Annotated in this window: 51 protein-coding genes and 1 other RNA gene (2 of these 52 running past the window's edge); 2 read left to right on the top strand and 50 right to left on the bottom strand. The window is 50.0% G+C overall.

All coding sequences use genetic code 11. The annotated features are described in order from the left end of the window. Together AC50Y5_RS03310 and AC50Y5_RS03305 are read right to left on the bottom strand one after the other, a co-directional pair. A protein-coding gene (locus tag AC50Y5_RS03310; protein WP_056029269.1) for a DUF1540 domain-containing protein crosses the window boundary here: on the bottom strand, positions 1-139 show its 5' portion. The gene continues 71 nt to the left of window position 1, outside the view; only the first 139 of its 210 coding nucleotides appear in the window; the start codon lies at positions 137-139; its stop codon lies beyond the left edge, outside the window. Positions 140-193: 54 nt separating this feature from the next. Continuing rightward, positions 194-694: a YpuI family protein gene (locus tag AC50Y5_RS03305; protein ID WP_056029271.1), complete on the bottom strand. Its 501-nt coding sequence runs from the start codon at positions 692-694 to the stop codon at positions 194-196. Between the two features lie 207 nt (positions 695-901). Here AC50Y5_RS03305 and AC50Y5_RS03300 point away from each other — a divergent pair, with 207 nt between their 5' ends. After that, the gene (locus tag AC50Y5_RS03300) at positions 902-2,773 is read left to right on the top strand and encodes a S8 family peptidase (RefSeq protein ID WP_056029273.1); all 1,872 of its coding nucleotides are present in this window, start codon (positions 902-904) and stop codon (positions 2,771-2,773) included. Positions 2,774-2,944: 171 nt separating this feature from the next. Here AC50Y5_RS03300 and AC50Y5_RS03295 read toward each other — a convergent pair whose 3' ends face one another. From AC50Y5_RS03295 to AC50Y5_RS03100, 40 genes are all read right to left on the bottom strand, one after another. Then, complete coding sequence (locus AC50Y5_RS03295; RefSeq protein WP_056029275.1) at positions 2,945-3,370, bottom strand: DUF488 family protein, N3 subclade; 426 nt, start codon at positions 3,368-3,370, stop codon at positions 2,945-2,947. Positions 3,371-3,485: 115 nt separating this feature from the next. Further along, positions 3,486-3,892, bottom strand: an RNA gene (rnpB, locus tag AC50Y5_RS03290) — RNase P RNA component class A. A gap of 122 nt (positions 3,893-4,014) precedes the next feature. Beyond that, on the bottom strand, positions 4,015-5,136 hold the full coding sequence (locus AC50Y5_RS03285; protein ID WP_494858407.1) for a Nif3-like dinuclear metal center hexameric protein: 1,122 nt from the start codon (positions 5,134-5,136) through the stop codon (positions 4,015-4,017). Beyond that, on the bottom strand, positions 5,103-5,891 hold the full coding sequence (locus AC50Y5_RS03280) for a tRNA (adenine(22)-N(1))-methyltransferase (protein WP_056029281.1): 789 nt from the start codon (positions 5,889-5,891) through the stop codon (positions 5,103-5,105). Before AC50Y5_RS03280 ends, AC50Y5_RS03285 begins: the two co-directional genes overlap by 34 nt. After that, the gene (locus AC50Y5_RS03275; RefSeq protein WP_056029284.1) at positions 5,891-6,736 is read right to left on the bottom strand and encodes a hypothetical protein; all 846 of its coding nucleotides are present in this window, start codon (positions 6,734-6,736) and stop codon (positions 5,891-5,893) included. The genes AC50Y5_RS03280 and AC50Y5_RS03275 overlap by 1 nt, the downstream gene beginning before the upstream one ends. A gap of 150 nt (positions 6,737-6,886) precedes the next feature. Then, positions 6,887-8,023: an RNA polymerase sigma factor RpoD gene (rpoD, locus tag AC50Y5_RS03270; RefSeq protein WP_046229898.1), complete on the bottom strand. Its 1,137-nt coding sequence runs from the start codon at positions 8,021-8,023 to the stop codon at positions 6,887-6,889. 34 nt (positions 8,024-8,057) lie between these two features. Next, positions 8,058-9,893: a DNA primase gene (dnaG, locus tag AC50Y5_RS03265; RefSeq protein WP_056029286.1), complete on the bottom strand. Its 1,836-nt coding sequence runs from the start codon at positions 9,891-9,893 to the stop codon at positions 8,058-8,060. Positions 9,894-9,935: 42 nt separating this feature from the next. Next, entirely contained in the window at positions 9,936-10,400 is a 465-nt protein-coding gene (locus AC50Y5_RS03260) for a YaiI/YqxD family protein (RefSeq protein ID WP_442952510.1), read from the bottom strand. 42 nt (positions 10,401-10,442) lie between these two features. Beyond that, a complete protein-coding gene (locus AC50Y5_RS03255; RefSeq protein WP_056029292.1) occupies positions 10,443-11,258 on the bottom strand; it encodes a pyruvate, water dikinase regulatory protein in 816 nt (271 codons plus the stop codon). Between the two features lie 84 nt (positions 11,259-11,342). After that, complete coding sequence (glyS, locus tag AC50Y5_RS03250) at positions 11,343-13,427, bottom strand: glycine--tRNA ligase subunit beta (protein WP_056029295.1); 2,085 nt, start codon at positions 13,425-13,427, stop codon at positions 11,343-11,345. Beyond that, positions 13,427-14,308, bottom strand: a complete 882-nt coding sequence (gene glyQ, locus AC50Y5_RS03245; RefSeq protein ID WP_046229903.1) for a glycine--tRNA ligase subunit alpha — start codon at positions 14,306-14,308, stop codon at positions 13,427-13,429. Before glyQ ends, glyS begins: the two co-directional genes overlap by 1 nt. Positions 14,309-14,698: 390 nt before the next feature. Continuing rightward, positions 14,699-15,727 carry a pectinesterase family protein gene (locus AC50Y5_RS03240; RefSeq protein ID WP_494858402.1) on the bottom strand — a complete coding sequence of 343 codons (1,029 nt, stop codon included), beginning with the start codon at positions 15,725-15,727 and terminating at the stop codon, positions 14,699-14,701. Positions 15,728-15,856: 129 nt separating this feature from the next. Continuing rightward, positions 15,857-16,831, bottom strand: a complete 975-nt coding sequence (locus tag AC50Y5_RS03235) for a LacI family DNA-binding transcriptional regulator (RefSeq protein ID WP_494858400.1) — start codon at positions 16,829-16,831, stop codon at positions 15,857-15,859. Positions 16,832-16,905: 74 nt separating this feature from the next. Continuing rightward, entirely contained in the window at positions 16,906-18,534 is a 1,629-nt protein-coding gene (locus AC50Y5_RS03230; RefSeq protein WP_494858398.1) for an extracellular solute-binding protein, read from the bottom strand. A gap of 43 nt (positions 18,535-18,577) precedes the next feature. After that, complete coding sequence (locus tag AC50Y5_RS03225; protein ID WP_056029300.1) at positions 18,578-19,459, bottom strand: carbohydrate ABC transporter permease; 882 nt, start codon at positions 19,457-19,459, stop codon at positions 18,578-18,580. A gap of 40 nt (positions 19,460-19,499) precedes the next feature. After that, positions 19,500-20,357 carry an ABC transporter permease gene (locus tag AC50Y5_RS03220; RefSeq protein WP_442952511.1) on the bottom strand — a complete coding sequence of 286 codons (858 nt, stop codon included), beginning with the start codon at positions 20,355-20,357 and terminating at the stop codon, positions 19,500-19,502. Positions 20,358-20,685: 328 nt separating this feature from the next. Then, positions 20,686-21,846, bottom strand: coding sequence for a pectate lyase family protein (locus AC50Y5_RS03215; RefSeq protein ID WP_494858389.1), 1,161 nt, complete (start codon positions 21,844-21,846; stop codon positions 20,686-20,688). A gap of 305 nt (positions 21,847-22,151) precedes the next feature. Beyond that, positions 22,152-23,690, bottom strand: a complete 1,539-nt coding sequence (locus tag AC50Y5_RS03210; RefSeq protein WP_494858387.1) for an MDR family MFS transporter — start codon at positions 23,688-23,690, stop codon at positions 22,152-22,154. 160 nt (positions 23,691-23,850) lie between these two features. Then, a complete protein-coding gene (gene recO / locus AC50Y5_RS03205; protein ID WP_056029308.1) occupies positions 23,851-24,597 on the bottom strand; it encodes a DNA repair protein RecO in 747 nt (248 codons plus the stop codon). 56 nt (positions 24,598-24,653) lie between these two features. Continuing rightward, positions 24,654-24,812, bottom strand: a complete 159-nt coding sequence (locus AC50Y5_RS03200) for a YqzL family protein (RefSeq protein WP_081418577.1) — start codon at positions 24,810-24,812, stop codon at positions 24,654-24,656. A gap of 106 nt (positions 24,813-24,918) precedes the next feature. After that, entirely contained in the window at positions 24,919-25,842 is a 924-nt protein-coding gene (gene era / locus AC50Y5_RS03195; RefSeq protein WP_056029311.1) for a GTPase Era, read from the bottom strand. Then, positions 25,842-26,288 carry a cytidine deaminase gene (gene cdd, locus AC50Y5_RS03190; protein WP_056029315.1) on the bottom strand — a complete coding sequence of 149 codons (447 nt, stop codon included), beginning with the start codon at positions 26,286-26,288 and terminating at the stop codon, positions 25,842-25,844. Before cdd ends, era begins: the two co-directional genes overlap by 1 nt. A 21-nt stretch (positions 26,289-26,309) precedes the next feature. After that, positions 26,310-26,681 (bottom strand): diacylglycerol kinase family protein, encoded by a 372-nt coding sequence (locus AC50Y5_RS03185; protein WP_099519712.1) that lies wholly within the window; start codon positions 26,679-26,681, stop codon positions 26,310-26,312. Then, positions 26,681-27,178 (bottom strand): rRNA maturation RNase YbeY, encoded by a 498-nt coding sequence (ybeY, locus tag AC50Y5_RS03180; RefSeq protein WP_494858384.1) that lies wholly within the window; start codon positions 27,176-27,178, stop codon positions 26,681-26,683. Before ybeY ends, AC50Y5_RS03185 begins: the two co-directional genes overlap by 1 nt. Further along, positions 27,175-29,439 carry an HD family phosphohydrolase gene (locus tag AC50Y5_RS03175; RefSeq protein WP_494858382.1) on the bottom strand — a complete coding sequence of 755 codons (2,265 nt, stop codon included), beginning with the start codon at positions 29,437-29,439 and terminating at the stop codon, positions 27,175-27,177. The genes ybeY and AC50Y5_RS03175 overlap by 4 nt, the downstream gene beginning before the upstream one ends. 17 nt (positions 29,440-29,456) lie before the next feature. Then, positions 29,457-30,428 carry a PhoH family protein gene (locus AC50Y5_RS03170; protein WP_056029326.1) on the bottom strand — a complete coding sequence of 324 codons (972 nt, stop codon included), beginning with the start codon at positions 30,426-30,428 and terminating at the stop codon, positions 29,457-29,459. A 6-nt stretch (positions 30,429-30,434) separates the two neighbouring features. Beyond that, on the bottom strand, positions 30,435-31,628 hold the full coding sequence (yqfD, locus tag AC50Y5_RS03165) for a sporulation protein YqfD (RefSeq protein ID WP_056029330.1): 1,194 nt from the start codon (positions 31,626-31,628) through the stop codon (positions 30,435-30,437). Positions 31,629-31,640: 12 nt separating this feature from the next. Next, positions 31,641-31,919, bottom strand: coding sequence for a sporulation protein YqfC (gene yqfC / locus AC50Y5_RS03160; protein WP_046229917.1), 279 nt, complete (start codon positions 31,917-31,919; stop codon positions 31,641-31,643). A gap of 173 nt (positions 31,920-32,092) precedes the next feature. Then, on the bottom strand, positions 32,093-32,635 hold the full coding sequence (locus AC50Y5_RS03155) for a YqfB family membrane protein (protein WP_494858379.1): 543 nt from the start codon (positions 32,633-32,635) through the stop codon (positions 32,093-32,095). Positions 32,636-32,690: 55 nt separating this feature from the next. Then, positions 32,691-33,683, bottom strand: coding sequence for a flotillin-like protein FloA (floA, locus tag AC50Y5_RS03150; RefSeq protein ID WP_056029336.1), 993 nt, complete (start codon positions 33,681-33,683; stop codon positions 32,691-32,693). A 43-nt stretch (positions 33,684-33,726) separates the two neighbouring features. Then, positions 33,727-35,121: an NfeD family protein gene (locus AC50Y5_RS03145; RefSeq protein WP_235533028.1), complete on the bottom strand. Its 1,395-nt coding sequence runs from the start codon at positions 35,119-35,121 to the stop codon at positions 33,727-33,729. Between the two features lie 214 nt (positions 35,122-35,335). Continuing rightward, positions 35,336-35,779, bottom strand: coding sequence for a GatB/YqeY domain-containing protein (locus AC50Y5_RS03140; RefSeq protein WP_046229920.1), 444 nt, complete (start codon positions 35,777-35,779; stop codon positions 35,336-35,338). Positions 35,780-35,794: 15 nt separating this feature from the next. Next, positions 35,795-35,968, bottom strand: coding sequence for a 30S ribosomal protein S21 (gene rpsU, locus AC50Y5_RS03135; RefSeq protein WP_046230300.1), 174 nt, complete (start codon positions 35,966-35,968; stop codon positions 35,795-35,797). A 100-nt stretch (positions 35,969-36,068) separates the two neighbouring features. Beyond that, on the bottom strand, positions 36,069-38,003 hold the full coding sequence (locus AC50Y5_RS03130; RefSeq protein WP_155972742.1) for an FAD-dependent oxidoreductase: 1,935 nt from the start codon (positions 38,001-38,003) through the stop codon (positions 36,069-36,071). Between the two features lie 152 nt (positions 38,004-38,155). Next, positions 38,156-39,085 carry a polysaccharide deacetylase family protein gene (locus AC50Y5_RS03125; RefSeq protein ID WP_056029342.1) on the bottom strand — a complete coding sequence of 310 codons (930 nt, stop codon included), beginning with the start codon at positions 39,083-39,085 and terminating at the stop codon, positions 38,156-38,158. Between the two features lie 42 nt (positions 39,086-39,127). Next, the gene (locus AC50Y5_RS03120; RefSeq protein WP_056029344.1) at positions 39,128-39,472 is read right to left on the bottom strand and encodes a histidine triad nucleotide-binding protein; all 345 of its coding nucleotides are present in this window, start codon (positions 39,470-39,472) and stop codon (positions 39,128-39,130) included. Between the two features lie 129 nt (positions 39,473-39,601). Further along, positions 39,602-40,219, bottom strand: a complete 618-nt coding sequence (locus tag AC50Y5_RS03115; RefSeq protein ID WP_056029346.1) for a hypothetical protein — start codon at positions 40,217-40,219, stop codon at positions 39,602-39,604. Positions 40,220-40,300: 81 nt separating this feature from the next. After that, positions 40,301-44,302 carry a helicase-exonuclease AddAB subunit AddA gene (addA, locus tag AC50Y5_RS03110; protein ID WP_494858374.1) on the bottom strand — a complete coding sequence of 1,334 codons (4,002 nt, stop codon included), beginning with the start codon at positions 44,300-44,302 and terminating at the stop codon, positions 40,301-40,303. Beyond that, entirely contained in the window at positions 44,277-47,852 is a 3,576-nt protein-coding gene (addB, locus tag AC50Y5_RS03105; RefSeq protein ID WP_494858372.1) for a helicase-exonuclease AddAB subunit AddB, read from the bottom strand. The genes addA and addB overlap by 26 nt, the downstream gene beginning before the upstream one ends. Before the next feature lie 155 nt (positions 47,853-48,007). Beyond that, positions 48,008-49,420, bottom strand: coding sequence for a class I SAM-dependent rRNA methyltransferase (locus tag AC50Y5_RS03100; RefSeq protein ID WP_494858370.1), 1,413 nt, complete (start codon positions 49,418-49,420; stop codon positions 48,008-48,010). A gap of 70 nt (positions 49,421-49,490) precedes the next feature. Here AC50Y5_RS03100 and AC50Y5_RS03095 point away from each other — a divergent pair, with 70 nt between their 5' ends. After that, positions 49,491-50,465 carry a Na/Pi cotransporter family protein gene (locus AC50Y5_RS03095; protein WP_494858368.1) on the top strand — a complete coding sequence of 325 codons (975 nt, stop codon included), beginning with the start codon at positions 49,491-49,493 and terminating at the stop codon, positions 50,463-50,465. Between the two features lie 23 nt (positions 50,466-50,488). Here the strand turns inward: AC50Y5_RS03095 and AC50Y5_RS03090 are convergent, their stop codons facing one another. The 8 genes from AC50Y5_RS03090 to dnaK all read right to left on the bottom strand — a co-directional run. Continuing rightward, entirely contained in the window at positions 50,489-50,920 is a 432-nt protein-coding gene (locus AC50Y5_RS03090) for an NUDIX hydrolase (RefSeq protein ID WP_056029360.1), read from the bottom strand. 110 nt (positions 50,921-51,030) lie between these two features. Next, positions 51,031-52,461, bottom strand: coding sequence for a tRNA (N(6)-L-threonylcarbamoyladenosine(37)-C(2))-methylthiotransferase MtaB (mtaB, locus tag AC50Y5_RS03085; protein ID WP_494858366.1), 1,431 nt, complete (start codon positions 52,459-52,461; stop codon positions 51,031-51,033). 4 nt (positions 52,462-52,465) lie between these two features. Further along, complete coding sequence (locus tag AC50Y5_RS03080) at positions 52,466-53,245, bottom strand: RsmE family RNA methyltransferase (RefSeq protein ID WP_056032745.1); 780 nt, start codon at positions 53,243-53,245, stop codon at positions 52,466-52,468. Between the two features lie 267 nt (positions 53,246-53,512). Continuing rightward, positions 53,513-54,187 carry a site-2 protease family protein gene (locus AC50Y5_RS03075; protein WP_327204892.1) on the bottom strand — a complete coding sequence of 225 codons (675 nt, stop codon included), beginning with the start codon at positions 54,185-54,187 and terminating at the stop codon, positions 53,513-53,515. Continuing rightward, on the bottom strand, positions 54,184-55,182 hold the full coding sequence (gene prmA, locus AC50Y5_RS03070) for a 50S ribosomal protein L11 methyltransferase (RefSeq protein WP_056029368.1): 999 nt from the start codon (positions 55,180-55,182) through the stop codon (positions 54,184-54,186). Before prmA ends, AC50Y5_RS03075 begins: the two co-directional genes overlap by 4 nt. Positions 55,183-55,395: 213 nt before the next feature. After that, positions 55,396-55,590, bottom strand: coding sequence for a hypothetical protein (locus AC50Y5_RS03065; RefSeq protein WP_056029371.1), 195 nt, complete (start codon positions 55,588-55,590; stop codon positions 55,396-55,398). A 133-nt stretch (positions 55,591-55,723) separates the two neighbouring features. Continuing rightward, entirely contained in the window at positions 55,724-56,851 is a 1,128-nt protein-coding gene (dnaJ, locus tag AC50Y5_RS03060; RefSeq protein ID WP_056029374.1) for a molecular chaperone DnaJ, read from the bottom strand. Positions 56,852-57,209: 358 nt separating this feature from the next. Next, positions 57,210-57,671, bottom strand: partial view of a molecular chaperone DnaK gene (dnaK, locus tag AC50Y5_RS03055; RefSeq protein ID WP_046229932.1) — the 3' portion only. It continues 1,365 nt past the right edge of the window; 462 of the gene's 1,827 nt are visible here — the last part of the coding sequence; the start codon falls outside the window, past its right edge; the stop codon is at positions 57,210-57,212.

Raw genomic sequence — 57,671 nt, 5'->3', positions numbered from 1 at the left:
GCTCTTCAGCGGCAAATTCAGATCCAAAATCGGCACTTGCATGCTGGTCAATATCAATCGCAATGGAATCGGCGCCACAGTTATTTCCTTCTGACCAAAACGTGCAATTCGATACGCTGCATGATACGCCCTTTGGCATAAAAAAATCACCTCCGCTATCAAGTTTCCCTGAACGGAGGTGATTCATTCTGCCTTATTTTTGCCCCTGCATCCGGCGCTGGGTCATGTAGTCTGTTTCATAATAAGCAAGCTCATCGCGCAGCTCTTCGTAAATTTTGGATAAAGACAAAACAATGTCGCGTGCTTCCCGAACAGGCTTGAACAAGAAGCGAATGGCGTCTTGACCTGTGTAAGCATAGCGGCCATCTTCGGAATAACATTCATTTTTAGGATAGAAGAAGGCATTCACACATTGATGGTACACTTCGTACAAGGCACGTTCTGCAAAATCGTTATCAAAATTGGGGCGTCTGAGCAATACTCCCAGCTTTTCAACCGAGACCTCAGAAAACACCAACAAATGTCTCAAATCGGATAGCAGGCCTTTGTAAAAATTTTGCGCCTCGTCACTGCTTTGCTCCGCTTTCAGCTGTACGAGCGAATAGTGATTCAAAAATGGCTCCAATTGATTCACGGCTTCTTTAAGTTTAATACGGGTTGTCTCACTAAGTGGTTTGACATTAGTCGCTGGCATAGGTAGTTCCCCTTTCTTCAATCCAAACAAGCTTAAACGTTGCATGATCATAAAACTCTAGGCATCAACATAGTACCACAAATTACTTGCAGATGGTACTGGAGAAACGCCGATTGTGCCGCATATTTTCTGGATTTAAAAGCGAACCTATACATCAAACAGGCTCATGCTGTTATTCCAGCTGTCATTTAATGGAGGTTCGCGCAAATGAAAAAGAAATGGATTGGCGTCTTTACCGTGCTTGTAGCGGCCACGCTGCTAATTCCAACTGCACCTTTGTTTCTACCCCAAGGCAAGAAACCCGCTGCACCGGTCAAGAGCTTGTCTGTCGATCAGGAAAAGCAGCATAAGCTGCGCACGCTCAATCGCGATATGGAGGCCACTTCTTTTCTGTGCGTCTCCGAATGCACCAAAGAATTTTATAAGCTGATGGACACGAGCCAAGCTGGCAAAGCCGGAAAAACCGTGTCAGCCAAGCCCGTTATCAGCATGATGGACATGCATAAGCATATGTCCTACATCCGCTTGATGAACGGAGAGCGCAGCGTGCAGCGCGGGGCCATTCCATCAGATTCCGGCAAAAACGAAGTAGAAGCGGCCGCGGCCGCTGTCAAGCAGGGCAAGTCCTACGAATCCAAGCCGTTTGTCAATAAAAGCGGCAGCCGTTTCATCGTGCTCGGCGTTCCCCATAAAAAATACCGCGGCATGGGTGTCGTCGGCGTCATCAAGCAGGATATTGTCACACAGGTGGAGCGCCATCAGAAGCGCAATTTGCGGCTCGTCCCTTATCCGAACGAAGGCAATTACCGCATTGAGTCGGTTATTCCGAATACAAACCGTGATACAACGGTTCGGACCGGTGAAGACAATGGCAATGCCAGCCATTACCATGTGAAGGATGTTGTGGTCCATTTTGCCGAGAAGGTAACCGATGAGCAGCTTGAAAAAATGAAGCAATCCATTAACGCTGTTTCCGTCAACCAAATTAATCAGATTGATAATACCTATGTGTTCCGTTCCAAAAATATGGAAGCGAAGCAAATGAAGGAATATTTCAGCCGATCCTGGAAAACGGAATATGTGGAGCCTCACTATTTATATATGACGAATGAAACAAATAATGACGGCGACAGCGGGGATGTCATTCCTAATGATGCGCTGTATGCCAAATACCAGTGGAATTTGCCTTCCATTGAAACAGAGAAAGGCTGGAAGCTGTCCCGAGGCAATGATCAAGTCATTGTAGCGGTGCTGGATACCGGCGTTCAATTGGATCATCCTGATCTGCAGGGCAAGCTGCTGGATGGCACCAACATTGTAGACAGCGAGGCTGCGCCAGATGACGATGTCGGTCATGGTACCCATGTAGCTGGCATCATCGGTGCGTCCGTCAACAATGGCGAGGGCGTAGCTGGCTTATCCTGGTACAACAAGGTGATGCCGGTCAAGGTGCTTGACAGCAGCGGCGCTGGCTCGACCTACTCTGTTGCTCAAGGGCTGATCTGGGCGACTGACCACGGCGCCAAGGTCATTAATATGAGCCTCGGCAATTATGCGCAGGCGGATTTTCTGCATGACGCGATTAAATATGCGTACGATCATGACGTTGTGCTGATTGCAGCCAGCGGCAATGACAATACCGATCGACCGGGCTATCCGGCTGCTTACCCGGAAGTATTCGCTGTTGCGGCAACGGATTCCGCACAGAAAAAAGCTTCTTTCTCCAACTATGGCGATTATATTGATGTGGCTGCACCGGGAGACAGCATTGCCAGCACGTATCCTGGCGGTCAATATGCGGCACTCTCCGGCACCTCGATGGCAAGTCCGCATGTTGCGGCATTAGCCGGGCTCATTCGCTCCGTCAATCCGGATTTGACGAATGAGGAAGTGATGGAAATTATGCGCAAATCGGCCGTCGATTTAGGCGACCCAGGGAAGGATGTTTATTTTGGCTACGGGGAAATTGACATTGACCGTGCGCTCAAAGCAGCAATGAACTTTAATACTGCGCTCCAGACGTACCCGGACAAGACGAAAAACCGTCTGAATTCCATTACGCGCAAATACGAGAAATAAGCTGCCGGGAGACTGACTAGGCACGGTCATGGCAATGGCGCAATGTCTGCTTGTAATCGGGCTGGCATAAAGGATTAAAAGCATGGCATTGAAGCAGCTCGTCCGCTTCCAGCCATGCTCTTTTTATCCTATTCCTATTCCTATTCCTATTCCTATTCCTAACGTTTGGTGCTAAAACAGCTTCATCTGCTCGATCAAAACAGGGTTGAGCTCCTCTGCCTTCACCCCATATGGCGCAAAAAACTCGCCGACCAATCGGCGATGGCAATAGCGATGGTCATGGCAAAAACAGATCAGCACCACATGGCTGCCCTCCAGCAGCATGCGGTAAACTTGGCGAAGCGCCTCCAGCTTGCGATCAAATTGCAGCTCCGCAGCAAAACGTTCTTCATATTTCGGCCACCATGCGAAATCCGCCTCTTCTTTTCGTCCATCCAGCGAAAACTGGAATAAATCCTGCGACGGCGCCAACGCTTGGTACATGGCAACACCTTCAATATTTATCTCCGATCGCGTAATCATCAGCTTTGTCGCTGCGAAATTTATTTTTTTCAAGCCATTTAAATTGCTCGTATACAACTTGCCTGAAGGCAGCATGTGAATCAACCTCCTATGAAAATGCAAAAAAGAGATGCAGGGCCGTTAACTCCCGAAGGAACGTCCACTAACATCTCTATAATCGCAAATGACGATTTGTTCATTTAAGTTCGTTGCGGAAAGTTTGCCGTAAGCCGGGTTCTGTACTTTCAGTGGTGCAAACGGTGACGACCCTCCCACTAAGAAAGCGACAATCATCTATCTACGCCGCCTATTGCTAAGCGGCTCCAGCAACCAACCCGGACGTGCCTCAGGCTAAGGCCGCAGCTCGAAGCTGCAACGTCCTCTCGGTCTTGCTCCAGATGGGGTTTACCAGGAATACAGTCACCTGTACTCCTCGTGGTCTCTTACACCACGGTTCCACCCTTGCCTGTGCTGGCACGAAGCCAGCCATCGGCGGTCCATTTCTGTGGCACTATCCTTCAGCTCGCGCTGACTGGACGTTATCCAGCATCCTGCCTTGCGGAGCCCGGACTTTCCTCTCGCGGCAACAAGGCCGCCAGCGATTGTCTGTCAAACTTTCCGGTGCATCAATCAGTATACAAGGTATTGGCGTAAAGCTCAAGCTTGAATTGCTTATTAATAAATGGAACGCTGTATATATCCTGGAGCTATGCTGCAAAAAAAAGCAATTTTACTCCCTTTTATACAAATTGGAAAGGCTCGGTATGGATGACAGAGGCGAACGCCTTCGTGTCCGATTTGCGCGACTGCAGCTGCACATTAAGCCAATCGGCTGTGCGCTGCTTCATAATTTTTTCCACATTATGGCCGGGATCAATAATAGCGATGCCTGCAGCGAGTGCATCATGAGCGGTATGATAGTCAATATCGCCTGTAATAAGCACATCGGCACCAGCAAAAATCGCATGGCGTACGTAGCGCGCACCTGATCCGCCCAGCACAGCCACCTTGCGTACTTCACGGTCAGCATCCCCTACTACGCGAACAACGGGCACCTCGAATGCCTGCTTCACGCGCTCTGTAAGCTCTGCCAGCGTTACAGGCTCGCTCAGCTTGCCTGCTCTGCCAAGCCCAACTGAACGCCCGGTTAAGTCGATTTCGTACAAATCATAAGCTACCTCATCGTAAGGATGGGCTTTCAGCATCGCCTGTACAGCTTTGCGCTTCAGGCTGTCAGGGACAACGACCTCAAGACGGACCTCTGCTGTTTTTTCCAGCTTGCCATGAGTCCCAATATACGGCGTCGTTCCTTCCCCAGGCAAAAACGTTCCCGTCCCTTCGGTTATAAAGCTGCAGCGGCTGTAATCGCCAATCTGGCCGCCTCCGGCGCTCCAGATCGCTTCCAGCACCTTTTCCTCATGACCTTTGGGCACGAACACAACGAGCTTGTTCCATTGGTCTGTATGCACTTCCTCCAGACATACGCGCCCTTCCGGCTTGATGCCAACCAAATCAGCCATCCAATCGTTAATGCCGCCATCTGTTACGTCCAGATTGGTGTGGGAAATATAGACGGCAATATCATTTTTGATCAGCTTCTCATACAGCTTTCCTGCTGGCGTAGACGTGTCAAGCTTGGAAAGCGGGCGAAAAATAATCGCATGATGGGCAATAATCAGCTCTGCCCCCGCAGCAATCGCTTCGTCCACAACCTCGTCCGTCACGTCGAGAGCAACGAGAATATGGCTGATGGGCTTAGCCAGCGTTCCCAGCTGCAGCCCGATTTTATCATTTTCTACCGCATAATGCTTTGGAGCCAGCTGCTCCATTATTTGCACGACGGTGTGTCCATTGGCAAGCATGCGAGCACCTCCTTCATAATCGTCATTTCATGACGCAGCTGCGCCAGCTTTCCGGCTGCTTCCGGCTGCTCTGAAAGGGACAGGCTTTGACAGACGCGGTCCAGCTTTTCAAGCTCCGCCTGCCATTTTTGATGGAAAACGGGAATCGGCTTGCGCAGCAAAAAAGGCCCCAGCCGCACAAGCAGAGCAAAACGGATCTCCTCCGGCAAGGAGTCTGGCAATAAAGAGATGTCATAAACGTCAGCGTTATGCTCCTTGCTCTCCTGATCGCTTTGCTTCTGCGCATGGAGAACCTCGTAAATCTTTCCGTCTTCCTCCATAATCGTTTCGGCAAGCAGCGACCAGCCATGCTCAAGCAGCCAGCTTCTGACCCGGTCCTCGCCCACATTAGGCTGCAGCACCAGTTCTTTGACGCCTTCGAGCTTGCCGGCCTGATAGCCCGCCTCCAAAATATCGCTCATTAATGCGCCGCCCATCCCCGCAATCGTAACCGTGTCAACTTCCAGCGGCTCGATTACGGACAAGCCGTCTCCCTGGCGTACATCGAGCTTGTGAAGCAGCCCAACAGCCGCTCCCTGCCTGCGAGCCGCATCAAACGGTCCTTTATTAAGCTCTCCAGCAATCGCCGTAGGCACAATCCCTGCTTGCAGCAAATATACCGGCAGCTGCGCATGATCTGATCCTATATCAGCTATGCGCGAGCCCTCTGTTACATAACCCGCAATCGTTTGTAATCGGTTAGAAAGTTTCAACATTAAGCAACCCACACTATCCATTTTTTTCTCATCGCGAACAATAATACGCCGCCTAAGGCGATTTTAATAAGCAGCTGCAATTGCAGCCAATCTGTCTCCATCGTAAACAGCATCGCATACAGCTCCGGCATAAACCATACCAAAGCGCATGTTACGAACAATACAGCCGACACCGGCTTCGACCATTGATGCACAAACCAGCTGGCCCAGCCGAACAAGCCTGACAGCGGCAGCCAATAAAGCTGAATGCCATACCATGCCGGGGAGTCAGTCAAACGTGACAGCAGCCATGCATATACGAGCAGGGAAGCAACCCAGCCGCATAAATGCAAAATATGAATGCGAGCGCTGATGCCATAGACGATCCAAAAAACAGCACAGAACCCAAGCAGGCTAGCCTGCCAGTACCAGTCCTCGATGCCATGGAATTTTAGTATGTACATTCCTGCTCCAAGCATGAGCAGCATGCCTACCCCGCCAATTACAAGGCCAGTAGCTTCATTTCGTTTGCGTACCCGCTGGGAAATAATGAGAGAAATAACGACCGCCGCAGCGACGACCCCAATTTGCAATAAAGGATGAAAAGCGTTAAAATAAAGCACAACCAAGGAAATTAAGGTAAAAAACCCAAAAGTAAGGAGCCATTGTTTTCCCGATGCCTGCCCAACGGCCATGACCGCCTTACCGATTCCGCGCGAAGAAGCTTGCCTTCTTTTAGGATCTTCCTCTTGATCGGGATCCACATATAAATTAAGCAGGAAATCGCAATACTGCTGCGGCAGAAGCTTGCTTCTGCTCCAATAATCGATCTCTTTAACAATGGTCTGCCGACGCTCTTCATTCATTATGGGCTTATTCCTTTCAAGGGAACTTTATACCAACTTGTATTTTGAAAAAAAAGACCTTGCTGCTCGTTCATGCAGAAAGGTCCGATCGGGTAAAACATTATAGCCTGAATCGTGTTGTCAAACCTGCTTACCGTTCTAAGACACGATTTATTCGAGAAAATCCTTCAAGCGTTTGCTGCGGCTCGGATGACGCAATTTGCGCAGAGCCTTCGCCTCAATTTGCCGTATCCGCTCACGCGTTACGCCAAACACCTTGCCTACTTCTTCCAGCGTTCTTGTACGTCCGTCATCAAGACCGAAACGCAGACGCAATACGTTCTCTTCACGCTCGGTAAGCGTATCGAGCACATCCTCAAGCTGTTCCTTCAGCAGCTCATAAGCAGCTGCATCCGCAGGAGCAAGCGCCTCCTGATCTTCAATGAAATCACCAAGATGCGAATCGTCCTCTTCACCAATCGGCGTCTCAAGCGATACAGGCTCCTGTGCGATCTTCATAATTTCCCGAACTTTTTCCGTGCTCAGCTCCATCTCGGCAGCAATTTCTTCCGGTGATGGCTCGCGGCCCAGCTCTTGCAGCAATTGACGAGATACACGGATCAGCTTGTTGATCGTTTCCACCATATGGACTGGAATCCGAATCGTCCGCGCCTGATCGGCAATCGCCCGTGTAATCGCTTGGCGAATCCACCATGTCGCATACGTACTGAATTTAAAGCCCTTCAAGTGGTCAAACTTCTCAACCGCTTTAATCAGACCCATATTGCCCTCTTGAATCAAGTCAAGGAACAGCATGCCGCGTCCTACATAACGCTTGGCAATACTGACCACGAGACGTAGATTCGCTTCAGCCAGTCTGCGCTTAGCTTCCTCGTCGCCATTCTCGATTCTGCGTGCGAGTTCAATTTCGTCGTCAGCAGAAAGCAGCGGCACACGTCCGATTTCTTTCAAGTACATACGGACAGGGTCATTAATTTTAATGCCTGGCGGAAGCGCCAAATCATCATCAAAATTAAAGTCGTCCTGTTCTCTTTCCTGCTCTTCTCCACGATTATCAAGCGGATTATGACGCTCCTCATCATTTTCGTTGAGAACCTCAATCCCTTGATCATCCAGTTGCTCGAAAAACTCGTCTATCTGCTCCGGATCCTGGTCGAAAGGCGACAATTTCTCCATAATCTCTTTATAAGTTAGGGAGGATCTCTTCTTACCCTGTTCAATCAGCTGGTCCTTGACCTGATCCAGCTTTTGTTCAGCTTCCAATCCAGTATGCTGATCATTCGCCATATTCCGACTCCCTCCTCCCTAGAAACCCAGGCCTCTATCGTCCTTTAAGCTGTCTCTCTAGGGCATTAATCTCAGTGTGCATTTGCGCGGCTAACATATAATCCCCGGCACGTTCTGCCTGTACCGCTTCTTCCTTCTTAAGCTCAAGTTCCCTAAATGCGGGCACCTTGCTAATATCCTCGATATCAGCGGCTAATATGTCCTCGTCAAAAGGAACATCTTCCATCATTGAAATGGCTGCCGCTGCTCTCTCCAGGCGTTCATCCTGAAGCGAACCAATAAAGCGTCCGACATCTGGATCATGATCCTGCGCATAAAATGCGTACAAATAAGCAGCAAGCGCTGCATGATCCTCCACATTGAACGCTTCGCCAAGCCTGTCGTGCACCGCGAGCGCCGCTTCCCGGTCACGCATCATGACATGGAGCAGACGCCGTTCCGCCTTGATGTATGCGGGCAGCAAGGATGGAGGGCCCGAACTACGGCGATTTTCATTCCTACCATTATTCCACGAATTATCGTTATTATCCCCTTGCGGCTTCTTTTTTTGCAGCTCCAGCACTTTAGCTTGGCAGTCCTGCTTCAAAACGTCAAGTGGGAAATTAAACTCGCGGGACAACTCCTGTAAGTAAACCTCGCGTTCAATAGCGGAATCAAGATCTGCAACAATGCCAGCCGCTTCGAGCAAATAGTTTTTCCGGCCCTCTTCTGTTAGCAGTATATGGTTTTTCCTTGAATATATAAGCTTAAATTTTGTAGTGGTTGCCGCTCCGTCGATTGCTTCCCTAAGGAACGTATCCGGGCCGTATTCCTCAATATACTCATCGGGATCCTTGCCCTTCGGCAAAATAGATACTCTGACTCTAAGCTTGGCCTTCTCGAGCATCGGAATGGATTTCAAAGCAGCTGCTTGTCCGGCATCATCGCCGTCATAGCACAGGATAATCTCCTCCGCCTGCCTTCCGAGTATGGCACAATGCTCCTCAGTCAATGCTGTACCCATCGTGGCAACACCATTATTTACGCCTGCACTCCAGGATTTTATAACATCCATATACCCTTCAAACAGAACAACCTGTTTGCTCTTGCGAATAGCTGGTCTTGCATGGTGCAGATTGTAAAAAACTCGGCTCTTCGTGAACAGCATCGTCTCCGGGGAATTCAAATATTTAGGCTGACCGTCACCGATTACCCTTCCGCCGAAAGCGATCACCTTGCCATCACGATCCCATATCGGGAACATGATGCGGCTCCTGAAACGGTCGACATGACCGCTGCCGTCATTTTTAGCCGATAACAAACCGCCCTTTTCCATTAAAACTGGGTCAAAATTTCTTGCGGTTAAAAATCGGTTAAGCGTGTCCCATTGGTCCGGCGCATACCCTATCATAAAATGGTCGATCTGCTTTTCCCTGAGACCTCTATCAAGCAAATAGTCTTTAGCGATTTTGCCATGCTGTGTGTTATTCAATAGATAGTTATACAATTTCGCTGTCAACTGATGAGCTTCAATAATGGCTAAGCGGTCTAAGTCAACTTCTTCGCGCTGACCGCCCTCGGCGCCCGTCCAGGTTACAGGCATTCCTGCTTCCTCAGCGAGCACTCTGACCGCCTCTGGAAAAGAGTAGCCTTCGATCTCTTCCACGAATCGTATGACATGTCCGGTCTTACCGCAACCGTAACAATGGAAAATTTGCAGCTCTGGCGTGACCGTAAACGATGGGGTCTTCTCAGAGTGGAAAGGGCATAACCCTTTCATATATTTGCCGTGCTTCGTGAGATGAACATACTTCCCGACTGTCTCTACGATGTCATAATGACGGCGTACCGCATCTATGACCTCCTCCGGTATTTTATTACCGTATGTCATCGTTCATCACCTTCATCCTAAGTAACACGTAAATAATATTCGCTAAATGTCATGTTTCTCCTGCTCGCTTTGCAAAACTTTTGTCATCTTTTGTTGAAATCGATCTCGATCTTCCGTTGTCATAGCTTTCGGGCCCTTGGATTTACCGCCGCTGCGCCTGCGTTTAGCTTGTTCATGGCGGCGCTCCATCAAATAATCGATGTTGTCATCCGTATATTGCTCGCCGCGCGGCGAAAGGACAAGCGCCCCCTTGCCAAGCGCAATACAAGCGAGACCGAAATCCTGTGTAACAACGACATCGCCTTTCAGCAAATGATTGACGATATACATGTCTACGGAATCTTTCCCAGCCTCCACCTGTATAACTGAAACGCCATCTTCGGCTTCAAGGTGGTGATCATAGGAGGAGACCATCAGCACAGGCAGCGAGAAGCTTCGGGCAATTTGCTTAATTTCCGCTTTGACAGGACAAGCATCGCCATCAACGATAATAGTAGGCTTTGTTATAGGAATAACGAATCACCGCTCGTTTCTTCTCTAGAATATCGCTTAGGTGAAGCGAATATGCTCCATAATCAAGCTTGCTGTTTCTTCGACCGCACGATGGGATACATCAATAATGACACAGCCCAGCTGCTTCATGATGGATTCCGCATAAAGCAGCTCCTTCTCGATGCGATCCGTCGCCGCGTATGATGCACTGTTCGGCAGCCCAAGCGCCTTGAGCCGTTCTTTGCGAATAATGTTCAAATAGGGCACGCCAATCGTCAACCCCACAATTTTCGCCTTCGGAACATTAAACAGCTCTGCGGGCGGCTTGAGCTCCGGCACGAGCGGGATGTTCGCCACCTTGTATTTCTGATGGGCCAAATACATCGATAGCGGCGTCTTAGATGTCCGGGATACGCCAATGAGCACAATATCGGCCTTCAGCACACCCGAAGGATCTTTCGCATCATCGTAACGCACAGCAAATTCAACAGCATCCACTTTGCGGAAGTAGTTTTCATCCAGCACATGGTTCAGTCCCGGCTCTTGCCGTGATTGTTGTCCCGTCTTCACTTCAAGACTTTGGATAAGCGGGCCGAGCAGATCTATTGACACCGTGTCATACTGTTCTGCCAGCCTGCCCATCGCCTCGCGCAAATGCGGGATGACGAGCGTAAACAACACAATTGCGCCAGCTTCCTGAGCCTGACGGACTACCCGTTCAAGCCCCGCTACATCCGTAATGAAGGGCGCTCTGCGAATATCCGTCTGAATCGGATGAAACTGGGCGACGGCGGCTCTTACCACGAGTTCGCCCGTATCGCCAGCTGCATCCGATACGACATAAATAATGACATCTGTCATCGGTTTTGTCATGTTTTATCATCCTCCCCTTCTTAGTTAGAAGTTATTTCGAAGATGAACGATTCATTGATTGCTCCGGTTATTCTCTGCGCCCGCTTATGACCAGACGAGCTTCGAATAATCCGCCACAACCGCTATATCTTCTGCAATTAAAGAGAGGGTCGCCAAACGGTTAGCGCGTACCTTCTCATCTTCCGCCATAACCATAACCGCATCGAAATACGTATTAATCGGCGCTTTCAGCGCAGCTAGCTTAGCTGCAGCGTCGGCAATTTCCCCTCCGGCAACTGCTTGCTGGAACGATGCATGAACCGCCTGCCACTCCTTATACAGCGCGGATTCCGCTGGTTCTGCAAACAAAGCTTCGTCTACAACTTTAGTCGTTGCTTTGGCGGCCAAATTGCTGACGCGATTGAAAGCATCCACAATCAGCTTGAATGCTGCGCGGTCCTCGCCTGAGGCTTGCGCATTCAACAGAGCTGCGCGCTCCACTGTCAAGAGCAGATTGTTAAAGCCTGCACCCATTACAGCATCTACAACGTCATAACGAATCGCTTGCTCGGACAGCACGTTTTTCACACGAAGCGCCAAAAATTCCGTTAAATCCTTGCGTACTTCATCTGCACTGCGCTTCATGCCTCTAGCCTCATGAACCTCAAGCGCCGCATCAAACAAGTCGCTAAGCTGCAAATTCAAACGCTGTGCCAAAATAATTTGCACGACGCCAGCCGCTTGACGGCGAAGAGCGTAAGGATCCTGGGATCCTGTAGGAATAATGCCGATGGAGAAGCAGCCAACAATCGTATCCAATTTATCCGCAAGGCTTACAACGGCGCCAGTTATCGAGGCCGGTGCACGATCTCCAGCAAAGCGCGGCTGGTAATGCTCATTAATGGCAGCTGCAACTGTCTCGTTCTCGCCTGCTTTCCGAGCATAATCCTCACCCATAATGCCCTGCAGCTCTGGAAACTCGCCGACCATTTGGGTAACGAGGTCGAACTTGCAAATATCCGCCGTCCGGCTAATATGCGCTGCGGTACCCGCATCCACCTGCAATTTTGCTGCAAGCAAATCAGCCAAAGCTCTGATACGGCCTACTTTATTAGCAACCGTTCCTAGCTCCTCGTGATATACGATGTTTTCAAGCTTGGCAAGCGCGTCGCCAATGGCCAGCTTCTGATCCTCTTCATAAAAGAACTTCGCATCAGAAAGACGGGCGCGAAGCACCTTTTCATTGCCTTTTGCTACAACGTCAATTTTGTTCCGGTCGCCGTTGCGCACCGTTACAAAATAAGGGAGCAGCTGTCCTTTGCCATCCAGCACCGGGAAATACCGCTGATGCTCACGCATCGACGTAATGAGCACATCCTGCGGAATGTTGAGGAATTCGGGATCAAATGTACCGTAAAGCACATTCGGAATTTCCACAAGGAAGAGCACTTCCTCCAGCAAATCCTGATTGATGGCAATCTCCCAGTTTTGCTCCTTCGCCAGCTGCTCAATTTGAGCGACGATAATTTGTTCCCGCTCTTCTACATCGACGATGACATGCTGCTCGCGCAAACGTTCTTTGTACACCGCAGGCTCTGTCACAGTCGTCTCTGCGCCGAGGAAACGATGTCCTCTGCTGCTGTTGCCGCTGCGCACGCCTGTAATTTCAAAGGGTACAACATCTTGGCCATAAAGAGCCAATAACCATTTTATCGGCCGAATGAACTTCAAATCGTAGCTTCCCCAACGCATATTTTTCGGAAACGACATGGAGGTAATTAAATTCGTCAAGCCTTCGGACAATACAGCAGCCGTATCGATACCGATGCTGCTTTTGTTCGCATATACATATTCTACCCCTGCCAGCTCCTGAAAATAAAGCTGCTCCGGCTCCGCGCCTTGACTGCGTGCAAAGCCAAGCGCCGCTTTGCTCCAGTTGCCCTGGTCATCCTGGGCAATTTTGCGGGAAGGGCCTTTTACCTGCTCATTAACATCCGCCTGCTTCTCTTCAACACCTTGCACCAGAACAGCAAGTCTGCGCGGCGTAGCATATGCTTGTACATCTTGATGAGCGATACGCGATTCCGCAAGCCATTTTACCAGCTTCTCCTTAAGCTGATTCATAGCCCCTCTTACAAATCTTGCAGGAACTTCCTCCAAACCGATTTCCAGCAATAAATCTTTAGCCATTACGCCTCGCTCCTTTCTTTCAGCATCGGGAATCCCAGGCGCTCGCGCTCTTCCAAATAAGTCGCAGCCACTTGACGTGCCAAATTTCTCACGCGCATAATGTAGCCTGTCCGTTCCGTCACGCTGATGGCGCCGCGCGCATCCAGCTGATTGAACGCATGCGAGCATTTCAGCACATAGTCATAGGCCGGGAACACGAGATTATGCTCCATCGTCTTCTTAGCTTCCTCTTCGTACATATTAAATAATGAGAACAGCATCGCTGTATCCGAAGTCTCAAACGTATATTTGGAATGCTCATATTCCGGCTGCTTGAACACATCGCCGTACGTTACGCCGTCAACCCATTCGAGATCAAACACATTTTCTTTGTCCTGAATATAGGAAGCAAGACGCTCCATGCCGTATGTAATTTCCACGGCTACCGGACTTGCATCAAGGCCACCCACCTGCTGGAAATAAGTAAACTGCGTAATTTCCATGCCATCGAGCCATACTTCCCAGCCAAGTCCCCATGCGCCAAGCGTCGGCGCTTCCCAGTTATCCTCAACGAAGCGAATGTCATGATCTTTCGGATCGATGCCAAGGCGAGTAAGGCTCTCCAAATAAAGCTCTTGAATATTGTCTGGCGACGGCTTCAAAATAACTTGAAACTGGTGATGCTGATACAGCCTGTTCGGATTTTCACCATAACGGCCATCGTTCGGACGTCGAGAAGGCTCCACATAAGCTACATTCCAAGGCTCAGGCCCAATGGAGCGTAAAAACGTCATAGGATTCATCGTGCCTGCGCCTTTCTCTACATCGTAAGGCTGCACCAAAATACAATTTTGCTCGGCCCAGAACTGCTGCAGCGTTAATATCATGCTTTGAAAGTTCATACCTTTTCCGCTCCTTTTTTTGCTTTTGCAATTTCACCAGCGGCGGCAGTCTCAAGGGAACGCAAAAACTCTCGCCTCTACGTCTGCCGCCAGACATAGGGACGAGAGCTGATCTCCCGCGGTTCCACCCTACTTGGCTTTCTTGGATGCAGCAACAATAACCAGTTAATCGTACACTAGTTCTTCTCTACTTGCTGCGCAAGAAAACCCGCTTTCTTAAACGCGACTCCGGAGTGCCCTTTCGCTGCTGGTCCGCTTCGGGCTCCCACTATCCCCGAATCGCTAAAGCTGTAACCATCACAACTACTTTCTCCATCATTGTCCGATATTTATATCTGTTTATCATAAACAAATTGCGTGTAATTGTCAAACCTGACGGCAGAAAGCCGTCTATTCCATCGCCCGTTCCCTTTGAAGCGGAGACCAGCCATCAGCGCCAGCCAAAATCTGAGTTAGAGAATAATCAGCTGCCTGATCGGCTGTAAGCTGCTGCGACCAGCTAATTCGCTTGTCGCTGGAGCCGCCCGGCCCTGTACTTGCATATTCCCCATAATGAACGGTAGGGTGGGCTTCAGGCTTGTTCCAATCATCCCATCCGGCAGGAGCAATATGCTCGCCCATCCAGCAGCGGATAAAAATCGTTTTGGCATGATTGCGCCATGGCCTGCCTAAATATACGCTTCCTGCTGGAGCATCGCCTATCAAGCGGCATTCATTGAATACATATCCGTGAGGCGCATGCTCTGGGGTAGATGCAGCAGCAATCCATCCATTAATGGCATCCGGCTCAGCAGCGCCGCGATTTTTGGCAAAAATATCGCAGTAGTTGAACAGTACCGTAGCCGAGCCGAAAATAAAATCAACATCGCCTTCTATATAACAGTTCTCGTAAAATTGCCGGGACTGCTTTCTTGGAGCGCCTTCCCTTGGACCGCCAAAAAAACTGCGGTCAATAGGAACTTCCGGCAGCGGCCCCGTAAATAGCGTATCCTGATGGCCAATTAAACGGCAATTGCGGAAGCTGGCGCGATCGCCATCAGCGTAAAGCGCCAGCGCTTGGCCCACCTTTTCCCCAGGACCTGCCGTATTGATAAACGTCATATTTTCTCCTATAAAATCATCCGCTCCAACGAACACGGTATACGAATAAAACGTATGATAGAGCTCGCCGTCCAGAAATGCTTTTGTGGCATGGTCGTCAAAGCTGATGATCGTCTCCTTGGCACTTTCTCCTATTAAGCTGATCATTGGCTTTTCGATATGAAGCTTCTCATAATAAAACCCATTGCGAATATAAATGATGACCCGCTCCTCATTCGTTGCTGGAACGGTATCAACAGCTGCTTGAATGGATGTAAAATCGCCGCTTCCGTCAGCGGCTACTACAATAGAGACAACCTTGTTTTCTTCTGCTTTCATTCTAGCCGCTACACCTCCAACGGAAAAGCATGATGCCTGCTCTCGTCCGTCTCCTGAAAAATCGCTTCCGCTGTCCGCAGCGCCCAGGCAAGCTTCTTTGTCTGTTGCATCGCAAAGTCCTCCTTCAATCTAAATTCGCTCCTTGCAAATCGCTACCGAATTCCGCAAATACAGCTTCGGCTGGATGACAACCGGATATTTAGCATCTTCACCCCGTATCAGCGCAACGATCAGCTCAGCCGCCTGAACAGCCAGCTCGCCGAGCGGCGGGCCGATCGTCGTCAATGCGACCTCGGCATACTGCATATCCGGCAAATCATCGTAACCGATTAACGAGATATCCTGCGGCACTTGGAAGCCCGCTTCAATGAAAGCACGCAGCGCCCCTCGTGTAACCAAGTTGTTGAGGCCGATGAAGGCGGTTGGCGAGCTGCTCGTAAATGTGTAGTTGCGTACGGCAAAATACCCGTCTTCCCAAGAGGAATAAGCCGGAAGCACGCTTCCTTCGCAAAATTCCAATCCCGTCCGCTGCAGCGCCTCCTTATATCCTTCAATTTTAATGTTCTGGGAATTGCCGATAAAGCCAATGCGCTCATGTCCATGCGCTTTCAAGTGCTCGACCGCTTTGAAGATGCCTTCTTTGCGGTCGATTTTAATATAAGGCGAATTGGGGTTCTCATCCGCACCGAGTACGAAGCATGGCATCGGCATCGAGGAGACGAGCTTCCAGAACGCCTCCCGATCATCCAGCATATACTCCCAGAAAATGCAGCCATCCACTCGAAGCTGGCTGAAAATGTCTACCCCATCGCCCGCTATGACCAAAATCATTTGATAACCGCGGCTTTTCAGCTCGCTATGCAAATTTTTCGATATGTTGGAAAAGAGCGGGTTGCTGAGTTCATCCAGAACAAAGCCAATAATATTGCTTTTGCCCGAAGAAAGCTGCTGCGCCATAATATTTTTTCGGTATTGATATTTTTCCGCGATTTCCAGCACTTTCTGTCTTGTAGCCGGTTTAATTAGCGGATCATTGTTCAATGCCTTGGAAACTGTGCTGTAGCTTACTCCTGCAAGCTTGGCGATGTCCTTAATTGTAACCATTTCTGAGCCCACGCCTTTCCCGTCAACCGATTGCGGTTCCTCAAGCCCTATTCTATATGCTATATGCTTTAGAACTAGGATTTCGAGGCAGCCAAGTATCGGTCATACTGAGCCTGCCTGCCCGCAATGATTTGTTCAATATTCATATTTTTTAAGTTTGCAATATAAGCATCGAATTGATCAAGACTTTCTTTTCCTGTAATGAATTTCAAATTCATCTCATCTACATACGTTTGGATGTCCGGCATCGACATGTTTTCGACGCTTGCTTCCTCTGGCAGCGCATATACATTAGGGAATGGAGGACGGATATATTGCTCAAGCTCCTTATCCCGCTTCTCATGCCATGGCGCTACGATTGCATCCGCAGAATCCGTCGATTGCGCGCTAGGCAGGTTGACTGGGCCAATACCATATTTTTGAATGAAGTCATTGTCCTTGCCCTTCTCGGTGAACTGCTTCTTGCCGTCCTTCTCTTCGTACGTTACACCTTCAATGCCCCAAGTGTAGTAGGTTTGCGCTTCTTCCCCAATAGCATAGTCTAGAAACTTGAAGGCCAGCTCAGGGTTTTTAGCATTTTTGGAAATACCGAAAATTCGGCTTACCGGCGTGCGGCCCACGTAGAACTGGTCGCCATGCGGCCCTTTCAGCGGCAAAATGCCTTGGATAAGCGGCTCCTCCGGGTTGTAGTCCGCGAACAGCGGGCTGTACACCATCGACGTATACCAGCTGAAGTTGAACGTCGCGCCTGTTATATTTTGCGAAAATCTCGAGGTCACTTGATCCGCTGTTGTACTGGCGAAATCTACGCCCAGCAAACCGTCGTTATACAAGCCATTCAGGTAAGCCAAATACTCCTTGTAGACCGGCTCATAGTAACCATAATGGACTTTGCCGCTGTCATCTGCGTAAAAGTTGCTCGACAAATCCATGCCGAACACCGGGCCAAAAGCCATCGGTATAAATTTAGGGTCCATCGACATTGGTATTTCATCCTGCTTGCCGTTGCCGTTCGGGTCGTCCGTTTTGAATTTTTTCAGCATTTCCGTAAATTCGTCGAGTGTGGTCGGCTCTTGAAGGCCTAGCTTTTTGAGCCATCTTTCATTCACCATAAACTCCGGCATGTAATTTTTCGTCAGCGTCTGCTGGGGAATATAATACATTTTACCATCTGGAGTCGTCAGACTGGCTTTAATATCGGGCGATTTTTCATAAAGTTTTTTCAAATTGACGCCATATTTCTCATACAGCTCATCAAGCGGTATAAACAGTCCGCTATTTAAATATTTCATCGTCTGATCCGTATCCGGCAAATAAACGATATCAGGCAAATCCATGCCCGCCGCGAGGCGAGGCCCTACCGCATCCGGGTAGTTTTGCGGAGGCAGCAGCTCCCAATTCACTTTCACATTGGCATTTTTCTCAATTTGCTTGACGATTTCAGCCGATGCCAGATCCACATTCGTCGTCCAGGCATTCGTTCCGAGGAAGGTCAGCTCCTGATTAGGCTGGTCGGTAATCGGCCCCGAGCCGTTGTAGGCTGGCCCCGTTTCCGCTGCTGCGCTTGCTGCTGCTGCGCTTGCTGCTGGTGCAGCATTTCCATCTGTAGCTGCCGGTGCTCCACTGTTGCTGCATCCTGCTACTGCCGTTGCCAAAATGATAACCGATAATGCTTTTTTTGCCCCTTTTAACTGTTGTGCCATTGAACGTTCCCTCCCATAATAAAAGCCAAGTTTACAAGCGGTGTTAGCCTTTCACTGCGCCCAGCGTAATGCCTTTAACGAAATAACGCTGGATAAAGGGATAAATCATAATAATGGGCAAAATGCTGACGACGATGGATACATATCTGACCTGCAGTGAAGAGACGGCAAGCGCTCCAGTCGACGTGGCCCCGCCCATACGCTGCATAATTTCCGGAGATGCCATAATGAGCACCCTTCGCAGAAAAATTTGCAGCGGCTGCAGCTCCTGATTGCCTAAATAAAGCAGTGCCGAGAAAAAATTGTTCCAGTGAAACACCGCGTAATACAAGGTGAGCACTGCAAGCGTCGGCTTGACGATCGGCACGGCGAGCCGGAACAGCATCGTAATATCATTCGCTCCATCGATGGAGGCGCTCTCGAAAATTTCCTTCGGAATGCCTTCAAACGCCGAGCGGCAAATCATGACGTTAAACGTAATGACCAGCACTGGTACCACCATGACCCATCTCGTGTTATAGAGGCCAAGTGTCGTCAGCAGCATGTAAAGCGGAATTAATCCGCCGGAAAAATACATCGTAAACGCAATGAAGAAATTCAGCTTGCGTCTAAGGAAAAAATGCGCTCTGGACAAAGGGAAAGCGGCGAGGCAGGTGGCGACAATGTTCAGCGTCGTTCCGACAACGGTGTACCATACCGTATTGTAAAAGGAAACCCACAGCTCCTTGTACTGAAGCACCATTTTATACCCCGAAATCGTGAAATCGACTGGATATAAAAACACCTGCTGCTTGTCAATCGCGCTGACGGAGCTGAACGACACGCTGACGACATAAAGGAAAGGATATAAGGTTACGAGAATAGCCACACAAGTGATGAAATACACCAGGCTATAATAAATCAGATCTGTCTTAGATTTTTTCATGCCAGACTCCTTTTCCAGCGACTTGTTAAGGCGCGCTCTGTTACCATAGCGACATGTTCGTTGCCCGACGCGTCAATTGGTTCGCCGCAAACACGAGAATAAAAGTGATGATGGAATTAAATACGCCAATGGCTGTCGCAAAGCTGTAGTTTTGTCCGATGATGCCCATCCGGTACACATAGGTGGAAAGCACATCTCCTGTTTCATAAGTTGCTGCGTTATAGAGCAGGTAAACTTTCTCGAAACCTACGCTCATAATGCCGCCAAGCGACAGCAGCAGCAAAATAATAATCGTAGGCTTAATGCTTGGAAGCGTTAAATGCCATAACTCCTGAAATTTATTGACCCCATCGATTTTTCCTGAATCATACATTTCCGGATCAATGCTCATGATAGCTGCAATGTAGATAATTGAGCTGAAGCCGAAGCTTTGCCAAATGTCTGAGCTGGTGAAGATCGTGCGGAACCATCCCGGCTCCATCATGAAATTAATCGGTTCAAGTCCTATCTTCTCTAGCAAAATGTTGACGATGCCATCCGTCGGCGACAGGAAGTTGATCAGCATGCCGGCAATGACAACGGTTGAAATAAAATGTGGCAAATACGTAATCGTTTGGGCGAAGCGCTTGAATGCCCTATTTTTAATTTCCACTACGCAAATGGCGAATAAAATCGGAATTGGAAAGCCGAACAGCAGCGGCAGAAAAGCGAGCAAAAAGGTGTTGCGGAGCAGCCTCCAAAAGTAAATCGAGTCATAAAATTGGATGAACCATTTTAACCCGACCCAATCCCCACTGAAGATGCCCTTTCCCGGCGTAAAGTTTTTGAAAGCCATAATGACGCCCGGCATTGGAAAATACATAATGACCAAATAATAAATAAAAATAGGGGAAAACATGAGTAGTAAATATTTGTCCCGTTTGACTAGCCTAATCAGAGTCGCAGTGCGGCTATTCAATGAAATCCACTCCCTTCAGATTTAAATTTACAACGTTTGAAAAATTGAATATGACGCTGACTCCAATCAACGATCAACAGGCCATTTTACTACTCATCATCCCCCTTCATTTAAATTTACAACGTTGTAATTAATGAATAAATGTATGCGTTTTCATTACGTTTTTATCATTCTAGCAGTTTATTTTCGTTTTGGCAATGAAAACGATTTATAATTTTTTTAAAGCCATGCCAGCACTCGGTTTCAGCATTTGATTTGATTCGTCTGATTAATGGGGCCCGGCACCCGCTTGCACGATATTCGGCACATCCAGCACAGCATCAAGCGAATAGCTGTAAGGGAACGGCAGCGATGATGGGAATGCAGCTCCAGTGGCCGATGTTCCGGTCGTCTGATTGTAATAGTTGTTGCGCTCATAGAACGTGTAAGCGTCTGACGAGCTGTCTAGACCAACCTGATTGCTTTGATTCGTTTTGTAAAAATAATTGCGTTCGGAATAAATGACGCTGCCGCTGCCAATTTGGTTTGCATTGTATTGCTGCTGCGAAAAACCTGCTGAATTGTTGCCGCTCGGCGTTGTGCTGTTATCAAAATAGTTGTTGTACAGGTGTACAAAACCTCTCATCAGCGGACGGCCTTTCATGTTCGGGCCAAACCAGTTGTGATGCATCGTGACATGCAGCTTGCCGCCGCCATAGGTGTAAGAATCGCTGGCATTCGAGCCAATAATGAGCGCCAGACGCTCGGAGGCGAGATCCTGATTAACGCCTACCCAATTCCATAGCGGGTTCGGATTCATATTCACCCAGCTGTCAGTGAAGTAGAAATGATTGTAGGAGAGGGTTACATTATCCGACTTTTGCGAGACGAGCAGCAAATCGTCGCTGATGTTGTAGAAGGTGCAATGGTCAACGAGTGCATTTGTTACCCGGCGGAAGGATACGCCCAAATAGTTGGTGCCGCTGCCGCCTGGCTGCGTCGCTGCGCCCGAAAGATTTTGCAAATCCTTAATGTTGCCGTAGAAGGTAATGTTCTTAATGACGATATTTTCGATATTCGTACCTGTCGCAAGCAGCTCGCCGCTGAACTTGAGCTGAATATTTTGCAAAAACGCTTGTCCGCCCGCTGCCCCTTCAATCGTGACATTGTTCCAGCTGGTGCTGGCGAATGTCAGCGTCGTTAATTGCGAGCCGCCATAAATGTTGCCTTTAACAATAATGTGGTGCTTCCCGTTGTTAAAAGCCGCTTGCAGCTCTGCCAAGTTGGTAACCGTGACCGCAGCTGCCGTAGAGCCGTCTGTCGTTCCGTATCCGCCTGTTGAAGCCGCCTCTGCCCGAGATATACCGAATTCGGATACGGGCGCTGATACTAAACAAGCACTAACCATTAACGTACTCAGTAAAAGCATAGACCATTTTTTCAAACGCATTTTCTTACCTCCTCTTAGGTTTTGGTGAAGCAGGTGAAGCAGTGCTGCTTAACAATGGGAACCCCCTTTCTATCTTGAAAGCCAGAAACTGAATAGTAAGCGCTTACAAGATGGAATTGATTATACATCTATTTGTAAATTTTGGATAGTATTTTCTTTTTTTGCGTGCCCGGAAAAATAAAGCTTACACCCGTTGCAAAGCTGCAGAAGGCTTTAGCATCCTCCCACACTACAAGTACAGCTGCCTCCATTTTTACAATAAAAAAGGAGCAGACCCAAGGCCTGCTCACTATCCCTGTTATATCTTATTTCCCCTTCGCCAATTTTCTTGCCTGCATCCGTTCCCGCTCAATTAGTTCTTTCATCGAGGCATTGCCCATCCATAGGACACAAGCAAGCGCCAGCACGGCTGGAACTATGGACCACATAAACGTCGTGGAAATCGAATGAGACAGCGCGCTAATAATTTTATCCATCACTTCTGCCGGAATCGACTCCCGTTTTTCAGGGGTCAGAATTTGCCGGACATTTTCAGTAGGGAGCGCCGCGCCGCCACTGCCGCCTGCAAAAGCATCGCTCATGCCATTCGTGAAGCTATTGCGCTGAATAATCCCAAACACCGTAATGCCGACCGTCATCCCGAAGGAACGAATAAACGACATTGTAGCATTAGCAGACCCTCGCTGCCTCATATCGAAGCTGTGGATGGTAGACATCCCGAGCACTGAGAACGAGAAGCCGATGCCAAAGCCCGTAATGAACATAAAGAAAGCAAGCGTCCATTTGGTCGTTTCGGGACTGATCGTTGAGAGCAGCATAATGCCTGCAATAAAAATAATGGCGGACAGCACCATAACGTTGCGATAAGGCATTTTATTAGCGAGAAAACCGCCCATTTGCGCTGCGAATACCGAGCCTAATGTCATAGGCAGCAGCATTAGGCCAGAGCTAGTAGCCGTACCGCCGTATACCCCTTGCACAAAAATCGGAATGTACAAAGCTGCAGTAATAAAGGCTGCGCCATAAAATAGGGCAGCTCCCGTACTTGCGCCATACAGGCGCACACGGAACATTTTGAACGAAATAATCGGCTCAGCCGCCTTGCGTTCAACAAATATGAAAATAATAAACAAAATGGCGAAGATCGCGAACAACCCTAAAATTTGAGCAGAATCCCAAGCGTATTCATTGCCGCCAAGCTCAAGAGCGAACATTAAGCTGACGATGGAGCCTACCAGTGTTGCGGCTCCCCACCAATCTATTTTCTGCTTGGAATGTTCCATCGATTCCTTGTAAAACAATAAAATAAACAACATAGCTACAATTCCGAACGGAATATTAATATAAAAAATCCAGCGCCAGTTAATATAATCGGTAAAATATGCGCCAACGAGCGGGCCGAACAAGCTTGACGTACCGAATACGGCTCCAAACAAGCCGCCCATTTTACCGCGCTTTTCAGCGGGAAATACGTCGAAAACAATCGTGAAGGCAATCGGCATCATGGCGCCGCCACCGATACCTTGAATAGCCCGGTAAATACTAAGCTGTGTGATCGACTCTGCGGTTCCGCATAAAACCGATCCCAGCAAAAACAAGAAAATGCCTAATACAAAAAAACGTTTCCTTCCGTACATGTCGGACAGCTTGCCGAAAATCGGCATTCCCGCCATCTCTGTTACCAAATAAGCGGAAGTGACCCATACAAATTTGTCCATACCGCCTAGATCGCTTACAATCGTTGCCATAGCCGTTGATACAATCGTATTATCGATCGATGCAACGAAGATAGCTAGCAGCAATCCCGCTACGACGAAGCCAAGTCTACTTTGAGCCGCAGACATGAAAAATTCCCCCTTGTAATGATGTGAAATGCTTGAAAAGCTCTAGTTGTGGCGTATTGCCGTGCGCTGCTCAGCTTTGTTATTATAAACAATCCCGTCCTGGAGTCCTATTGGACGAGAGAACGAATAAACGCTCGGTCCAGGGACCGAACGCCATTTTTTATAAGCTATATTTATCAAGCTGATCCAGAAAACCGCGCGACTTCAGCGGAATGCCAATATGCAGGTCCATCAGCATACGCATTACCTTCTTAAGCTCTTGCTTCGTTTCTGGCTTGACTTGAATAGAACCAAGCCTGCGCAAATCCATTCGGACAAACAATCGCAGCAGCTTATACGCTGCTTCAGACAATACGATGCCTTGGGGGTCTTTGTGACCGCATCGGCGGCATAATACACCGCCTGCGGCTGCACTAATTCGGAAGGGAGTCTCCTCACCGCCGCATTCCACACAATGATCCAGTACAGGCGCATACCCTGACATATCCAGCACTCTCATCTCATAAAGATGAGACACAATCTGCGGGTCCTTCCCCTCCACCAAGCCGCTTAAATAAGCCTTCAGCTGCTCGAACAGAAAAGAACTGGTATCCTCCTCCTGCATTGCCCTATCCGTTAATTCTGCCGCATAGGAAGCGTAAGCAGTCAGCTCCAGCTGTTCGCGGAGCAGATGGTTGGACGCTAAAATTTCACCATGATTCAGCGTACCAAGTCCGCTAGTGCGAAAAAAAGTAAATTCCGCGTATGTAAAGGGCTGCGCGAGAGAAGCGTGCCTGCTTCGAGCCTTCTTCGCGCCGCGTATCAATATCCCTACCTTGCCATTCGTATTCGTCAGCACATTGATTATTTTATTATTTTCCCCATAATCCATGCTGCGAATAACGATGCCTTCCAAACGATACAGCATAATGAAACTCCCCCGTGACCGGCTTAAGACAGTCAGAAGGCTGCGCGCCCACTGAACTAAGGAGAAGCTTCTTCTAGCTCGGATGCCCATTCCTGGTCATCACCGAGCATTGAGTTAGGATGATCCGCTTCTCCAAGCTGATCCATTTCCTTGTAGAGCATATAAGACTCCACATCACCGGTCAATGTAAAATACTTCCACGAAAAATTCCGCAATCGTATCAACCCTTTCCGCCTCGGAAATGCTGCTCCAGACGGTATTAGATTGCGTTGATCGCATGAATGTTATCCTTAGCAATTTACGTCAAATTAGAAGCGGCCTTTAGTCGTTTCTAAAGCCTAAGTCTTTAAGCACTCTTTCCTGGTTGCGCCAGTCCTTCTTGACCTTGACCCACAGCTCAAGGAACGTACGGGAGCCCAGAAGCGCTTCAATATCACGGCGTGCCAGCTTTCCAACTTCCTTGAGCAAGGCACCCTTCTTGCCAATAATAATACCCTTCTGGGAGTCGCGCTCGACATAGATGACACAGCCAATGTAGACAACGCCATTTTCCTGCACCTTCATGTCCTCAATCGCAACCGCAATGGAATGCGGAATTTCCTCACGCGTCATATGCAAAATTTTCTCGCGCACCAGCTCCGTTACAACGAACTGCTCCGGATGATCCGTAATTTGATCGGCAGGGTAATATTGCGGTCCTTCAGGCAAATAACGGATTAGCTGATCCATAAGGGTTTCCACGTTATTTCCTTGAAGTGCAGAAATTGGAATAATTTCCGCAAAATCATATAAATCTTTATATTGCGTAATAATCGGCAGCAGCTGCTCTGGATCGATTTTGTCGATTTTGTTCAGCACGAGAAAAATCGGCGTCTTGACCTTTTTAAGCTGCTCGATAATAAAACGGTCGCCGCCGCCAATGCCATCGGCTACATCAACAAGAAACAGGGCAGCTTCGACTTCTTGAAGCGCGCTTTGCGCGGTTTTCATCATGTAGTCGCCAAGCTTGGACTGCGGCTTGTGAATGCCTGGCGTGTCCAAAAATACAATTTGTGTATTGTCTTTCGTATATACGCCATGAATTTTGTTGCGTGTCGTTTGGGGCTTGTCCGACATAATGGCAATTTTTTGCCCGATCAGGTGATTCATCAGCGTGGACTTGCCCACATTAGGTCGGCCGATGATGGCTACAAAGCCGGAACGAAATTTGCCGTTTGTACGGTTGTCAGTTGTAGGTGTACTCATTAGGCTTCAGCTTGCCCCTTTTTCAATACCATTGGTGTAAATGCTCCAGGCAGCAAGTCAGAGACGGTCGAAATCGACCAGTTGCCCCGCAGATTGCCCATAATAACTGGCGTATCCGGGTAAAGCAGCTCAACGAGCACCTGGCGGCAAATTCCGCATGGCGTAATAGGTTCTTCCGTATTTCCAATAACCGCAATCGCTTGAAATTGTCCTGGCTTTTTGCCATCGGCAATCGCCCGGAACATAGCAGTGCGCTCCGCGCAGTTGCCCGGACCATAAGCAGCATTTTCGACATTGCAGCCATAGTGGACATGCCCGTCGTTGTCTAGCAGGGCAGCGCCGACATTAAACTTGGAATAAGGCGTATAGGCCCGCATCATCGCCTCTCCTGCCTGATTAAGCAAAGCTGCATAATTTTCTTGCAAACCTTCGTAAGTAACTGTCATTTATTGTTGACTCCTTTAAAATTACTGGCGTCCCGCCGTTATGGCTTGCCATAATGGCGGGCCAAGAATAATAAAACCAATGAAGACGGCAAAGCATGCTGCCAGCAATACAGCACCAGCAGCAACATCTTTTGCCGTCTTAGCGAGCGCATGGCGCTCCGGACTTGCAAGATCTACAACTTTTTCCACCGCTGTATTGACCATTTCTGCTACGATAACGATCGCCATCGTGAGCAGCAGCAGTGCCCATTCCATACGTGTAAGCGATAGAAAAGCGCCAAGCAGAATGACCGCAGCAGCGACCAGCACATGAATGCGCATATGGCGTTCATTTTGCACGCCAAATACGATGCCCGCCCACGCAAATCCTAAACTGCGTATAAACTTTTTCATTAACGCGACAAGCCTGCCTTCGAAAGCACTGCTTCCTGCTTGCTCGTCATCACTGCCTCATCGCTTTCCGTCTCGTGATCATAACCGATTAAATGCAGAAAACCATGAACAAACAGGAAGCCGATCTCCCGCTCAAGCGAATGGCCGTACTCCTCGCTTTGCTCAACCGCTTTCTCTACGGATATAACAATATCGCCCAGCATGCCCGAAATAGGATCAACCTCATCTTCGCTTTCCACTTCAAAAATAATGTCCAGCTCATCCGTTCCATCATCCTGCATCGCAAATGATAAAACATCAGTAGGACGATCAATGTTGCGGTAGTCGCGATTCAACTGATGAATTTGATCATTATCGGTAAAAGTCAGCGTTACTTCGCCCGTTGTCATGCCTTCCGCTTCGCCAGCCAATTGAAGCAATTGCTCCAACCGGGTGATCCAAGCTTCGGGAATGTCTACCTTATCCTGCTCATTGCTATAATCCAGCTGCAAACTCATGCTAAACGCTCCTTTGACTTAACATCCTCAGGGTACTCAATTCGGGAGTGAAAAATCCCGATTACGCTTTCCTTGAGCGACTGTGCGATCTTATCCAGCTCCTTGAGCGTCAAATCGCATTCGTTGTATTGATTGTCATCCAGCCTGCTTTTGATGATTTTGTTGATCATCGCTTCTACCTGCTCAACCGTAGGGCTGCGCAGGCTGCGGACAGCTGCTTCCACGCAATCGGCAATGCCGACCACAGCGGCTTCCTTCGACTGGGCTTTCGGGCCAGGATAGCGGAAATCATCCTCCGTAAAGGAAGGCTCCTCCCCCTGCTCCTCAGCCTGCTTAAGCGCCTTGTAATAAAAGAATTTCAGCGACGTCGTGCCATGATGCTGCTCGGCAATATCACGAATAGGCTTCGGTATATTATGCGCCTTAAGCATATCCACGCCGTCCCGCGCATGGGCGCAAATAATCGACCGGCTAAGCTTTGGATCAATCGAGTCATGCGGATTTTCCATATTCGTCTGATTTTCAATAAAATAATTCGGCCGCTTCGTCTTCCCAATGTCATGGTAGAACGAGCCTACACGGCAAAGCAGCCCGTCCGCCCCGATGGACTCAGCCGCAGCTTCCGACAAATTGCCGACCATGACGCTGTGATGGTACGTTCCCGGCGTCTCGGTAAGCAGCTTGCGCAGCAGCGGATGGTTCGGGTTAGACAGCTCGACAAGCTTGAGCGCCGACAAAATGCCAAAGGTCACTTCAAAAAACGGCATAAGGCCAATCACCAGCACAGCTGTCAGCAGGCCGCTTGCAAAAGCAAAGCAAAGCGAATACACAAGCGGCCCTTGATCCAGACGCTCCGTCAGCAGCATGAGCGCAAGAACGGAAAACGTGCCGAACAGGCTGACCATAATGCCTGCCTTTAAAATCGTCGATCGCTGGCTTGCTCGATGTATCGAGAAAATAGCCGCGACGGAAACGACGATAATAACAAAGCCGTATTGGAAATCAAAAATTTGATTTTGCCCCGTGCCCGAATTCAGCACGATGCTGCCGATAATCGCAAACAAAATCGAGCTGATTAATGCCAAATGCATATCCAGCAGCAGCGTAATCAGCATCGTCCCGAGCGCCGCTGGAGCAAGGAAGCCGACATACGGGATTTCATCTGTCTGGATTAATGAAATAATGATCATCACCACGATGTTGATCAAATAGATGAGCCACAGCATTAAAATTTGCGCATTATTATATTTCGGCTTCAGGCCGGAAATGCCGCCTGACTGATGCAAATAGCTGTACATCGCCGTGATGAACAAAACGGACAAAATCAACAGGCCAAGCTGCGGCCAATAATTGCGTTTATCCTGCAGCAGTGCCGAATCCTTCAGCAGCTCATACATTTCTGGCGTGATGACTTGCCCGCGCTTGACGAGAACGTCGCCTTCCTTGATAACGACCTGAGGCGTGTTTTTCTTCGCCTGGATTTTCGCTTCATCCGTCGCTTCCTTATCAAGAAAGCGGTTCGGCATAATGGAGAAACGCGCCAGCTCCTGCACAATTTCACGGCTAGTCCGGTCGGAGAGGGAGCTTGCGTTCACCAGCTCCGCCACACGGGTACGCGCAGCATCCGCACTGCGGAGCTGCTCGCTCATTAGCTTGCGTACAATCTCCTGCGCAACCTGGCGCATTTCCGTAATTGACTCTACCGACATGCGCGGCATTTTATAAAATGTTTCCTCAGAAATCGCGTATTCCTGCTCTTTAATAACGACCGCCATCTCATCGAGCAGCGTATCGCTATAAGTGCCATTGCCTTTATTTACCTTGACGTAATTATCAACAAAATCGGGATACCTGCCGGGAATTTCATTGCGGTAAATATCGATTTTATTTTGCGTCGTAACCTGATCATCCTGATTCAACTGCTCCATGCGCGAAAAAATCTCGCCCAGCAGCAGCTCGCTGCGCAGCGCGACGTTCGAATAGATCGCATCTACGCGGTTCGCCGCTTCCTCCTGCGCCTGCAGCGTCGCCTTGCTGTCCGGTATTTGATGGGGAGCGACGATATCCTTCTCGCTGGCTACGCCCTCTTGAATATCATACGTTTCCGGAACGAGATGCGGAGAGAGACTGAAATAAAACAGCAACACAAATAATAACATGAGCACGAAGCGGACAGCTACGCTCTGTTTCCACCCCGCAGCCTTGGAGCTCTGCAGGTTCCCCTGTTTACCGGAATGATTCTGGTTCTGGTTCTGGTTCATGGAGCGGACATTCCTCTCTATGCTTTGTTCTCAGCGTCCTGATTGTAGGCGACAATGATTTTCTGCACTAAGGAGTGACGGACAACATCCTGCTCGGAAAAAAAGATAAAGCCAAGTTCGTCTATGTTTTGCAAAATCCGCTGTGCCTCTATTAAACCCGAGTTTTTCCCTCTTGGCAAATCAATCTGTGTCACATCGCCGGTAATAACCATCTTTGAGCCGAAGCCTAGACGTGTCAAAAACATTTTCATTTGCTCCGGCGTCGTATTCTGGGCTTCATCCAAAATAATAAAGGAATCATCAAGGGTCCGTCCCCGCATATACGCAAGCGGAGCAACCTCAATGGTGCCGCGTTCAAAAGCCTTTACCGTCTGCTCAGGTCCCAGCACATCATGCAGGGCATCATAAAGCGGACGCAAATAAGGATCGACCTTCTCCTGCAAATCGCCGGGCAGAAAACCGAGATTTTCGCCTGCCTCGACAGCTGGCCTTGTCAGTATGATTCGCTTCACCAATCCCTGCTTCAAGGCGGCTACGGCGAGCACGACAGCCAGGTAGGTTTTTCCTGTGCCGGCTGGTCCAATTCCGAATACGACGTCATGCTTGTGAATCGTCTTTACATAATGGCGCTGGCCAATCGTTTTAACCCGAATGGGCTTGCCGCGAAACGTAGTTGTAATTTCAGCCTTGAATAAATCAAGAAGCTCTTCTGCCTGCATCGTACGGGCCAAATCAAGCGCATACATCATGTCCCGCTCTGAAGGCATGTAGCCGCCCCTTACAAGCTGCAGCATGACGCTGAACAGCTGCTCAAGCGAGCGTACCTCCTGCACAGCACCAGAAATGACGATTTCTGCCTCACGAGATGTGATCGAGGACTCGCACTGCGCCTCTACCAGCCTCAGGAACTTGTCCTGCGGGCCAAATACCGCTAATCCTTCTCCCGCGTTTTCCAGCGGAATTCTGACGACTATTGTTTCATTTAGCAAACAACCTCAATCTCCTTGCATCTGGACTAGTGGCATCTCTTTCACAATCGATTGCTCTACTTCAAAAAGAACTTTCATATAAACTTTACCATTCTCCGTCTTTTCATGCAAAACAATTTCATCCCGGATGACCGCATCGCTGCCTGCTTTTGTCATTACATTCGCTTTCGCCTGCAAAATTCCACCTGCGCGCGCTTCATCCGCTGATAATTTAAGCTCTTCCGTATGCACTTCCATTACCGTCTGCTTCATCCGTCCGAAGGGCAGGCTTATGCTTTTAAAGTTCGCCTTGTCCTCCTCCACGATCGTCTCCGACTGCTCGTACGGATTTTTGCCGTAGCCGCTCACCTGCAGCGCCCTGCCGCCAATGACCACATACCACTTCTCCTTCTTTTCCCCCGTATACGCTTTAACCTGCTGCGACATCGGTGAAGCAATATTAAATTCATACCAGACCAGCCCGCGAACTGAGCCCTTTGCCACAACCGACTGCATATATGCGCCGCCGCCCAGCGTACCTGAAATCAACGTTTGTCCTTTTCTGACCTTCGTGTTTTTCTTTACGACAGCACGACCGCGTTCCGTATAAATTTCCGTAATGACCGCATCAGCAGAAGCAATGAGATGGCGAGGGTTTTCCAATTCGCGATGATCAGGCTCGGTCGTTTCCGCGACTTGAATGATGATTCTTGTTCCTCTTTTCTCCACGCCGATCCATGTTGCTTTCGGCAGCTTGTTGACGAGCCTTTTTGAAATAATATCCGTATCCGCCAGGCGGAATGACCATTGGAGCGGGAAAATCCCCTCCTGCCGCGCCGCCTCAACAATTTCCTCCTCCGTCAATTTCACGTTGCCCTTAACCTCAACCGACCATATAAGCGAGGAGAGCAAATAGATGCCAATAAAAAATAACGCAATGCCTGCGATGAAAAATTTTCGTTTTTCAAGCCTTGCTAACCAAAACGGCATCCCTTGCCGCTTTACGACATGCGCCCTACAGCCTGTCTCCTTTAAAAAAGGCTTCAAGCGAAAATAACCACTCAAAGGCACATCAAACTGCAGCTTGCCATCGCCCGTCCAACCGATGGACGCAAGCTGCAGCCCCCCTTCCAATGCCCGATTTACAAGCTGCTCAGGTTGTCCGCCCCTGATAGTTACTGTTACGACGCCGAGTACCCAGTCCGACCATTTCAGCTTCAAGCCGCTCCCCTCCTACTCCCGCAAGGCTATGCCCGTAATTTGACCTTCGATAAAAACCTCTTCTGTCCAAATCGTCCGAATCACTAGCGAGCTGCCCGTCACTTCAAGCTCGCCCTTGCTGAGCGCGAGCCTAAGCTGCTCGCTGGAAAAATGAATGACACCGCGATGGTTCTCAATATATAACTGGCGATCGCCGATCATCGTCAGCCGGGGAAGATCATAGACGACATCCTGGGGCAAATCCAGAATATCCGCTGTCATTTTGCGAAGTTTGCGTTTTAAACGGTTCATAGGTAAAGGATCGTCCCCCTTATCACGCTCGCCAGACGTTAAATATGACACAAGGCCCATTATCGTACTATATCAAGCTATGCGCGGGGTGATGACTTTATGAAAAATAGCGCAGCCCTCAGTCATCCTTAATGGATTTCTGAAAGCCGCGCTATTCAAAAATAAAGCTTATATTATCTGACTTTGCCATAAGGACGCTTCGATTTCGGCGGGCCCAATATTTCGGACCAGATGACCGCTTTGCGAAGCTCCTCCGCGCTCAAAGGCGCTAACCGAGTGTCAGCAGCAGCCTCAGCCTCGCTGCTAGCCCGATTGCTGCGCCCTGCAGCGGCTTCGCGCTGCTGCGAGGCCGTTATAGGCACTTGCTGCTTCTGCTTGCTCTCAAGCGCTCTGGCGAGCTCTGACAGGTGGCGCTGCTTCTCACGCTCAGCCTCCTCCTCCGCTTGGCGGTAGGAAATCGACCGTTCCTCATAATCATCGTTATCCTCCCATTCCGGGTAAGCCTCTCCCTGATCATATCGACCGGACTGATGCTGATGCACCTCTGTCCCCTGCTGCGGATAAGCAGCATCGGCCGTGCTTTGACCATTAAAGTCCGGCATCCGCGGATTTGTCCGCTTTTTCGCACTGACCCGATTGAAAATCGACAGGAGAAAGCCGCCGACAATAACGACGAAATAAATATTTTTCGTAATAAACTCTATTACATGTTCCACTGGTTCAGATTCACCTCCAGGGTAAGCAGCTACGCCCGTGCTTTATTTGCCATCTTTAATTGTCATTTTTTTCGGTTGGGGCGTCGCTCTTGCCGATGGAATTACGCATTTGTGTATCCGACTCCAGGTTTTTCAGGTTCAAATAGTCCATGACGCCGATTTTGCCGTTTTTGAGTGCTTCCGCCATTGCAACTGGCACTTGCGATTCGGATTCCACAACCTTCGCCCGCATTTCAATAACGCGCGCCTTCATCTCCTGCTCCTGCGCTACCGCCATTGCCCGGCGTTCCTCCGCTTTCGCTTGAGCAATCCGTTTGTCAGCCTCCGCTTGCTCCGTTTGGAGATGGGCGCCGATGTTTTTGCCTACATCAACGTCAGCAATATCAATTGACAAGATTTCGAATGCTGTACCAGCATCAAGCCCTTTGCCAAGCACCGTACGGGAAATCATATCCGGATTTTCAAGAACGTCTTTATGAGAATTTGCTGAACCAACCGTCGTAACGATACCTTCGCCGACACGGGCAATAATCGTCTCTTCACCCGCACCACCGACTAGACGCTCGATGTTGGCACGTACGGTAACACGCGCTTTAACTTTAACCTCAATACCGTCTTTCGCTACTGCTGCAACAGTTGGTGTTTCAATGACACGTGGATTAACGCTCATTTGCACCGCTTGAAGCACATCACGGCCAGCAAGGTCAATGGCAGCCGCACGCTCGAATACGAGCGGGATATTGGCGCGCTGCGCCGCAATCAACGCATTGACGACGCGGTCAACGTTACCTCCTGCGAGAAAATGGCTTTCCAGCTGATTAATATTCAGCCCCAAGCCAGCTTTCGTTGCTTTGATGAGCGGATTAACAATCCGGCTCGGAACAACCCGGCGCAAGCGCATCGCAACGAGCGTAATAATACCGATACGCACACCCGACGCCAATGCTGAAATCCAGAGCATAATTGGAAAAAAGCTCAGGAAGACGGACAGCGCAATAATAACAATAACCGCTATAATCAATATAGATACAACCGGATCCAGACCCATTTATTAAATACCTCCATTGCTTTAGTAAAGCGCTGAATTGCGCTTATGTTAGGCTATTTACTGTCTCTTTTACAACGACCCATGTTCCTTCTGCCTTAATAACAACAACGCTAGCTCCAGTCGAAATAAACTCGCCTGATGTGACGACATCAATCCGCTGATCGCCGATTTGCACGGTTCCAGCTGGCCTCAGCGGAGTAAGCGTAACCCCAACAAGTCCGAGCAGGCTGTCCTTTTCATCGGCGGATACATATCCTTCTTCCTTCGTCAGCTTATCGCGAAGAATGAATTTGTTCCAAATTCCTCTATGTCTATATTTTCTGAAAATATAATACATCACAAGAACAGCCACTACGAGTGCCGTGACCAGCGAAATAAATGCTGTCATCGGATCGGATGCCGCGGTAACTACACCAGCAACAAGCGCTGCGCCGCCTAGCAGTCCCAAAATACCGAAGCTTGGAACAAATACCTCGATAATAAGCAAAGCCAAACCTATAACGAAAAGAACAATCGATTCCATGCCTGCAAACCCGGCAACATAATGACCGAAGAAATACAAGCTGAAGGAGATAATGCCTAATATGCCCGGTACACCGAAGCCCGGCATCAGCAGCTCAATTACAACGCCCGCAATGCCAATTATGAGCAGCACCGTCATCACATACGGATTAACGAGCCAGCGTGACACTTTCTCAGCAAGCGAGGGCTCAAACGAAATGAGCTGCTTCTGATCAAGCTTCAGCCATGTAATAGCTTCTCCTACAGAAGCTGCGATATGCTCAGCGTAACCGCTAGCCAGCGCCTCATCGGCGGATAGGGACAATATTTCCCCAGCCGGTTTCTCTATGCCTGCTTTCGGCAAGCTAAGCGCCACCGTCGTGTCAACCATCGCAGCTGCAATGTTCGCATCCCGGCCACCCAGCTTTGCAGCCTCCATCATCGTCTTCGTCCAATAGGAGACGATCTTCGGGTTGTCAATCAATTGCCCTCCGCCATCAACGACAGCAGCAGCGCCAATTGTGCTTCCCGGCTCCATGACAATATTTTGCGCATTAAGCGCAATGTAAGTACCTGCCGACACCGCTTTTCCCTCAATATACGCGGTTGTTGGAATGGCGCTTTTCCGGATGACCTCCCCGATCTCCTCTGCGCTCGTCACTTCTCCGCCGAACGTGTTAATAACGAGAACGACACGTTCCGCCTTTGCCTCAGCCGCGTCTTTGTAAGCGCGCTCCAAAAATGACTTAAGTCCACTCTCAATCGTCTGTTTGACTGGAACAATGTAGACTGCTCCTCCAGCTTCATCCGCCGCAAGCTGCTGTGCCTTTACAGGCTGCATACCGACAAACAGGCCGCTGCCCAAGGCGACAACCAATGCTGAGAAAACAGCTAATTTCGCCCAGAAAGCGGTTTGGCGCCATTTTTTTATATTCAACCTTCCACCCCTCCTTTATATCCATTATATTCGTTATTACGATGGATTACCCTGAAACGTTGCAAAATAAGCTTAAATAGCTTACATCAACTTATGGGGACGCACAAATTTTGAGCTATATCAAACAGCTTTCAACGAGTATTTGTTTAGAAAATAGCTGTATTAAAAAGCAAAAAACACCCCTTGGAAGGGATGTTTTCGTCCGAACATATCGTTATTGCAGAAATTGTTGTACGAGCTGATTTACTAGTTTACCGTCAGCGCGCCCTTTCGTTTTTGGCAACAAGGCGCCCATGACTTTCCCCATCTCGGCTTTGGAAGAAGCACCGAGTTCATGGATGGTCTGCGTTACTATCGCTTTTATCTCTTCTTCGGTCAGCTGCGTGGGAAGGTATTGACTAATAATTTCAATTTCTGCGTTAAGACCTGTTACCAGGTCCTCACGGCCGGCTTTGCTAAATTCTTGGAGGGAATCTTTACGTTGTTTGATCTCACGACTTAGGATATCAAGCATTTCACTGTCGTCCAGAGGACGCTTCAAATCAATTTCCAAGTTTTTAGCTGACGCACGCATCATACGAATGGTTGTAAGCCGGAACTTGTCCTGATTCCTCATGGCCTGCTTCATATCGTCGTTCAATCTTTCGCTCAGGTTCATTATACTAGGAGCCTCCTAAAACTTTCTCTTACGAGCAGCCTCGGACTTCTTCTTACGCTTTACACTCGGCTTTTCATAATGTTTGCGTTTCTTAACCTCAGCCAACACGCCATCTTTAGCGATAGAACGTTTAAAGCGGCGAAGTGCAGAGTCAATGGTTTCGTTTTTCTTAACCTTAGTTTCAGACACAAGTTTTCCCTCCCTCCGAAACAGACCGTCCAGAGCATTAAACACGGTTTATCAAACTCCATTATAAGTCAAAACAAAATACAGTGTCAACTCACTAATTTCACTCGTAAACAATGCCAAATCCATTTTTTAAAATATCGTAGAACATCATGTAAGTATCCCCATTCGTCAGCTCTTTTACATTGAGCATCTGACCAATGATTTCCTCGCTAATCCAGCCGCGGGAAACGAGATCCTTAAGCGCTGTTTCTCTCGTCGTATCGAGTCCAGCCGTCAGTGCCAGCATATAGGCCGCCTGCTCCAATGTCAATGGCCCCGTCAATAAATCCTTCATATCCTTGACTGCACTGTCTGGAAAACCAGGGAACTGGTCGGGATGCGCTTTTTTGAGCGTTCTAATTTTGTTCAAATATCGCCCTATGCTCATCGTGCCATCGAGATCCCATGCCTCATTGGAATAGCTCCCCGACGTCATGTACATGCTCGCTGCAGTCACAAGGCCCTTGAAGTCCTTGTGTTTTATGTAAGCCGGCTGTTCAAACTTTTCATACGTCAAGTCCATGCCCTGCTTGACGAGCTTTTTGCGCAGCTTGCTGATAAGCTTCGTCGATTGGGACAGCTCCCGGACGGTGATGTCATTGCTAATCGCAAGGCTCGCCGCTGCTCCTGCCGCTTCTGCCGTCGCCATGCCGAGCGGAATGACCCTTGCGCTGCCGTGAGGGATCGTATCAAAGCTGGCTGTGCGTCCAACAACGAGCAGACCGTCAACTTTAAGCGGCACCAAGCTGCGGAATGGAACGCCATATTGCATCGGACTTAGCATAATTGTACCCACATCGCTGTAGTTGATGCTTTGAATATCGACATCGTAGGAGCCATAAGCGATGGCATCCCACTTATCCCGGTTTTCCAATACATCGGCAAGCGTCAGCCTGTATTCGCCGTAAATATGCCGGGATTCCCGTATATAAAGCTCAGAAGCCGTACCTGCATAGTTCATATTAGCAAACTCTGGGTACGTCTTCTTTAAGTAATCGACGATGAGCGGCGCTTCTTTTTTGCCAACTTCCATTCCTCGAGCCACCGATTCTGGATCAAGCGGATCGACTCCGTAAATTTGCATCGTATTAAACAACATCGTCTCATTGTTTTCTCTGCCAATATTAAGGCTGCGAATTTTCACCTTGTTCGGATCGCTCGGCGGATATTTTCTAGCATCGCCAAATCCCCAAATGCTTGTGCTGTCTAGACCCAAGCCCTCGAGACCTTTGAAATTCCGCCAAGCCTCGTTCGTCACATTGTCCATTCTAAACACGAGCGTAGCCGCCATCTTCGCTTTGCCTTCTCCAATATCCTGGCGCCCAATGGAGAAAGGCACTCCCGAAGCGGCAGCGATATCCGCATCCTGCGAAGCATCAATGACTACTTTTGCCTCTACCTTCTCGGTCGCCCCGTCCGGTTTAGTAATGGTCAGCCCCATTAGCTGCATATTCTCGCCGGACTGCTGCAAAATCGGCTCCATCTTTTTCACATGCATGAGCAAATCAATATTTTGTTCTTGTTTAACCATCTTGTAAAAGACGTTGGCCGCCGTATGAGTATCAACCGAGCTGCCTTCTACCTGATCAAACCATTCCTGAAATAAGCCTTCGTTCAAAAACTTTGACTTGTGCAAATATCGATAATACCACGGCTGATTCGGGGAATAATTCAAATCAAGCGTATTCAGCCCGCCCAGCGTCATTAAACCGCCCAAAATGTCGCGGTCTCTTCCTTCAAGCAGCAGTACTTTCAGCCCATTCCTCGCTCCAGACACAGCAGCCATTATGCCTTCCGGATCTGTTCCGACAACAATTAAATCATAGCTCGACTGTACGGTTTCAACCGATTCAACCTTCGTAAATGGCGCCTGAACGCGGTCAATGGACAAACGATCGATAGAAGCTACTTTGAATTTATATAAATAATAGCAACCGATCAGCATCAAAAAAGCGAGAGCAACGATCGTCAACATCTTATATTTCGTCTTCAACAACTAAAATAACCTCCGAATTATGAATGCCGCCAAGCAGCAAAGCTTTCATTGCTAGATTAATAGATTTCATTGGTCGAAAAAAGAGCAGGCCCCCACTTCTCTTTAGAAGCCTGCGTATGATGTGATTGCTGCAGATGCTGCGCTTGACTGCATCAATTCAAGCTGGCTTCTGGATGAAGCAGCGTGTGCATATCCGTCGAAGAAATAACGGTCAGCCTCGGAACCAGCATCGGATCGGTTCCCGGTTCAGCGAAACCGCTGCGTACGGAGAACGCCATTCGATAGCCATTTTCACGCAAATGATAAATAATCTGTGTGTTCGCCTCGCCATACGGATAAGCAAAATAAGGCGAATCGATTCCCAGCTCTTTTATTTTGTGAATATCGCTTGTAATCAAGGTGGCGTCAGCAAGCGATGAATAAGCAATACCGCAAAGCGCCGTCTCTTTTTTGTGCAAATCATAGGTGTGGCTGTGATATTCAAATACGTCGCTAGACGCTTTCATTTCCTCAGTGGAAAGAAAGCTTGTTTTTTTCGAATCGAATGCTGCCGTCTTCTGTTGTATATGAGTTCCAACAACAAACATCGTCGCGTGAAAGCCGTATTTTTTCAAAATCGGATAAGCATACACAATGTTGTTTTGATATCCGTCATCAAAGGTAATGACGACCGATTTGTCAGGCAGGACGCCTTCGCCATTAATATATTTCTCCAACTGCTCCATCGTCGCTGTCTTATAACCGTTCGTGTGCAAATATTCCATTCCCTGCTCAAATGATTCCAAATCAATGATGGAATGATTGTCTGGCTCGCTATTGTCAGCCTTCGGTGCAATGTAGTGATACATCAGCACAGGTACCCGCTCAGCATTGCCTGCCAGCGCCAGAGGCTTAGAATCGGCTAACGGCTTAAGTGCCTGCTTATGTGTCATAATAAAAGCTTGATTTTTGGCCATTTCCCATGAAGTACAGATTTTTTTCGTAACAACGGTCCCCGGATGGGCTACTGCCGTAGCATAAGCAGCGATAAGCAGGACGAAGGAAAACAAACCGACAGCGATATACTTTCTGTAACGAGCCATGCAAACTCCTTTCAAAAACGTTTAATGCACGTTAGGCTTGCGCTATTTCGCATTCAAGGCGCCAAGTTTCTCTCCGCCGAGCAAATGGAAATGCAAATGGTATACCAACTGGCCGCTATCGCTATTCACATTGTTAATTAAACGGTAGCCAGATTCAGCGATGCCCTGCTCAATTGCAATTTGACGTGCGGCTGTGAACAGCTCTGCCATGATAATATCGTCATCTGCCGTCACATCATTCATTGTGGCAATATGTTTTTTAGGAATGATTAAAATATGTACAGGCGCTTCCGGTTTAATATCTTGAAAAGCAACTACTGTATCCGACTCATACACTTTAGTTGATGGCAATGTACCTTCGACAATTTTACAAAAAATGCAATCCATTCAAAACTCCCCCTAAATTATGTTATACAGCCTTCTTCCATCATAACGGAATGAGCAAAGCTCGTCCAATCCCATCCGGCTTCTTGCAGGGTAAAACATAGATGAGCATAGGTTTTTGGCGGCTCACAGCTATTGCAGCTTAACATCTGTGTGGCCGTCTATCGCCTGCTCCAGCTTATCCGCAATTTCCAGCCAATTGTTGTAGCCATTGCCGATTTGAATCGACAAGCTTCTGCTTTCTAATGCATCTGCATTAAAAGCCGTTACAGCTTCCAACTGCAAATGGAATGCTTCCTGAAGCTTCGCAAGGTAATCCTGCTCAGCTGCCGTTAGGGCCCCCTCATGGCCGCCAATCTTGGCCAGCGACTGCTGCACCGCGTTAAAATAAGCTTCCAGCTTGTCCACAGCAAACTCCGTGCCGTTATACTGATGCGCTTCCTTCAGAAAACCCAGCACATGATCCACATTTCGGAAAGCCGCACCAGCACTGAATTTTGCCTCATTCCGCTCCAAAAGCTCTGCTGATGTCCCAAGCTTCTCAAGCTCAGGCAATATCGCATTATAAAATGCTACGGCGCCGATGGCATCTGAAGCGACACGCTGCCCAGTCTCATATTTTTTCTCTTGAATGTTGGACAAATATTGCGAATATAAAAACATATTCCCATTAAGGCTGCATACCAGCAGCACGATTGTGATTGCCAATGCAATCGGCTTTTTCTTCGGCGTTTGTTGCTCTACTGACACGCTTTCTTCCCCCTAAAATTAAATCGCCTTACTATAACTACTGCTATAGCTGCCTCTTCGCAATAAGGTGCTGCTCCAGCTTCAACGAAGTCGCACCGACTGCCCCCCATCAAAAAAGAACACATGGCATTCTGCTACCTGGCGCAGCAAAACAGCTTCAAGTGCCTCCGCATAAAGCTCCAGCTGAAACCGATGGCGCTCGGCTGCACGCTCCCATTGCTGATTGATGATCCGGTCCGTTTTATAATCGACCAGCACCAATCCATGCTGATCCTCGAACACGCAATCCATAACGCCTTGAATTAGAATCTGTTCGTCCTTTGCTTCTTCAGCAACGGAAGGATGCACCCGCGAAGCGGGCAGCATACAGCTGAATGGCACCTCGCGCTTGACCTCATTTGCTGCGAGCAGCCGCAATCCGAGAGGGCTTGCGAAAAAAGCAGCAATATTCATGCTGTCAATGGCTTCCGCCTGGCGCGGTGTTAACAGCTTGCGTTCAATCATGCCCTGGGTAGTCTGCATAACGACGCGCTCATCGACAGTGCCCTTAAGCGGTAAATGCTGCATGACAAGGTGATTGACAGAGCCTTTCTCTGCCGCTGTGAGTGAAATCTGCTCCATAAACCGCGGACGGCGCAATCGGAATGAGCCTCCGGGCGCTGGCTGCAGGTCATTGCTATTATTCGCTTCACCTTGCTGCCTCATGTAATCCGATTGTTCCAGGTAATCCAGCCGTTCGGACGATGAATGACTGCCGCTTGCCTCTATATCATTCATCGCTTCCTCTCCAGCTTCAAACAAAGGAGCGGCTTCGCGATCAGTAAAAGCTTCGCCGTGAAGACGTTTAATCTCAGTAACAGACGTTTTGGCAGGCAAAAGAGTTGCAGCTTGATGAGAATAATGAAAATCCAATCGTTCGCGCAGCTCACTATCCTGCTCCTCAGGCTGCAGCTCAAGCTGAGCCAGCGAAAGAACGCCTTGCAGCCGCAGTTCTCTCTCTTCATGTCCAGCATCTTGCTGAAGCGCTGCTGCTGCTTCACTGCTGAACACCGCAGCTGCAACGAAGCCCGATCGCCATTCCAGCCTTTTCATGCCGGATACCTGAGCGATTTGTTCTGCTTCCTGCTGCGCAAAGCTTGATGCGGCGAGCGGACCAAGCCAATCCAAAAAAGTCGACGCCGCAGCCAGCTTAAAATCCGGTATGCGTCCGCTTGCGTCAATAGCTGCCAGCCAGACCGGCAGCTTCTTAGCTGCATCTGAAACCGTACCGACCAGAAACATTTTTTCCTTCGGGCGGGTGAGAGCCACATATAAAATCCGCATTTCCTCGGCCAGCATTTCCATGCGCAGCCTGCGGCGAATCGCTAGAAATGGCAGAGTTGGATAACTGACCCGCTGCTGGGGATCCACAAATCGCGGGCCGAACCCAAGCTGCTTATGGCGAAGAAAGGCGCTGCGCAAATCCTGCTGGTTAAATGACTTGCCAAGACCTGCTGTGAACACGACGGGAAACTCCAGCCCTTTGCTCTTGTGGATCGACATAATGCGGACGACATTTTCCTGCTCGCCAAGCGCCCTTGCTGTGCCGAGATCCCCTCCGCTATCGCGCATTCGCTCTACGAAACGCAAAAACCGGAACAGGCCCCGGAAGGAGGTCGCTTCGTAACCGCGGGCACGGTCATGCAGAGCGCGCAAATTCGCTTGACGCTGTGTGCCGCCAGGGAGACCGCCAGCAAAATCATAATAACCGGTCTCGCGGAAAATACGCCAAATGAGGTCGGCCAATGCCCCCTGTCTGGCATCGCTGCGCCAACGCTCAAGCTGCACGAGAAACTGGGTCAGCTTCTGGCGAAGCGCCTCTGGAAGCGTTAAACTGCCTTCTGCGGCCAGCAGCGCTTCAAAATAACTGACGCCGGATTTTTCAATCCTTATAAGCGCCAGCTCCTCGGCATCCAAGCCAAAAATAGGGGAGCGCAGCGTGCCCGCGAGCGGAATATCCTGATAAGGATTGTCAATGACTCGCAGCAGCGACAATACAGTCTGCACTTCTATGGCATCAAAATAGCCGCTGCTCAGCTCAGCATAGGCGGGTACGCCATCTGCCTGCAGCTCCTCGATAATTATTGGCGCCCATTGCGATGTCGCGCGCAGCAAAATAACGATATCCCGCCATTCCAGCGGACGGGTCCGTCTGCTTTTTCCGTCGTAAACCCGGTAGCCGCTGTCCATAAGCGACTGGATTTTCCGGGCAATCAGCCGCCCTTCCAGCTGCGCCGTCTGCAAATCCTCGGCCGACTCAGCCGCATCCAGCCCTTCTTCCTCATCCTCCGGCTGCGCTTTATCCTCCGCCATAACGGAGCCAGCCTTATCAATGACGACCAATTCTACTTCAAATTCTCCTGCTTCCTCTGCTGCCGGGAAGGAAGCGCCGCATACCAGCTCCGCTCGCTGATCATAATCCATTTCGGCTACGGATTCCCGCATTATGCCGCGGAATACATTATTTACGCCGTCAACCACCTCCTGACGGCTGCGGAAGTTGCGCGCCAGATCAATGCGCAAGCCTGCTGAATGGCCAGCCGAAGAAGCTGCTTCAGCTATTGACTGTGCAGTGGCTGCAGTGGCTGCGGTGTCTTTATCCGCTTCAGCCGTTCCGGGCAGAACAGCCTGTACGGCGTAGCTTTTATATTTATGCATGAATAGATTTGGCTCCGCGAGCCGGAAGCGATAAATGCTTTGCTTCACATCGCCAACCATGAAACGGTTCCCCGCTCCCGGTCTTGAGATCAGCGTTACTATCGCCTCCTGCACCATATTCATGTCCTGGTATTCATCTAGCAAAATTTCATCGAATTGGTTCTGGTATTCCAGTGCCGCGGGCGAAGGCAGCGTCTGCTGCACGGAAGAGTCCTCCGTGCGCAATATCCGCAAGCAATAATGCTCCAAATCGCCAAAATCAAGCAGCCCCTTCTCCCGTTTCGCTGCTTCATACCTTTTGCCAAAATCAATAATGAGCTCGCTCAGCGCTGCCATTAATGGAGCTAGCTCCTGCAGCTCCTCCAAAAACTGCTCCGGCGTACGGCCGAACAGCTCCTCGGCTAGCGTGCCCAGCAGCTTCTTGGCGCTGTCTCGCAAATCTTTCGCCTGCTCCTGCAGCGATTTATCGTATTCGTCGCCGCGCATAGCCTTCAATTTGCCAAATTCCACTGTATGAAATGGCTCAAACCATTGCTCCCAAGGTCTATCCTGTACAGCAGCTTTAAGCATGAGAACAAGTGTCAAATCATCCTCGAAATTGATAGCATAAGGTGCCGGTCCAGCAGGCTCGCGCGTCAAATCAAGCGCCTTCCGAAGCAGCGCTTCTGCCCCGGCGAGCGCCAGCTCCACATCAGCCCGCAAGCTGGCAACCCAGCTGCTGTGCTGAAGCTCGGCTGCATTTTGCAAATTAAAGCTTTCAGCCGTTTCGCGAAGCCATTCTACGGGCCATGGGTGGCTTTGCGCAAAAGCGTACAGGTCCTGGACGAGCTTGTACAGCGGCTCATCCCCGCGCTCACCGCCCAGACGGTCAGCGAGCGCCAGAAAAGCGCCACCAGCGCCAGAATCGGCATCCGCCTCGTCATATTTTTCCTCGAAGAGCTGATCCAGCACCTCCATCCTCAGCAGCTCGCTCTCCGTTTCATTGGCGATGCGAAAGCCAGGGTCAAGCCCAATCAGCGGATAATAACGGCGAATGACATCAAGACAAAAAGAATGCAGCGTCGTGATCGACGACCTGTTCATAAGCGCAAGCTGGCGACGCAAATGCTCAGAGTCAGGCTGGCGATCCAGCTCCTTCTCCAGCGCAATGCGAATCCGCTCCTTCATTTCCGCAGCTGCTGCCTTCGTAAAAGTGGCAACGAGCAGGCGGTCCACATCGGTCGAGGATGAAATTTTGCGAATAATGCGCTCAACCAGCACAGCCGTCTTGCCAGAGCCGGCAGCAGCAGCTACTAGAATGTTGGATCCTTCCGTTACTATGGCGCTCCACTGCTCATCGGTCCAAGTGCTGCCTTCCGGTTTAATGGCGTTGATCATGTCCGTCATCGATGCTTTCTCCTTTCTCCAGCCGCTGCCATAGCTCTTCCGTTGAAGGCTTGCGAAGCCGCACATACTCATTGCCGTCAAACAGCGGATCGAACTGGCAAACCGCCTTATAATCACAATATTGGCACGGGATTTTTGTTCCCAGCTTGTAGGGCTCAATCGATACTTTGCCACAGCTGATTTCCGAGCCAATTTCGCTAATGGTCCTCCTGACAGAATCCCGCAAAATGTCCCACTGCTTGTCCGTCACGACGGAGGAGCTGCTGTAGAACGCCCCATCCTTCTTGAGCGCTACAGGCAATAGCTCGGAGTGTCCCGTTTCCAGCTGATCATCCATGAGGCGCACCGCCTCGGCTTCTGCCGTAACGAGTCCTCTTAGCTTAAAGCGTTTGCGCAGCTCTGCTTTGATTTTCGCTTCGTTCATTTGATTAGAAAGCGCAAGCAGCGGATTATGCACGTGAAAATAAAGCACGCCCGCAGGCGATGCCTGCTTTCCAAGCCAGCCGGGAGAATGCGTCACCAATACGTCCAAATACGTCAGCATTTGCAGGGAAAGGCCAAAGGCCACCTCCTCCAGTCGCAGCTGGGTCACGCTAGACTTGTAATCCAGTACGCGCAACAACAGGCCCTGCTCCGTATCCGCAGCATCAACCCGGTCGATTCGCCCGATTATTTCCATAGAACGTCCATCCTGCAAAGGAATAATAAGCGGCGGCAGTGTGCCGCCCGGGCCAAAATCAACCTCCAGCCCGACGGGCTGGAATGCGGCCCGGCGGGCATGCTCGCTCAGCATAATGGCAGCCTGCGCTACAATTTCCTTAAGCTTGCGGGCAATGTAGCGATAGCGGCCGCTGCTCAGCAAAATTTGCGATTGCAGCCTTGGTGCAAGCTCGTCCACCGTTTGAACCGCCGCCTCGCGGATCTGACGCTCGGAAGCCGCGCCGAAAGCGTGGCCAAGCCCACCTTCTCCAGCCAAACGGCTGAGCGCAGCATGAAATAGCTGACCCACATCCGGCGCCTCCAGCCGGTGCATTTTCCGCTCGCGCAGCTTCAGTCCGTGAATCGCAAAATGCTGAAAAGGGCACGACACGAAACGCTCCATTCTCGATACGCTCGCTCTCAAGCGAACGCCATAAAGCTGCTGTGCCGTATCAGCGGTCAACAGCTCCTCTTGATTCACATAACCAAGAGATTTTGTAAGCAGCGATAGCTTCGTTTGCCATTCTGGACGTACTGCGAACCAATTGTAAAGCTCCCACCAAAAAGGAGCGATCTCGCTTCCCTGCTTCCAAGCCCGCAGCTCCGTAATTAAATACGACAAGGCACGTTCTGGATGCTGAATATATTCCCTTTGCTCCTTTACCGACATAGTCTGCGTAGGCTCCGCCTGCACTTGCTTTATCGGCAATCCGTGAAACAGCTGCCTCACCTGCCTAATAATTTCCGATGGCAGCAGGCTTTTCCCCTCTTCATCAGCCTCTGACCAACTCATCCACAAATGTCTGCTCGGCGTTGTGAGCGCACTATAAATCAGAAAACGCTCATCCAGCAGCCTCCGCTTGAGGCCCGGCGCCATGACCAAGCCTTCTTCAGCCAGCCGCTCCCGCTCCTGGTCCGTCAGCACGCCATCCTCTTGAAAACGCGTCGGCATGATGCCATCATTAGCTCCCAGCACGTAACAGACCTGCACCTGACTGGAACGCGTACGGTCCATGCTGCCCACCAGCACCTGATCAAGAGCAGGCGGAATGGCACCTAATTTGAGGCTTTCCAAGCCCGTCTCAAGCATGCCAACGAAAATATCGGCGGACAGCGGTTCATTACCAACTAGCTCGACTAATTGGTCAAGCAAATTCATGACTCCATCCCACAGCTGGCGATGACCGCGTGAGCGCTGTACTCGGCCAGCCTCGCTATCCTCGCGGCTCCAGCGCTCCAGACGTTCCGCAACCCCTGTATGCTCAAGCAAGCGATATAGCGCCTCACACATCATGGTAACATTAGAAGATTTTTCCAGTTCTTTGCCAAACTGCTGCAAAGGCGGAACGATTACACCGCGCGCGGCCATGACCGCCTCAAACTCCGCCTTCGCACGTTGCGATGGCGCATTGGCCGCTGCATCCTGCTCTTCCTCCAGCGACTCGATGATGAATGGACGCCATCTTTTTTCATCCAGCCACTTCCAGCCATCGATGCCCGCCGCCAAGACGAAGTTTTCCAGCCAATCAAATTGGTCGCGTGGAATGCTTCCATCAAGCGGAAACAGCAGCTCGGTCTTAATGCAGCGGAATACCGCCTCATAGCTCCAATTATGAAGCACCGTCTCCAATGCTGAGCGGATGAACTCGACCAGCGGATGATGGACGGTCGTGTGCCTCTGATCAAGGAAATAGGGGATGCTGTATTCTTGAAACGCTGCTTCGATATAGTCGCTGTAATCCCCCGCATTGCGCACCATAACCGTCATATCGCGCCAACTTAGGCCTTCTTCTCTGACTCTGCGCAGCATATCGCGCGCCAGCAGCTCCACCTCAGTTCGCCGATTTGCCGCCGCATGCAGCGATAAGCCGCATAATGGGCTGGTTGCATCGAGCATTGCCGGATTTGGAAGCGCCATTTGTGCCCGTCCTCCGTAGTGGCGCTCCAAATGAGCCAGCATTGGGCTGCTGCTGAACCTGCCCGGCGCTTCGCAGGCAGCATTGCTTGTACCGCCGAGCACAATCGGCTCCAGCAGCGCAACGCCTAAGCCCTCCGCCAGTTCCCTCAGCTTTACATACGCATCCGCTGTAGGGTAAAACAAATCCAGCTCAACTGGCCGCTCTCCAGCCGCATAGGCCCGATTCAGCTTAAGCGTAACCGTCACTTTCTTCGCCATGCTTATAAGCGAGCTAAGCGCGGCATATTCTTTTGGCGTAAAGCCATTAAAGCCGTCAATCCAAATTTCGGTGTCCCGTATCGTTGAAAATTGAGACAGCCCCGCTGACAGATGGACCAAATAATCCTCCGAATCGACATACTGCCCAGCGAGCTCTGCCTCCAGCCTTTCGTATACCAGCTGCAAGTCATGCAGCTTGCGCTTCAGCAGCGCCGAGTCCTGCAAAGCAGAAGCAGCCTCTTCTCTGCGCTCTGCAATCATCGCCGGATTAATGCCATATCGCTTCCATTCCGTCAACAGCTCGCCCAGACGCTCAATGAAACCAGGCTTTCCAGCACCATGCTCGAACAGCTCCAATTGATCGCCCAGACGCTGCACGATTTTGTACAGCAGCATGTTTTTGCCTTCGTCGCCGATTGGAATGAGCGCGGTACCGCCAGTTTCCTGCATAACGCGAAGAGCAAGCCTGCGAAGGCTCAGCACTTGCGCCCGAATCATTCCCTGCAATCCGCTGCCGCGAAGCAGCGTGTACTCGGACTGGAAGGTCGCTTGCTCCGGCACGAGCAAAATAAGCGGAGGCCCATCCGGGTCAGCGTTCAGCCTGCCGCGAATCGCATCCAGGCAATATGTCGTTTTTCCCGCTCCCGAGCGGCCCAGCACTAATTGAAGCGGCATCCTGCAGCCCTTCCTTCCGTAACCTGTCTATTATCAACCATACTACCATACCCGCCGCGACTTTTCACGAGTCCTTCAAACATACGTTCTTAAATATTTGGCAAAAAAACCTCTTGAACGAGCAAGAAGCACACTCGCCGTTCAAGAGGTTTCCGTTATTTGCTGCGCACCTCAAAGATGGCAAATTTCAAGTAATGCCCTTCTGTTACGCCAAGCAGCTGCGGATGATCCTTGCCCGCCGCCCGCCATTCCACAAGCCGGAGCAGCTTGCCTGCATCAGCTGCGGCCTCTTGGATCGTCTCCAGAAACAAATCAGGACGCATATGGTATGAGCAGCTCGCCGTCACCAGATAGCCGCCTTCATTTACCAGCTTCATGCCATGCAAATTAATATCTTTATAGCCGCGGACAGCACCTGCTACCGCATTTTTTGTTTTGGCAAACGCCGGAGGGTCCAAAATGACAACGTCCCAGGTTTGGCCGCCGCCGCTAATCGGCTTGGACGTATCCGTGCCTGCGCGGCTGCGTTCGAGACGCTCCTCCAGCCCCTTCGTTTGCTGCCTCAAGTAGTCAAAGGCATCGGTTACGACGAACTGTACGCGATCGGTAAAGCCGTTACGTTCCACATTGCGGCGCGCCGTATCAATCGCATGCTCGGAAATGTCCAAGCAGGTCACTTTCTTCGCCCCGTATTTGCAGGCATGCAAGGTAAAGCTGCCCGTATGCGCAAAGCATTCCAGCACCGTCGCACCGTCCCAGTAGGGGAAGGTCACTTCTTTGCCATTTGCATTGACTGGGACGTGTTCCCCCGATGTCTCTGCATTCGCACTGCCCGCCTCGGCAGGCTTCGGCATTAGCTTAATGCCGCTGCGAAGGCCCCAGCCCTTCATCAGCGGAGCGATGGAGGCGCGATTTTCACGCTGATCATAGAAATAGCCGGTCTTCTGACCTTCGACTATATCAACCTCAAGCTTAAGCCCGTTCTCTTCAATCTCCAATATGGCCGGGCATTCCCCGTACAGCACGCCTGTACGCTTCTCTAAGCCCTCCAGCTGTCTGACGCCGACATCACTGCGTTCATAAATGCCGCGCGGCTCAAACACCTCGATAAGCGCTTCAATGATCGCATCACGGTGAATGTCCATGCCAAGTGTCAGCAATTGGATAACCAGCACATCATTAAAGCGGTCAACGGTCAGCCCTGGCAGGAAATCAGCTTCTCCGTATACGAGCCTGCAATCCTGATCCGGTACAAAACGGCTGCGATGCTCCTTCGCCTGCTGGAAGCGCTCTTGGAAAAAAGCAGCATCCATCGCCTCCAGCGGCTTGTACGAAACAATGCGCACCGTAATTTGCGATTTTGGATTCCAATAGCCCGTCGCCAGATAACGTCCTTGGTGGCTGACTACATCAACCAAGCCGCCCGGCTCTGCGGTGCCTTCCATTTTATCAATCTCGCTTGCATATACCCAGGGGTGGCCCTGCTCCAAACGTTTTTTGCGCCCGCGCTGCAGCGCTATCCTTGCTCTCGTCATAATGGCAAAACCAACCTCTCTCATGCTTGTCATGCTTGTCTTGTTTGCTGCATATATGTATGGGTACACCTGTCACTCGTTTTTAGAAAAGGAGATTCAGCCCATGCTTCATTCTATTATTTTGCCGATTGCAATCGGCTTTGCCTTGTTCTTAAGCGGCATGAAGCTGATGGAGCTGGCGCTGCATCGCCTTGCAGGAACGCAATTGAATCGTATTTTGCAGCGTTTTACCGCTACGCCCATTCACGGACTGGCGGCTGGCGCCATCTCTACTGCTTTTCTTCAGAGCAGCACAGCCGTAACCGTCATCTCTATAGGTCTCGTCAATGCCGGTCTGCTCACCTTTCCGCGAACGCTCGGCATTATTCTTGGCACCAACATCGGCACCTGCCTGACGACGGAGCTGCTTGGGCTTAGCCTTGAGCGTCTCACAATGCCGCTGCTCATCCTCTCCGTCTCCGCCTGGCTGCTGACTGCACTGCTCGGCGAGCTGCAGCTTATCCCCGCCTTGCGGACTGGCGGCTGGCTAAACACGATTCGTTCCGCTTCTGTTGCCACGCTGGGCTTCGGCATACTGCTCGCCGGCATGGCGATGATGCAAAGCGTTGGCCCAGACATTCAGCAAAGCGCCATGTTTGACTGGTTTATGAGCAAAACGGCGGACAGCCTCTGGTGGGGGCTGGCCGCCGGCGCGGTGCTAACTGCAGCCGTGCATAGCAGCACAGCTGTCATAGCCATTATTATGGGTTTTGCGGCAATCGGAGCGATGCCGCTAGAAGTTGGCATAGCCGTTGTGCTAGGCGCAAACATCGGCACCTGCGTCACTGCGCTGCTCGCCTCTATTGGCGGATCGCGCGCGGGTCAATTCGTTGCGCTCGCCCATATAACGCTGAATGTCGGCGGCGCGCTGCTCTTTATGCCGTTTGTCGGCTTGCTTGCTGGACTATCAGCTTGGCTGACCGCAGCTCCAGCGGCGCAAATTGCCCATGCGCAAACGCTGTTTAATATTTTCAGCTCGCTGCTTGCCCTGCCGCTCTGCTATTTGCCAGCGCTGCGACGAATGTCCCGCCAAGATTAACCTTCCAATGCTGCACCATAAAACTATGTAAATGGTATGCCCAGCAGCTCTAATGCACCGGAGACGATCCGATTATTGTTGTCATAGCCCGATTGCTTCTGACGTCTCCATGCATCAAGCGGCTCGAACCAATCCACTCCGCGAATTTCTTCTACTTGAGCTTGCAAATCGCCGCCGATGGCTTCAACCAGGTAATAGTGAACCTCTTTATCGACCGTACCATAGGTATCATGCTGGTACTGATATTTAATTTGGTCAATAGGTGCTATGATATTGCCCTGAAGCCCCGTTTCCTCAGCAATTTCCCGCAATGCGGTCTGCTCAACGGTTTCGCCTGCCTCCATCTTGCCTTTGGGAAGCGATACTTTGCCATAACGATCCTGAATAAGCTGAATTTGCAGCTTGCCTTCCTCCGTGCGGCGGTAGACGACGCCTCCTGCTGATATTTCCTTCACACCTGTTTCCCCCTTGCCTGATTGACATCATATCGCAATAGCGAAAACTCCAGCCGCTTCCTCCTAGCGAAGCCAGCGGCCGAAATTCAAGCCTAATGTATGGCCTTTTGTTATGCTCTCAGTGCTTCCGCTGTTGTATGAATGGCAGCTTGCTGATCTTGCTCATCATCCAGCTCCAGCACGAAGCTGTGAGTTTCGGAGCCGCGAAGCGCCTGCGCTTCGCCTTCCAGCACTCGCACAAGCTGGCCACGGCATTCATTGACGCCAGCTTCCGTAACCTTAACGCGGCACAGCTTGCCGATTAAGTCCTCGGAGCCGTTGAATACCACTTGAATGTAGTTGTCGGAATAGCCCATAACGAATCCCGTTCCTGGAGCTCCCTTGTAGTCGCGCTCTGGAATAATATCAAGCACAGCGCCTACATACTTCTCTGCATAGGCAAGCTGCATGCGCTCGGACAAGTCGATCAGCTTGTGAACGCGTTCGTTCTTAAGTTCTTCATCCACTTGATCCTCCATGCGCGCTGCCGGTGTACCCGTCCGTTTGGAGTAAGGGAACACGTGCATTTCCGAGAAGCCCAGCTCCTCCATAAAGCGAAAGCCTTCCTCGAACATTTCGTCCGTTTCGCCAGGGAAACCAACGATGACGTCCGTTGTAATAGCTACGCCCGGCATAACCTCGCGAATACGCTTGATTTTTGCCGCGTATTCCTCCGTCGTATATTTGCGGCGCATCCGCTTCAGCACGGAGTTTTCGCCGGCCTGCAGTGGAATATGGAGATGGCGGCACATTTTCGTGGACCGATTCAGCACATCAATCATCGCCTCATCGATCTGGCTTGCTTCGATCGAGCTGATGCGGATCCGCTCGAGCCCTTCAATATGATCCAGATCCCACAGCAGGTCGCTTAGACGATAATTATCCAAATCGTCGCCATATCCGCCTGTGTGAATGCCCGTAAGCACGATTTCCTTATAGCCTGCCGCAACCAGCTGCTTCGCCTGCTCAACAACGCTGTGCGCCTCCCGGCTGCGGGACAGCCCGCGCGACCATGGAATGATGCAGAAGGTACAGAAGTTGTTGCAGCCCTCCTGAATTTTTAGAAACGCCCGTGTGCGCTCGGCAAAATCCGGCACATCCAGTTCCTCGAATTCGCGCGTCTTCATAATGTTGCGAACAGCGTTGACCGGCTGGCGGTCCGCATGAATTTGATCGACAAATGTCATAATTTTCTCACGGTCCTGCGTACCGATAACGAGATCGACGCCGGGAATCGCCATAATTTCAGCTGGAGACGTCTGCGCGTAGCAGCCGGTTACCGCTATAACGGCATTCGGGTTGCGGCGCACTGCGCGGCGAATAATTTGGCGGCTCTTCTTGTCGCCTGTATTGGTCACCGTACAGGTGTTGATTAAATAAACATCAGCGGTCGCTTCGAAATCGACCTGCTCGTAGCCTTCATTTTTGAACAGCTGCCATATCGCTTCTGTGTCGTAAAAATTCACTTTGCAGCCTAATGTATAAAATGCAACCGATGGCATGTTGTTATACTCCTCCCATTTCTCCGGCTTCATACAGCAAGCATGTCAATCCGACGATACCTGCGGTTTCCGTCCGCAATATCCTTTTGCCGAGGCCGACAATGATGGCTCCTGCTGCTTCTGCCTCATCTGCTTCACGCTCGGTAAAGCCGCCCTCCGGCCCTACCATTAGCAATACGCTCGGAGCGGAAGTATCGCTCCCTCTGTTAGAGCTCCAGCTATTCAGCGCCTGCCTAATACCCACGCCTTCCGCTGCATCGCCTTCGCGTTCATAACAAAACAAAACTAAATCATAGGAAGCAATCGATTTGACCAGCTCGCGCCAGCTCCGCACCGGCTCTACAGCCGGAACGCGGCAGCGATGCGACTGCTCCGCCGCTTCCTTGGCGATTTTGCCCCAACGCTCCAGACGCTTCGCTTCCTTCTTGCCGTCATATTGCACGATCATGCGCTCTGACTGGAACGGGACAAACGAATAAGCGCCAATTTCGGTGCCCTTCTGGATGACCAGCTCCATCTTGTCGCCTTTCGGCAAGGCTTGGGCAATCGTAACCGACCAGCTCGGCTCGCTATTTTGGGGAAGCTCTTCTGCAATAGCCGCTACAACCTCGGTGGACGAAGCTTCCCGCACAGAAGCAAGCACGACCCGCTGCTCGCCGTCGCTTGCAATAAACGTATCGCCAGCCTTCATCCGCATGACGCGAACAGCGTGGAATGCATCCTCGCCAAGCAAGCGGACTTCATTATTTTCAAACTGTTCTTTTGCTATAAAATACCGCTGCATATCGTCTACATAACCATCCTTCATAATAGCATGTTTTCATGTCGAAAATCCATGACCAAACCGCCCCACACTAGGTGAAACGGCTGGCGCCGTTCTTTGGCGGCGCGGCGCGTTTCAATCCGAGAAATATAAGCCTATTTATACGTGTGAAACTTATAAATTCTTATATTTCAAGCGCAAACGGCTGCCCTCCGTCCTCTGGCGGCAAAGCTACCGTTTCGCGTAGAAATATAGAGAAAGGATGGAAAATCATATCCTTTCCTATATTTAAATAAACAGCCCGCCAAGCAGGCCCATAAAATAGGCTGCCAATTCCTGCGAAAAATTCAGAATCGGACTAATGGTCACAGCGCGAAGCGGTGGAATGAACAATAGCAGCAGGAAAATAATAATGCCCCATTGCATGTTCTGCTCCATTTTATAGCCGACTTTTAGCGGTACGAGATTTTGAATGATCCGGTAGCCGTCAAGTGGCGGCAATGGAATCAGATTAAAAATAAACAGCAAAAAGTTAAGTGAAATGAAATACGAGAAAAATACTTGCAAAGCATCCTGTACGCCAATGGAGCCCATATGGTACAGCCCCGTCTTGATGCTGAGATAATAAAGAATAATGCCAAGCAGTCCGAGTACAAAGTTGCTAAGCGGACCTGCCGCCGTCACAATCACGCCCATTAAACGCGGATGCTTAAAACGATTTTGGTTTACCGGTACAGGCTTGGCCCAGCCGAAGCCAGCAAGCAAAATCAAAATCATGCCAAGCACATCCAAATGGACGCGCGGGTTCAGCGTTACCCTGCCCGCATCATAGGCCGTATTGTCACCGAACTTGTACGCCGTGTAAGCATGCGCAAACTCGTGAACGGTGAAAGCAATAATAAGCACAAGCACAGCAAAGGGCAATTCAGCGGTCGGATAAGCAAACCAACCTTCCATACTCATTGTGCTACCTGCGGCTTGCGTGCTACGAATACAACCCAGTCTTCATTGCGGCGTGTTTCTTCCACGATAAAGCCGGCTTTCACAAGCCCCTGCTTCACAAGCTCTTCCTTGTTTTTATAAATACCGGAGGAAATATACAGCCCGCCCGGCTTCAAGGCTTGATACACCTCATCAATAAACAGCAAAATAATTTCTGCTAAAATATTAGCAACGACCAGATCGACTGGCACCGATACCGTCGTAGATTCATTAGAGCCGACAGATCCGCGTGCCCCTTTGCCTCCTAATACGCCAAGCAGATCGCTGAGCTTAACTTCGACTTGCTGCTCCAGCCCATTCAGGCGTACATTTTCCGTCGCGCTCGTTACAGCAATTGGATCGAGATCAAGAGCAAGCACACGGCTGGCCCCCAGCCTGCAAGCTCCAATCGCCAAAATGCCCGAGCCTGTACCAACGTCAATGATTTCCTCGCCGCCTTTAATGACGGATTCCAGCGTCTGCAAGCAGAGGGAAGTTGTCGGATGTGTGCCTGTCCCAAAAGCCATGCCCGGGTCAAGCTCAATAATTTTCTCATTCGGCGCAGCTTCGTACTCTTCCCACGTCGGTTTGATCGTGAGTGTATCCGATACTTTAAGCGGCTTGAAATATTGCTTCCATGCCGTCGCCCAATCCTCTTCGTCTACCATTTGCGAAGTAATTTCATAATCGCCTGGATCAATGCCAAATTCGCGCAGCTGTTCGATCGGTGCTACCAGCTCTGCTTTCAAAGCGGCGATATCTGTTCCTTCCGAAAAATACCCCTTTATAACGGCTTGTCCTTCCGGAATATCATTCAGCGGCGTTTCATACCACTGGCCGAGGGACGTGTCCCGTTGTTTGTTCAGCGTGCCGGATTCTTCAATGGAAACCCCGTCCGCATCCCGTTCATGCAAAAAGTTAGAAATCATCTCAATCGCTTGTTCTGTCGTCGAGATTGTAAGTTCATGCCATTTCATTTGCTTCTACGCCTCCAGTGTGAAAAACTAACATCTATTGTACACCAATCCGCATTGATGCACAAAATATGTATTTGAAAATGTGATAATCCTGCTATTTTACAGCCTTTCCAGCCGTTAAATTTTCTTTTGCGCATAGCAAAAAGAGAAGGCAGGCCCCTTGCTCCTGCCCTCTCCGCTTGCGAACGCCAGTCCCGGCTCTACTTTGCCCGGTTACATCAATTGCTCCATACTTCCGCCCGCATCCTCAATCAGACGCAGTGCCCTGTCTTTGACATGCTCTTCAAGCATCGCGGTAAGTGCCGTACTGTCTGCTTGTCCATCAACCCGAAGCGCCTGCAGCTTGCGCAGCGCTCCCTGTGCCGCCTCAGAATGTTCAAATACAGCGCGTATGTGTTGATCAGCCATAATGCGCCCAGCCTCCTTCTACGTATAGTTAGGCGGTATTCAACCGCCCAGCTTCCTACTTCGATAGAATGGAAAGCCGGTGCCATTATTATTCGTTTTTTCGCAAGCTTTCAGAAAAAAAGACGATCCGCGCTTATTCGCCGCGGAACGCCTTTTTCATCCGTTCAAAAATCGATTCGTGATTTTCTGCTGTTTCTGTCGGAACGGAGCCTGAAACGCCGCCAAACTGGCGAAGCAGCTCTTTCTGTTCATCCGTCAGCTTCTGTGGGGTAACGACTGTCACTTTAACGTGCTGGTCGCCCTGTCCATATCCGCGCAGCTTAGGAACACCTTTGCCTTTCAGGCGGAAGTATGTGCCCGTCTGAGTGCCGGCTGGAATTTTCAGCTTGATTTTCTCCGTCAGCGTCGGGATTTCGATTTCATCACCGAGTGCCGCCTGTACGAAGGACAGAGGAACCTCGCAATAAATATCGTCGTTTTCACGCTCGAAAAACTCATGCGCTCTTACGCGAATAACGATGTACAAATCGCCCGCAGGACCGCCGCGTTGGCCAGCTTCACCTTCGCCAGACAAACGGATTTGCGCGCCTTCATCAACGCCAGCTGGGATTTTCACTGTAATTTTACGCTGTTTTTTCACTTTGCCTGCGCCATGACAAGTTCCGCATTTTTCTTTGATTACGCGGCCCGTTCCGCTACAGTTGGAGCATGCACGGCGGTTGACCATACGGCCGAATGGCGTATTTTGCACAACCTCCTGCTGCCCAGTACCGCTACATACGGAGCAAGTGTCTGGCTTCGTTCCTGGCTTAGCACCAGAACCGCTGCAAGTATCACAGTTTTCGGTGCGAGGAATCGTAATCTCCGTCTCCTTGCCGAATACCGCTTCCTTGAAATCAATCGTCATTGTATATTGCAAATCGCTGCCACGCTGTGGCGCATTCGGATCACGACGGCCACCGCCGCCACCGAAGAACATATCGAAAATATCGCCGAAGCCGCCGCCGTCGAAACCGCCTGCTCCGCCGCCCATGCCTTGATTCGGGTCAACATGCCCATATCGGTCATAGGTAGAGCGCTTGCCATCGTCACTCAGTACGTCGTAAGCTTCCTTGACTTCCTTAAACTGCGTCTCGGCATCCGCTGCCTTGTTGACGTCCGGATGATACTTTCGCGCGAGCTGACGGTACGATTTCTTAATGTCATCCGCTGAAGCGTCCTTGCCTACACCCAGAATTTCATAATAATCTCTTTTTGACAAACGGTATCACCTCCGCCCATAAATGTGTTGGATAAGCTGAGACAAATGACTTTTATGTGCGCCAAGGTCGTAACTGCGAGAAAGGGTGGACTTTCGGCCGCTGTTGTTTTCAGATTTCTTGAATTATTCCTCTTGAGGAAAAATCCGAAAACAAAGGCGGACGCTGCCGCTCCTACAGTTCCAACCTTTCTCTCCGTTACTCCCATGCTACATATTTTTCTTTTGTTCAACTTATCCTTTTATAAAAAGTTATAGCTTCGTCTCAACTATTCGTCGAAGCTTTTTTTATATACTTTAATCATGGAACAAGGTCAAAGACAGGGGAAGCCCTGTCTTTGACCTCATCCGCGCTGCAAGCTTAGTTTTTGTCGTCAACTACTTCGTAGTCAGCGTCAACCACATTGTCTTTGCCTTTTGCTTCCGGTTGTTCGCCTTCTGCGCCTGGCTGCCCAGCCGCTTGCTCATACAGCTTCACGGATAGCTGCTGTACAATTTCAGTCAGCTCATCAGAAGCTGCTTTAATTTCCTCCAGGTTATCAGTTGCAAGCGAAGCTGTTACTTTTTCTTTCGCAGCATTTGCTTTTTCGATTTCTTCTGGAGCTACTTTGTCGCCAAGATCTTTAATCGTTTTGTCTACCGAGTATACGAGTTGGTCAGCGTTGTTTTTCGCTTCTACCAGCTCACGGCGTTTGCGGTCTTCTTCCGCATTCAGCTCGGCATCCTTCATCATTTGTTCAATTTCCGCGTCGCTTAGGCCGCTGGAAGAAGTGATTGTGATTTTTTGGCTTTTGCCTGTGCCTTTATCCAGTGCCGATACGTT

It is taken from the genome of Paenibacillus sp. JT22N7 (genome assembly GCF_059383875.1).
The sequence above is the reverse complement of the archived record's forward strand: the minus strand, read 5'-3'. Positions and strand labels throughout refer to the sequence as shown.

Excerpts from the sequence above, each read along its gene's own strand:
- AC50Y5_RS03305 (WP_056029271.1), bottom strand. The coding sequence starts at position 694 with ATGCCAGCGACTAATGTCAAACCACTTAGTGAGACAACCCGTATTAAA.
- AC50Y5_RS03300 (WP_056029273.1), top strand. The coding sequence starts at position 902 with ATGAAAAAGAAATGGATTGGCGTCTTTACCGTGCTTGTAGCGGCCACG.
- AC50Y5_RS03295 (WP_056029275.1), bottom strand. The coding sequence starts at position 3,370 with ATGCTGCCTTCAGGCAAGTTGTATACGAGCAATTTAAATGGCTTGAAA.
- AC50Y5_RS03285 (WP_494858407.1), bottom strand. The coding sequence starts at position 5,136 with ATGCTTGCCAATGGACACACCGTCGTGCAAATAATGGAGCAGCTGGCT.
- AC50Y5_RS03280 (WP_056029281.1), bottom strand. The coding sequence starts at position 5,891 with ATGTTGAAACTTTCTAACCGATTACAAACGATTGCGGGTTATGTAACA.
- AC50Y5_RS03275 (WP_056029284.1), bottom strand. The coding sequence starts at position 6,736 with ATGAATGAAGAGCGTCGGCAGACCATTGTTAAAGAGATCGATTATTGG.
- rpoD (WP_046229898.1), bottom strand. The coding sequence starts at position 8,023 with ATGGCGAATGATCAGCATACTGGATTGGAAGCTGAACAAAAGCTGGAT.
- dnaG (WP_056029286.1), bottom strand. The coding sequence starts at position 9,893 with ATGACATACGGTAATAAAATACCGGAGGAGGTCATAGATGCGGTACGC.
- AC50Y5_RS03255 (WP_056029292.1), bottom strand. The coding sequence starts at position 11,258 with ATGACAAAACCGATGACAGATGTCATTATTTATGTCGTATCGGATGCA.
- glyS (WP_056029295.1), bottom strand. The coding sequence starts at position 13,427 with ATGGCTAAAGATTTATTGCTGGAAATCGGTTTGGAGGAAGTTCCTGCA.
- glyQ (WP_046229903.1), bottom strand. The coding sequence starts at position 14,308 with ATGAACTTTCAAAGCATGATATTAACGCTGCAGCAGTTCTGGGCCGAG.
- AC50Y5_RS03240 (WP_494858402.1), bottom strand. The coding sequence starts at position 15,727 with ATGAAAGCAGAAGAAAACAAGGTTGTCTCTATTGTAGTAGCCGCTGAC.
- AC50Y5_RS03235 (WP_494858400.1), bottom strand. The coding sequence starts at position 16,831 with ATGGTTACAATTAAGGACATCGCCAAGCTTGCAGGAGTAAGCTACAGC.
- AC50Y5_RS03230 (WP_494858398.1), bottom strand. The coding sequence starts at position 18,534 with ATGGCACAACAGTTAAAAGGGGCAAAAAAAGCATTATCGGTTATCATT.
- AC50Y5_RS03225 (WP_056029300.1), bottom strand. The coding sequence starts at position 19,459 with ATGAAAAAATCTAAGACAGATCTGATTTATTATAGCCTGGTGTATTTC.
- AC50Y5_RS03220 (WP_442952511.1), bottom strand. The coding sequence starts at position 20,357 with ATGTTTTCCCCTATTTTTATTTATTATTTGGTCATTATGTATTTTCCA.
- AC50Y5_RS03215 (WP_494858389.1), bottom strand. The coding sequence starts at position 21,846 with ATGCGTTTGAAAAAATGGTCTATGCTTTTACTGAGTACGTTAATGGTT.
- AC50Y5_RS03210 (WP_494858387.1), bottom strand. The coding sequence starts at position 23,690 with ATGTCTGCGGCTCAAAGTAGACTTGGCTTCGTCGTAGCGGGATTGCTG.
- recO (WP_056029308.1), bottom strand. The coding sequence starts at position 24,597 with ATGCTGTATCGTTTGGAAGGCATCGTTATTCGCAGCATGGATTATGGG.
- era (WP_056029311.1), bottom strand. The coding sequence starts at position 25,842 with ATGAGTACACCTACAACTGACAACCGTACAAACGGCAAATTTCGTTCC.
- cdd (WP_056029315.1), bottom strand. The coding sequence starts at position 26,288 with ATGACAGTTACTTACGAAGGTTTGCAAGAAAATTATGCAGCTTTGCTT.
- AC50Y5_RS03185 (WP_099519712.1), bottom strand. The coding sequence starts at position 26,681 with ATGAAAAAGTTTATACGCAGTTTAGGATTTGCGTGGGCGGGCATCGTA.
- ybeY (WP_494858384.1), bottom strand. The coding sequence starts at position 27,178 with ATGAGTTTGCAGCTGGATTATAGCAATGAGCAGGATAAGGTAGACATT.
- AC50Y5_RS03175 (WP_494858382.1), bottom strand. The coding sequence starts at position 29,439 with ATGAACCAGAACCAGAACCAGAATCATTCCGGTAAACAGGGGAACCTG.
- yqfC (WP_046229917.1), bottom strand. The coding sequence starts at position 31,919 with ATGAACCGTTTAAAACGCAAACTTCGCAAAATGACAGCGGATATTCTG.
- floA (WP_056029336.1), bottom strand. The coding sequence starts at position 33,683 with ATGGGTCTGGATCCGGTTGTATCTATATTGATTATAGCGGTTATTGTT.
- AC50Y5_RS03140 (WP_046229920.1), bottom strand. The coding sequence starts at position 35,779 with ATGAACCTGAGCGAAAGATTGAACGACGATATGAAGCAGGCCATGAGG.
- AC50Y5_RS03125 (WP_056029342.1), bottom strand. The coding sequence starts at position 39,085 with ATGGCTCGTTACAGAAAGTATATCGCTGTCGGTTTGTTTTCCTTCGTC.
- AC50Y5_RS03120 (WP_056029344.1), bottom strand. The coding sequence starts at position 39,472 with ATGGATTGCATTTTTTGTAAAATTGTCGAAGGTACATTGCCATCAACT.
- addA (WP_494858374.1), bottom strand. The coding sequence starts at position 44,302 with ATGACGGACATGATCAACGCCATTAAACCGGAAGGCAGCACTTGGACC.
- addB (WP_494858372.1), bottom strand. The coding sequence starts at position 47,852 with ATGCCGCTTCAATTAGTGCTGGGCCGCTCGGGAGCGGGAAAAACGACA.
- AC50Y5_RS03100 (WP_494858370.1), bottom strand. The coding sequence starts at position 49,420 with ATGACAAGCATGAGAGAGGTTGGTTTTGCCATTATGACGAGAGCAAGG.
- AC50Y5_RS03095 (WP_494858368.1), top strand. The coding sequence starts at position 49,491 with ATGCTTCATTCTATTATTTTGCCGATTGCAATCGGCTTTGCCTTGTTC.
- mtaB (WP_494858366.1), bottom strand. The coding sequence starts at position 52,461 with ATGCCATCGGTTGCATTTTATACATTAGGCTGCAAAGTGAATTTTTAC.
- AC50Y5_RS03080 (WP_056032745.1), bottom strand. The coding sequence starts at position 53,245 with ATGCAGCGGTATTTTATAGCAAAAGAACAGTTTGAAAATAATGAAGTC.
- AC50Y5_RS03075 (WP_327204892.1), bottom strand. The coding sequence starts at position 54,187 with ATGAGTATGGAAGGTTGGTTTGCTTATCCGACCGCTGAATTGCCCTTT.
- prmA (WP_056029368.1), bottom strand. The coding sequence starts at position 55,182 with ATGAAATGGCATGAACTTACAATCTCGACGACAGAACAAGCGATTGAG.
- AC50Y5_RS03065 (WP_056029371.1), bottom strand. The coding sequence starts at position 55,590 with ATGGCTGATCAACACATACGCGCTGTATTTGAACATTCTGAGGCGGCA.